The following is a 49,470-nucleotide window of genomic DNA, read 5'->3' as shown; positions in this document are numbered from 1 at the left end:
GGTCCGAAAGGAGACGATGGAGCACAAGGTCCGAAAGGAGATGATGGAGCACAGGGAATCCAAGGTCCAAAAGGAGACGATGGAGCTGTTGGAGCACAAGGTCCGAAAGGAGACGATGGAGTAAAAGGTGATAAAGGAGACGATGGAGCACAGGGAATCCAAGGTCCGAAAGGAGATGATGGAGTAAAAGGTGATAAAGGAGATACCGGAGCACAGGGAATCCAAGGTCCAAAAGGAGACGATGGAGCTGTTGGAGCACAAGGTCCGAAAGGAGATGATGGAGCACAGGGAATCCAAGGTCCCAAAGGAGATGATGGAGTAAAAGGTGATAAAGGAGACGATGGAGCACAGGGAATCCAAGGTCCGAAAGGAGACGATGGAGCACAAGGTCCGAAAGGAGATGATGGAGCACAGGGAATCCAAGGTCCAAAAGGAGACGATGGAGCTGTTGGAGCACAAGGTCCGAAAGGAGACGATGGAGCTGTTGGAGCACAAGGCCCGAAAGGAGACGATGGAGCACAGGGAATCCAAGGTCCAAAAGGAGACGATGGAGCAACAGGAGCACAAGGTCCGAAAGGAGATAAAGGTGACAATGGAGCCGATGCCCCAGTAAATACAGCTGGTAAAGGTATAACAATAACAGACAATGAAATAGCAGCAGAAACAAGTGTTGCTTTATGGAATGCTAATAAATTACAGGGTCAAACTGTCAAAGACACGCCACCAACAGCTAATCAGGTATTAACATTTGATGGTTCAGAATGGAGTCCTGCAAATCCTGCAGCAGCTGGATGGGGTTTAACAGGAAATGCAGCAACAACGGCTAATTTCTTAGGAACAACCAATGCTCAACCATTGCGTTTGAGCACAAATAATACGGAGAAAATGACGATTCTGGCAGATGGTAAAGTTGGTATTGGTGTTTCTGCACCAACTAAAGAATTAAGTGTTGCCGGTGATGTAGTTTTTTCAAAAACATTACAGATTGATGCTGATCAACAAAGTGACGGATCATCTAGAACCGGATTATTTTTCGGCGGTAATGGTTCAGGTGAAGGAATTACTTCTAATAGAATAGATGCTGCCGCTAATGATTATCGAGGCTTAAATCTTATGACAGGTGGGGTTAAAAGAATGACTGTTACCCTTGATGGTAAAATAGGTATTGGAGAAACAGCACCAGCTCATGCGCTTGATGTCGTTGGGCCACCGGCTACTTATACTCTGGCAAGTTTTCTGCATAACAACAAAACTCAGGGTATAGCGATTGGACATGATGGTATTAGTAAAATAGCTAGTACGAACGATAGCGACTTGAAGATTTCTCCAAAAGGTGATGGAAGGGTTGATTTAACAGGTAGAATAGTTATGAGAAAAGTTCCAGTTGGAGCACCGGCAGATTCGATAGTAACGGTAACTCACGATGGAAATGTTAGAAAAAGAGCGGTCTCTGATATAGTTGGTTCTGCTTGGGACTTCGCTGGAAATAATGGAACAGCGTCAAGTTTTTTAGGAACAAAAAACGATCAGCCGTTACGTTTTAGAACCAATAATACAGAGAAAATGACTATATTGTCAGATGGAAAAGTCGGTATTGGAAAGACAGCACCTGCTTATGGTCTTGATGTTTCGGTACGTGCTGACACTTTAGCCCGTTTTCAGCACAGTAATAGTACCCAAGGTGTTGCTATAAGATATGATGGTATGGTTAAGGTAGGTTCTAATGCAAATAGTGATTTTAAAATTTCAGCAAAAGGTACGGGTAAAGTTAATCTTGATGGCAGTGTAATTATAAAAACACTTCCAGCTGGCACAGCAGGTGAACAGGTAGTTGTAGTAGATGCCAATAATAATTTGAAAAAAATAGCGTCTGCTTCAGTAGGAAAAACGTATACAGGAACCGGAAACATTACAGTAAATGGTACAGTAATCAGTGCCAATACAACAAATGCCTTAGCGGTAAATGCTACTGGAAATTTAGTCTCTACTGTAAATGGTGTTGCAAGTACAGGTGTTGCAATTGTAGATGCAGCCAATAATGGATTGACGCGTGTTAATGGAGCTGCTCAATTAGGAGGTGTTTTGTCAAAACCAACAACAATTGAAACTTCGGCTATAAATACATTAAACATTAAAGGTTTGCAAGCAACCACATCACTTTCTACAGATCATGTATTAGTGCAAAATAATGGAGGATTATTAAAAAGAATTCCAGTAGCCAATTTAGGTTTGTTGGGATGGGGGTTAAGAGGAAATTCAATTACAAATGGTGATTACATAGGAACAAACAATAATTTACCATTGATATTTAAAGTCAGTAATATTGAGAAAATGCGTCTTACTAGTGGAGGGTTAGAAGTAGGTAGTGGTTTTATTGACAGATTGCATGTTAATGGTGCAAATGCTGGCAGAAGTTTAACTTTAGGACTGGCTACTTCATCAGAGGATGATTGGAATATTGCTGTAGAAAGTGGATGGGGAACTTTTATGAGAATTGGGCCTTCAGGTACTCGTAAAATCTATATTAACAATTCAGGAAATGTGAATATTGGTACAGGTAATAATTATACTAAAAATTTCTATGTAGAAGGATCTGCTGGAGGATCACAAGCTTGGAATGCTCCATCAGACAGGAGATATAAAAAGGATATTGCCCCAATTGGTAATGCGCTTGATAAAATCATGAAAATGAATGGTGTCGGATACAACTGGAGAACAGATGAGTTTAAAGATATGAAATTTAAGGAAACTCATGATTTAGGAGTTATAGCGCAGGATTTGGAACCGATTTTGCCAGAAGCGGTTGCAAAAGGTAGTGATGGTTATTATTCAGTAACTTATACAACCATTATTCCAGTATTGATCGAAGCGGTTAAAGAACAGCAGAAAGAAATTGAGTTAAAAGATAAAAAACTGCAGGCTTTAGAAAAAGCGCAAAAAGAACAGCAAATCGAATTAGACAATTTGAAAAAAGCAGTTCAGCAGTTATTATCAAAAAACAATTAATTAAATTACCGTTTTAATTTATTAGATAATATATTAAAAAATTAAAACAACAAAAAGGGCTGTCTCGCAAGTAGTGAGATGGCCTTTTTTTGTATAGGATGTAGCAGAGTTCGATTCAAAAGTAACTCTCAAGACTTGCTTTTAGTTTTAAGAGTGAGGAATGCTTTTAAAAATGTCTTAATCTGATAGAATCTAAATATATAATAATCTCAATTATTTGTCACTTTGTAAAATGATTGTTGGGGCTATTAAAGCGCGTTTTTTGGCGCTAATTGTTTTTTGTCTCGAAAGAAAAAGAAAAAAATGTTTATACCCAAACAAGAAAGAAAATAACAGAGTCAGATGCACAAAGTTTCAATTTTAGAACTGCATTGGTACGAAAATTCGAATTTTATGAAAAAACGATATTTTTATAATAAAACAGCCTTAAACACAGGTCTTTTTTGTCTTTTTTGTGCCGGTAACTTACAGGCGCAGATTGTAAACAAAACGACTTTACAAGTGAAGCCGGGTACAATAGTATCATTAGGTTCAGATTTTAATAATACGCCTTTGGGCGAAGTTATTAATGACGGTCAGCTAGAGGTTAAACAGCACTGGAGTAATGATGGTAAAATCAGTTTTACCGAATCAGAGCAAGGAACTACGCACTTCATAGGCGGGCAGGAACAGATTATAGATGGAGATGTGGTTTCGCAAAATGTGTACACCCGTTTCAAAAATGTAGTATTCGATAATAAGTCAGAAACAGTGCCTTTTATATTGGCAAGAGAAATCAGCATTTCAGGAAACGCCGATTTTAAAAACGGAATTGTAGATGCTGATACTTATGACAGTACAGTTACATTTGATAAAAACAGTAGTCATAAGAATGCAGGTAAAAATAGCTTTATAGATGGCAAATTAAAAAAAATAGGAACAAAGGAATTTGAGTTCCCTAGCGGAGATAAAAACTACTATCGTCCGATGCTGCACGGTGCTGTCTCAGAAGATGCTGCTTACGTGGTACATTACTTTCTTGAAAATTCAGATTTGCAGTTTCCGCACAATCAGAAGCAGGATCAGATAAAATTAATTGACAATAAAGAGTACTGGAAAGTAACAAAAGAAAATAAGGAAGACAAAATTGTACTAAGTCTTACTTTAGATCCAGCTACAACAGCTTCTTATATTTACGATGCTTTAGCAGGGACTAGTATTCAGATCGTAAGATGGGATATTCCTACGCAGCAATGGAAAGCAGAAGGTGGAATTGTTGACGCAGAGCAGAAAATGGTTACGGGGCGAGTGTCCAAAACAGGTATTTTTACTGTAGCACGTGTAACGGCGAGACCAGGAGAACTGGAAGATGGTTTGATAGTTTACAATGCCGTATCGCCCAACGGAGACGGATTGAACGATTTCTTTAAAATTGAAGGGATCAATAATTTTCCAGACAATACTTTAGAAATCTATAACCGTTATGGAATAAAAGTATATCAGGCTAATGGATATAATGAACAAGAGCGTGTTTTTAGAGGAGAAGGAAACGGAAAAGGCTCTTTTAAACAAGGTGCAGAAGTGCCAACAGGAACCTATTTTTATATTTTGAGGTTCAAAAATGGAGAATCATATAGAGAAAAATCAGGATACTTATACCTGAGTCAGGACAATTAACTGTATTTGTTGGGGGCAATACAGTGACGAGGAAAACAGATTTCTTTAAATTTTAGGAAAAGCAATGCTGATAGTGTAGTATTTTTTTGCTTGGGGGCAAGTTTTTTGGGGAAAATTATGATAAAATTACTACATTTATGGCATTGCTTTTCTGTTTTCCGTTTTTTAAGTTAACCAAAATCAGAGCTAATAACTTTTATGAAAGAAATCAAGCACCATTACGGCGTAGAACTAGATTGGGTTGAATCTTACGCAGAACAGCTGGAAGGTCACGTTGAAGGAAATTTTATCGTAACTCCAGATCATATTTCTACAGGTGTTCGGTATTTTTTGAATTGCGATTTCGGGATTTCGGCATTTTATAAAGAGTTTACCGCTAATACCAAACTCCATTTTACGCAAGAAAATGAACTGGATGATTTTGTAGGCATCTATTACAATCTTACAGAAGTCGGTCAGACAACTTCAGTATTTGACAATGTTTACAATTCGATCGGAAAATGGAATTATAACCTAAGTTTTATTGATAGCAGTTTAACGCACAATTATATTGTAGACAAGGATACCAAAGTATTTACGCTTTGTATTTTTATAAAAAAAGAAATTATAAAAGTATACCTAGAAAAAAATCCGACCTTAAAAGATCATGTTGACCAGATTGTAGACCCAAAGCAGAATACGATTTTAAAAATAACTAGAATGAGCAATGAAAGCATTCATCTTTTGAATGAATTGCGTTCTAGGGAAGTAGGAGGTGTTACTTTTGATTTTCATTTAAGAGGCGCTGTACAATGTCTTTTGGCAGAATATGTGCAAGGTATGTCTTTTGATGAACTGGTAATCGATAAGGTTAATAATGACGATTTTTTGGGAATTGTAAAATCTCAGGCTTTTTTGATGGACAATCTAAATCGTTCTTTTCCAAGTATTACTACACTGGCACGAGACGTTAATATGTCTGGATCAAAATATAAAACACTGTTTAAAAAAGTGACAGGATTAACTCCGAATAGCTTTTTTCTGAACAATAAACTTCAGGAAGCCAAAAGGCTGCTGATGGAAACTCATTTGACAATTGCTCAGGTTTCTGACGAATTGAGTTTTACAAGTCATTCTTACTTTACTGCAAAATTTAAAGACTTCTACGGAATGTCGCCTAAAGATTTTATCAAACAGATAACATAATGGTTGAATTTAGTCATACGTATTCTTTATCACGGGAGTGGCAGGAAACATTAGCAAAAGATCTTGTTAAAATGGGCGGGGAAATAATTAATAAAAATGTTGTTAAATTTCCTGAAAGTATTGCTGATGGCGGCTTTTATTGTACAGAAGTAATGGAAGGGCTTTCAGTTGTTGTGGTAGATGTTACGGGCAAAGTGCCTGTATTGGTAAGAAGATTGAGATCTGAGGAGGATTTATACATTATCCATTATGATTTTAGCGACGAAATGAATTTGATTCATGTAGAAGATGTCAAACATAAAATAGGCTACAAAGCCAACCTAGGTTTAGCAGTATTTGATAATGCAACCGATAATAATTTTCAACCGGCTATCGGGCAAAGAATTTATGCTTTACGTTTATTAGTGTCCAAAGAGTTGCTGAAATTTTCGGTTGCCAAAGAATTTGCTCGTAATTCAGACAAACGCAGGATCAAAAAAAGTAAAAACAAACTGTTTTTTTACGATCATATTGACAGCGAAAGCAAAATCATTATGCGCGGAGCAAAGGATAAAAATTTTCTGGATCCAGGCTTTGAAATGTTTATAAGAGGAATTGCCCTAAAATTATTGGGCAAGTTTGTAGATCGCTATACCAATTTGATTCCGCTACTACATTCGATCTCAGAGAAAGAAGCAGAATCCTTGCATAAAACAAAAGAATATTTACTAAATAACTTACTAACCGGTTTTCCCGGAGTTGCTTTTCTGGCCGACATGGCTGAAATGTCTATGTCGAAGTACATGTCTTTGTTTAAAAAAATGTATACCACCACACCCAATAGTTTTTTCTGGCGAGAAAAGATTATCCTGACCAACGAACTTCTCAAAAGTGGCAGATTCGACAGTATATCTGAAGTATTAGAAGTTTTGGACAATATCAAATTAGGATACCTTTCGGAAAAATATTATAGAACTTATAAAAAGAATCCGTACGAAGATTTTGTAAAAGCAGACTATTAAACTGCATTTTAAAACAAGAATCTTTTTTATAAAAAACATACAAATCCGTTTGAAATCCTTTAGATTTTAAAGCGGATTTTTTAATAAAAAACTCCTCTAATAGATGAAGTAATTAGATGTTAAGTGTTGATTTTCATTTATTTGAAAAATGAACTATGTCCTAATCTGATAGAATCTAATAATAATGTGTCGCAGATATTGTGTCCCTTTGTACCATAAAATATTTGCAATATGAAAAGGATCAAATTAGTAGTTACATCGTTCGTATTATTTTTCTGCAATTTTAGCTGGGGACAGCAAGATTCACAATTTACACAATACATGTACAATACCACCAATCTTAATCCGGCTTATGCAGGATCTCGTGGTGTTATGAGTATTTTCGGATCACATCGAAATCAATGGATTGGTATAGACGGTGCGCCAGTTACCAATATGGCGGCTTTTAATGCACCTCTTAACGATACCAGATTAGGAATAGGAATGTCGATATTAAATGACAGAATAGGTCCTATGGTTGATAACAACATATCTGCTGACCTATCTTATACTGTTGATATTAACTACGATTACAAATTAGCTTTTGGTTTAAAAGCTGGAGCTAATATGCTAAACGTAGATTTTACAAAACTGAATATTTATGATCCGTACGATCCTAGATTTCAGCATGATATAGATAATAAATTTTCCCCGAATATTGGAGCTGGGGTTTATTTGTACTCCGATAACTTTTATGCGGGAATATCGGCTCCCAGAATGTTAAGAACCAGTTATTACGATAAAATGGCTGGAGAAGATGCGAAAGATTTTGTTGTAAACAGCCGTATGGATACCTATCTGATGACAGGACTTGTTTTTGATATTGATTATAACATAAAACTAAAAACATCTTTACTGGCAAAAGTGGCTTCGGGTGCTCCGGTACAAACGGATATTGCGGCCAATTTAATGTTTAACGAAAAGTTTACCGCTGGTTTATCGTATAGATGGAGCGCTTCACTTAGCGCTATGGTAGGATTTCAGGTAAGCGACGGTTTGCTGATAGGATATTCGTATGACGCTGAAACAACCAAATTAGCCAATTATAATTCAGGATCGCATGAGATTTTCCTGCGCTTTGAACTTTTTGATAATTACGAAAGAATTGTTTCTCCTAGATATTTTTAAAGACGTATAAATTTACAAGCCAGCATGAAACCAAAATTAATATTACCATTTTTATTTACAATCAGCAGTGCTATAGCCCAAGAAGGTGAGCTTAAAATTGCTGACAAAAATTACGATCGCTACGCCTATATTGATGCTATTAAAATTTATGAGAATATAGCCAATAAAGGGTATAAGTCAGCAGACTTATTTCAAAAAATAGGGAATTCCTATTATTTCAGAAGTCAGTTTCAGCAGGCAGAAAAATGGTATACGGCTCTTTTTGAAATGAATGAAAAACTAGAGCCAGAATATTATTATCGTTATGCCCAGACCTTAAAAGCAGTAGAGTCTTATGAAAAGGCGGCTGTGATAATGGAAAAATTTACGCAGCTTGCTACCAAGGACAGCAGGGCAAAAGCATACAATAAAAATAAAAATTATCTAGAAGTAATCAAGAAAAATTCTGGACGTTACGAAGTAAAGAATGCCGGAATTAATTCGCCTGCTACAGACTACGGAACGGCTTTTTTAGGAAATCTGCTTGTTTTTACGTCGGCTAGAGATACACTTGGATTTGTGAGAAGAAAGGATAACTGGACCAATCAGGCATTTACCAATTTGTATGCTGCTGCTATGGATAGTGTTGGAAATCTGGGTGCTCCCAAGAAATTTTCGAGCGATATTAATACAAAAGTAAATGAATCGACTCCTGCTTTTACAAAAGATGGACAGACGATGTACTTTACCAGAAATAATTTTTCGTCCAGAAAACCTGAAAAAGGAAAAGATCATACGGTGCATCTGAAGATTTATAGAGCGACTCTTAAAAATAATAAATGGGCCAATGTAGAAGAGCTGCCTTTTAATTCTGATGAATACAGCACAGCGCATCCAGCATTGAGTCCAGATGATAAAACGCTTTATTTTACATCTGATATGCCTGGAACGTTTGGACAGTCGGATATTTATAAAGTAGCCATTTTGAGTGATGGAGGATTTGGACCTGTTGAGAATTTAGGAGCTCCAATCAATACAGAAGGAAAAGAGACATTTCCTTTTATTTCAGAGTCTAATGAGCTGTATTTTGCTTCTGACGGTCATCCAGGATTAGGCGGATTGGATATTTTTATCACGCCATTAGAAAAAAACAACGCTTATGAAGAAGTGTATAATGTGGGAGCTCCCGTAAACAGCGGTTCTGATGATTTTGCTTTTTGGATTAATCCTAAAACACAGCAAGGTTTTTTCTCTACCAATAGAGACGCGAGTTTAGGATTTGATGATATTTTTAAATTTAAAGAAAAAAATGCGATTACCTATAATCACAGGCAAAATGTGGAAGGTATTGTAATAGATGAAGAAACGGGAAAACCGTTGGCGAATATGACGATTCAGTTATTCGATTCACAGTTCAATTTGCTAGAAACTGTAAAAACGGATCAGGACGGAAAATATAGTTTTGATGTAAGACGCCAAGATGGCTATTATGTCCGTACAGCGCAATCGGCAGGACAGGAGAATCAGGTTTTAGTTTCTAAAGTAACAGGTGTTATCACGGATCCATTAACAGGAAAACCAGTAGCAGGTGCAATAGTTCAATTATTCGATTCGAAACATAATGTATTGCAGACTGTAACGAGCGACAAAGACGGAAAATACAGTTTTGATGTGAAAGCAAAGGCAGGTTATTATGTTAAAACTGCTGCATCAAAAAGAGAAGAAAACCAGTTTTTGGCATCTCAAGTTACAGGAATTGTAACCGATGAAAACGGAAAACCATTGGCGAATGTTTCAGTTCAATTATTGGATGCAAATTCGAATGTAATGCAGACGATAATCAGCGACAAAGAAGGAAAATATACTTTTGATATAAAAGTTAAAGATGGCTATTCTATTCGTACAGAAAAAGAAAATCAGGTTTTAGTTTCAAAAGTGACAGGATTTGTAACCGATGAAAACGGAAAACCACTGGCAAATGCAATTGTTCAATTGTTCGATTCTAAACATAATGTATTGCAGACTGTAATCAGCGACAAAGACGGAAAATACAGTTTGGATGTGAAAGCAAAGGCAGGCTATTATGTTAAAACAGCTGCATCAAAAAGAGATCAAAACCAGTTTTTGGCATCTCAAGTAACTGGAATTGTAACCGATGAAAACGGAAAGCCTTTGGCAAATGTTTCAGTTCAATTATTGGATGCAAATTCGAATGTATTGCAGACGGTAATCAGCGACAAAGACGGAAAATATACTTTTAATATAAAAGCGAAAGAAGGCTATTCTATTCGTACAGAAAAAGAAAATCAGGTTTTAGTTTCAAAAGTGACAGGAATTGTAACCGATGAAAACGGAAAACCAATGGCAAATGCAATTGTTCAATTGTTCGATTCGAAACATAATCTATTGCAGACTATAACAAGTGATGCATACGGAAAATACAGTTTTGATGTGAAAGCAAAGGCAGGCTATTATGTTAAAACGGCTGCATCAAAAAGGGAAGAAAACCAGTTTTTGGCATCTCAAGTTACGGGAATTGTAACCGACGAAAATGGAAAACCATTGGCAAATGTTTCAGTTCAATTATTGGATGCAAATTCCAATGTATTGCAGACGGTAATCAGCGACAAAGACGGAAAATATACTTTTAATATAAAAGCGAAAGAAGGCTATTCTATTCGTACAGAAAAAGAAAATCAGATGCTGGTTTCAAAAGTGACAGGAATTGTAACCGATGAAAACGGAAAACCACTGGCAAATGCAATTGTTCAATTGTTCGATTCTAAACATAATCTATTGAAGACGGTAACCAGTGATGCAGACGGAAAATACAGCTTTGATGTGAAAGCAAAGGCGGGTTACTATGTTCGCACGTTAGCGTCAAAAAAAGAAGAAAAACTGGTATTGGCTTCTCAAGTTACGGGCATTGTTACTGATGAAAACGGAAAGCCGCTTGCAAATGCAACGATTCAATTATTGGATGCAAATTCTAATGTATTGCAGACCGTAACCAGCGACAAAGACGGAAACTATAGTTTTAATGTTAAAGGTCATGAGGGATATTTTGTTCGTGTTTTACAAGCTGATGGTAAAGAGTTTGAAACAAGCGAAATGCGTCTTTTAGACTTGAAAAATGCTTCTAAAATGCAGCACAATATCAAAGTAAACAAAAGAACCAAAAGAGTTACTACGGGCGATGATTTGGCGAAAGTTTTTGGAATTCAAAATGTGCTTTTTAGCTTAAACAAATACAACATCAAGCCCGATACAGAACAGAATCTGGCAAAAGTTATTGCGGTTATGGAACAGTATCCGAACATGAAAATTGATATTCGTTCATACACAGACAGCCGTGCCAGCGAAGCATACAATAACAACTTGTCTGAAAAGAGAGCACAGGCAACTTTTAATTACATGGTTAAAAAAGGAATTAACAGAAACAGATTGACGGCCAAAGGCTACGGAAAATCGCAATTATTAAATGATTGTGGCGATGGCGTTCCTTGTACAGAAGAACAACATCAGATCAATCGACGAAGCGAGTTCATTATCAATATGGATTAATGTCAGAAACCACATTGAGAATAAGTAAATGATTTCTAAAATACAGAAAAAATGGAGAAGGAAAAAGTATTGGTACGCGACAACAAAGGAACATTTTTAAGAATGTTTAAAAGAAAATTTAAAGAAGAATTTGAGTTTAATGAAGATTCGTTTTTAACAGATTCAAAACAGGAACCTAAAGATTTTGACCGCTGTATATATGTAGTGTACAATAACTTAGAATTTCTTGATTTTTTAAAACAGGATAAAAAAGGAGCCAATGTTTTAGTCTATCTGTTCAATGAAAAACTGTATAATAGCGTATCTTTTTTAGAAGAATTGGGAAATTTAATCCTGCTGGACGGCTCTAAAGCGAAGACAGAAATTATAAAAGATTTAAAAGAATACTTTAATAATAAAAATGATTTTAATGAGCCAGTGCTACCGAATGGAATTTTTCAAAATTTAAGACATTACAATCAGAATTGACCCAATTTTCAACCAGCAATATTTACGTAATCTAGTTTTATTTTTTTTTAAGTTTTCTGCTTCTAGCAGAAAGGCTGTCTATTACAGAGTTTAGTTTTAATAAGTTTTTTGTTTTTGGGTATTATTCTTTAGAATTAAATAGATAGGCAGTTCATTTATGATCATAAAATGTAGGATGTTTTATGGTCATAAATGGCTTTAAATGAACAGATTTGTTTAGAGGCCAATGGTAATACAATAGCTGCTTACAATTAATAGCAAGCGAGAACAGTTCAAAAGACCCTTATAAAGTAATTGGGGAGAGGATTTTTAATTATAAATTTTATGCAAATAATACTATCATACCTTCAGCATTATTACTTTTTGAGCGCTTTTTTAATCGTTCTGTTTTCATTTCTGGTTTCCTATAAATTGTATCCGGTAATTATTTATTTAAGCTACATTAAGAAGCTTTCAAAACTGCCAGAAAAAAGAGGTTCGCATCGTTTTAAAACTGCTACTATGGGAGGAGTGGGAATTTTTTTTGGTTTTGCCTTAACCTTTGCTTTTATAGGTGCTATTTTGAGCAAATATCTAGAAATGAATATCCTATTCGATTTAGGAGCTTCACTTATCATCATGTTTGTTATCGGTATTGAAGACGATTTGCTTGTTATTTCGCCATTAAAAAAAATGATGGCTCAGCTTTTGGCCTCTGCAATTGTGATTGTTTTTTTAGGCATTCGCATTACCACTTTTAATGGCTTTTTAGGTATATATACTCTGCCTTATCTGCCGTCGCTGGTTTTTACTTTTTTGACTTTCGTTCTAGTTATTAATGCCTACAATTTAATTGATGGAATAGACGGATTAGCAGGTATTATTGCAGCAATGATTTGTCTATTTTTCGGAATTTATTTTTTGATAAATAAAGAATTTACTCAAGTATTGATATCATTCTCTTTACTAGGTTCCTTAATAGCGTTCTTAAAATTCAATACCTCACATAAGCGAAAAATTTTTATGGGAGATACCGGAAGTATGGTAATTGGTTTTGTCATCGTATACCAAGCAATAATTTTTTTAAATGTAAACAATGATGAAAATACCATATTCAGTTTTAATAATGGTCCTGTTTTTATTATAGCTATGCTCTCTTTTCCTTTACTGGATATATTGAGATTATTTTTTATCAGAATCAAAAATGGTAAAGACTCTTTTAAGTCAGATGAAAATCACATTCATACTTGTTTTTTAGATTCAGGTGCAACACATATAGAAACTACAATTGTCATTAGCACCATAACTCTGATTATAATTTTTTGTGCTTTTCTTATGGAAGAATTGAACATTAACCTGAGTATGTTTTTAATTGTTATTCTCACTATCATGGGATACTTGCCTATAACATTTAAAAGCCATTATCAGATATAATGCAAAGCACGTAGCTGAATTTATACGGGCGATACAGTATTATTTTTTAATTGAAAAGAACAAATGAAGAAGAAATTTAATGATAATGTTGTAACAGAAAAAGTTATGAATAAATTTATGTATGCAATTGTGATAACGGTCTTGCTATTACAATCCTGTGCTTCAAAAAAGGATATTTTATATTTTCAGAATAATGATATTCATGGAGCAATCTCCATTCAGAATGCTGTGGCAAGTATCGAGCCTAATGATATTTTAAGTATTACAGTTGGAACAAAAATTCCTGAAGCAGCGATGGCTTATAATATACAATCTTTGGGAAATAATAATATAGCTAATGCAGAAACTGTTAGACTGGAGGGGTATTTAGTTTCACCTCAAAGTACAATTACATTTCCTGTTTTAGGAACAATTTCGGTATTGCAAAAAACAACATCAGAACTAGAATCAGATCTAAAAGAGAAGTTGGAAACAGAGGGGCATTTAGTAGATCCTATAGTGAGGGTCAGGATTTTAAATTCGAAAGTGACCATTTTGGGAGAAGTAAATAAACCTGGCACTTACTCTTTTTCTGAGCAAACTTTGACTATACCGCAAGCTTTAGGTTATGCAGGTGATTTAACGATTAATGGACAAAGAAAAGATATATTACTAATCAGGGAGTCTAAAGGAATACGCACGATTAAGCATATTGATCTAACATCCGTGAACTGGATGAACGATTCCTCATTCAACATCAGGCAAAATGACGTGCTGATAATAAATCCTAACAGTACAAAAGTTAAGACTTCCGGATATATCGGAAACGCAAGCACTATTTTGACTATAGTGTCATTAGCACTGAGCTCAATTATTTTATTAACGAGATAACCTTGCTATGACTAATAATGAAAATAAGAAAAGTTCTTTTGAAATTAGAGAGCAGGAATTGAGCATTGATATTGTTCAACTACTAAATAAATGCTTACGCCGCTGGCCTTGGTTTTTAGTCTCCATATTCTGTTGCTTATTGGTTGCGGTGGTGTATTTAAAATATTCAAATAAGATATACATTACAGAAGCCAAAGTGAAATGTATAGATGATAGAAAAAATTCTAATTTTTCAATGGATATTTCTAAAGCATTTAGCAAGTCCGTAATTAATTTGGAAAGTGAAAAAGCAGTTTTAAAATCGCATCGACTCAATAAAAAAGTAGTAGAAAATCTAAAACTAAACATAAGCTATTTCTCAAAAGACGGAATGAAACGAAAACAACAATTTAATCCACCTTTTTGGGTTACTTATATTTTACCGGAGAGTAGTTTGTCAACAGTTGCAAAATTTGATGTTAGCCTAACCCCAACAGGTTATAAAGTTGTAAATAAAGAATCCGGTAAAGCAATAAACACAGAAGGATATTGGTTTAAAGGCAGACTTCCAGATTTTCCTATAAACATTCAGCTTTCACCAGAAGAAAACATAGATAAGTATAATGATTATGAAGTTATTTTAAAGCCTTTGAATTTAGTTGCGTTTGAACTTAGTAATGAAATTAATTTAGCCTCTATCGGCAAAAATAGTGATATCATATCACTAACATTAAAAAGCAGTAATGGTAAGCATGCACAAAAAATACTGAATAATCTGATTAAGGTTTTTGAAGAGGACGGTGTAGGTGACAATCAAGAGATTTCGAGAAGAACTATCGATTTTGTGAATGACAGGCTTGTTTTTTTAAAGCAAGAATTAGATAGAATAGAAACCTCAAAAAAGGAATTTAAAAAGAACAACAATTTAAGTTTTATTCAGGGAGATATAGAAGAGAGTATCAGAAAGAAATCATTTAAAGAGCAATCACTTTTTGAGATGGATTCTCAGCTACTTTTAGTAGAGCTTCTGCAAAATAGTTTGTCAGGTCAATCAGGTATTGAACTTTTGCCAGCCGATATCGGAGTTAGCAATAAAAGCATTAATCAGTTGGTTGAAGGATATAATAGCTCCGTTTTGGAATATCAGAAACTAAAAACAAGTGCGGGAATGAATAATCCCAGTTTAACGGTTCTGGTAAATTCAATTAATAATCAAAAAAGGAATCTTCTAAATTCTGTAAAAGGCTATCAGCAGCAATTACAAGTTACTCATTCTCAGGATAAAATAGCGCATAAAAAAGCAGAAGGATCTTTTGCCGCATTACCAGAAAAAGAAACTATATTAAGAAGTATTGAGCGTCAGCAAAATCTAAAGGAAAGTCTATATTTATTATTGCTTAAAAAAAGAGAAGAGGCTTCTATAAATTTGGCAGTGGTTGTACCTAATACAAAAATTATAGATTATGCCATAACTCAAGATACGCCTATTGCTCCAAAAACGAATGTTATTTTGATGATAGCGTTGGTTGCAGGGCTTTTTATTCCTTTCGGTATTTTATTTCTCTTAGTGATATTTGATCTTAAAGTGTATACCGGTACTGATGTAGAAAAGATAAATAATGAAATAGCTGTTTTAGGAGAAATACCGTCTGCAAAAGAACATACCATTCAAGAAGAAAAAGATGTAGAAGCATCTGAAGCCTTTAGAACATTGGTTCAAAATACCGAATTTATTACCCCAGAAACTGACAATAAATTAGGCAAAGTGTATTTTGTTACTTCTTCTATAAAGGGTGAGGGAAAAACATTTGTTTCTTATCATTTGGCCAATGCTTATGCTCAGCTGGGTAAAAAAGTATTGCTCGTAGGTGCCGACTTAAGAAATCCGCAGTTACATAAACATATCGATCAAACAAAAGGAAATCGCGGACTATCAAACTATTTGCACAATAGTGCTCTGCAATGGAAGGATATGATTCTTAGAAATAAAGATGATGATTTTAGTATAGATATTTTGTTGGCTGGAGATATTCCGCCAAAACCAATGCTTTTATTGTCAAACCAAAAATTTGGTACTCTAGTTGAAGAAGCCAAAAAAGAGTATGATGCCATTGTTTTTGATACTTCGCCAACACTGCTGGTGTCTGATACGCTCATTATATCCAAATTTGCAGATGTCACGCTATTCGTAATGCGATCTGGTGTAACAGAGAAAAAATTGGTTTCTTATTCGGTTCGACTTCATGAAGAGCATAAACTTAAAAATATGGGATATGTTATTAACGATATTGATATAAGAAACGACTACAATTATGGTTATGGCTACAGTTACGGAAGGCACGAAGAAAAAAAATCTTGGCTGAATCGTCTAATTAAATTTGGCTTTAAACCAAACTGATGCAATAGTAAAGCAATACAATTTTGCTGTAAAATTCTTTTATAAATGAAAGCGTAGGCTTTTATTAATTCATTTTTATGTTATCATTATTCAAATCCCATTATTCATTAAAAGAAATAATACCGGACGGTTATATTGATATTCACAATCATATTCTTCCGGGGATAGATGATGGATCTCAAAGTCTTGCAGAAACTTCAAGGCTTATAAAACAAATGGCTCAAATCAATATACAGGGAGCTGTGGTAACGCCTCATACTTTTACAAAGTACTGGAACAATAGCGTTAAGACCATAAAAAAAGCCTATAATATTGCTGTTGAAACAGAATTTAATAAATCTTTTATAAAAGGCTATGCCAGCGAATATATGCTGGATATCAGCTTGATAGAGCGGGTACAAAATGAAGAGCTTTTGTGTGTTTGGAACAATTATATATTGGTAGAAATTTCACATGGAGATTATCCTGTGAATTTGTTTGAAATGCTGTTTGAATTAAAATGTAAAAATTATAGCATTATAATGGCACATCCAGAAAGATACTTGTATTTGCATAAAGACATAAAAAACATCAAAAAATTAAAAGCATTTGGAGTTAGCTTCCAGCTTAATTTAATGTCTTTAACAGGCTATTATGGAAAAAGAGCACAGAAAATGGCAGAATGTTTAATTCGAAATGATTTGTATGATTTTACAGGAACCGATATTCATACTGAGCTGCAGTTGGATCAATTTACAGACAAACGTATTCATTTCGATAGAAACAAAGTTGAGAATTTATTGCAGAAAAATTGTAACTTATTAAGTGATTTGTCAATAGTATGAAAATTTAAGATTATTTTTTAAGTATTAGTAAAAATGCAAGAAAAGTGTCTTAATCTTTTACTATTTAAATGTATAATATTGCTGATAATCTGTCACTTTGCATATACTGTTTTGTAAGAATTTCTAAGTGACTGATAGTTTGTTTTTGTATACTAAACTTTAACCGCTTGAAATTTTGAAGAACGAGGCGGAATGCATTATAACATTAACTATCATATTATGAAAGAATTTGAACATTATTATACATTATCTCCTGAGTGGCATAATGAGCTGGCAAAAAATATCGGTGCTACTATAAAAGATGGCAAATTAATGCATATGCCGGAGTCAGTCGGAAAAGGATATTCTTTATTTTTAGAGGTTATTCCGGGCATGTCTGTGTTGCTATTAGACTTTGTAGCTTCTGCTCCGATAAAGATTAAAAGGCTTAGAAATGATAATAATTTACGGATCATTCATTTTGATTTTAGCGATGATGTTAATTCTATTCAGATTCAAAATTCGATTTATAAAATTGGGTATAAAGCCAACTTAGGTTTTGCCTTTACCAGCAATGATATAGAAAATACCTATCAGCCTGTTATTGGCAAGAGAGTATTTGCAGTGAGGCTTATTATTGATGAAAAACTTTTAATGCCTCTAATAAACAACTTGCAAGACAATTCGATGCAGGAAAATAAATTTGATGATAAAGAATTGTTTTTCTATGATTACATCGACAGCAACAGTAAGATTTTAATGTATTCGATTAAAAACAAATCGATTCAGGAAGAATCTTTTGATTTGTATTTAAGAGGAATCACGCTAAGATTACTGGCTAATTTTGGCAATAGATATTCGTCTAATGCCCAAACAGCAATAAGAAGGGGAGTAAAGAGAAAAGATCTGGAAGCTTTTAATGTTTCTAAAAAATACATGCTGGCAAATTTAAAAGGCAGGTTTCCTGGTGTAGATTTCTTAGCTAATAAAGCAGAAATGTCGGTCTCAAAATACAAATTGCTTTCTCAAAAAATAGAAGGAACAAGTCCAAGTGTGTTTTTTGGAAAACAAAAAATGAATCTGGCACGAAAGCTTCTTGGTGGCGGGTGTTATTTAACTGTAAATGATGTGGTTCAGGAGTTAAATTTTAAAAGAAGGGATTGTTTTACCCGTAAATACTTCAGTAATTTTGGAAGAAAACCCGCTGAAGATTTTATAGTTAAGAAAAAATAGCGCCTTTAAAAACACCTCTTTAATAATTAAAAAATTATCTAAGTTGATTCAATTTTTGGAATCGAATAGTATATAAATCAAAAACCTGTTTCATCTAGAAACAGGTTTTTTTTAGTAAGAATGTAAAAGGCAGTTTCTACTGTTGTTAGTATAGAAACTTTAATTATAATTAACGATCAATTCCAACGAAATTTCCATTAGGGTCAAAAATTAATTCAAGTCGGTTTGAAAGCTCAATTTCTGTATGTCCTGGCTCATTATCAATAGAAGTAACATGAGAATCTTTGTAGTTTTCAGTAACAAAAGCATTGATTTTCTCTGGAATTAATTCCACAGGAACTGGCTGGTAATGTCCTTCAATATCTACCCAGTTTCCTGCAGCATCAAATTCTATTTCAAAACCATTTGTTAGCAATACATCATAAAGACTTCCGTCTCTTTCTGTTTTGTGTTCTTTTGTTACGCGTGCATAAGTCGCATTAGGAAAATGTTGTGTTACAAACACATCGACTGGTGCAGGTAAATCTGCAGGAGTTATTGTTTTTTCTCTATCGTCACTATCACAAGAAGTAGTGAAAGACAGTAAAGCGAATGCTGCTATAGCGGATAAAATCGTTTTTTTCATGATTTTCAGTATTTATTAATGTTTAATTTTTGTTTTAGAAAATTGTATTAAAGTCTGAATAAGAAGCATTCAGATTTAGTAATAGATATCGAGAATAATACTCGATTTAGAACTGTCAATTATTTTTTCTATTCTTTTAAAAAAAAGCTCGTTTACCATTGGACAGCCCTGACTGCGGGCAATGTAATATTCCTGCTCTTCATGCGGAACAGCTGAATAATGATGAAGTACGATAGCTCTTTTAAAGGCGTTGTTATTGCTGTCTTCCAAACCAATTAATTTGTAGGCTTTTCCAAACATTCCTTTGTATTTATTAGAAATAGAATAACTCCCTAAAGAAGTTGATTTAGAATTTGGAATATTGCTAAACTTTAAAATCCCTTTCACTTCAGTTTCAGATCCCGATCCATGTGCTACCAATCCTTGATCTAGTATTGTATCATTTTCGAGATCATAGACAAAAAATCGGTTTTTGCCAGATTTAATTTTCATGTCTACAAAAAAAGCAATCTTAGAATGGTATTTTGAATTGGAACGTATCATTGCTTTAACCTTACTTAAACGACTATTAAATCTTTCAGCGTCAAGTTCAGAAAGGTATTTGTTGGGTTCTTTTTTTGAATTAGAAAACAAACCTGCATTCAGCATTAAAAAAAAACAAAGTATTTTCATGACAACAGTTTTTATTATTAAAAATGCATTTGATTACGATTCTTGCGATGTAAAAAAATCACTCGTAATCTACGGGGCAAAGTAACAAAGTGTCTGAGATACAATAAGTTTAGATTCTATAACATTAGGACATATTTGAAAAAATTGAAAGTTTGATACTGAAAGAAAGTCCTTAAAAGTACTGTTTTACTGGGTTTTTAAGTATTTTTTACTGTAAGTGTCTGTTTTTCAATTTGTTAAAAATGTTAAAAGTGAGATTTTTCTATAATTGCTATTATAATTTAATTACTTTTATGTCAGAAAAATAAGAAATATAATTTCTTCACTCCAAAAGAACTTCTCTTTATAAGCCCATTCAATTTTAGCAAAATTCTTTAGATTTTATGATCAAGAGATCATAGGCATCATACTTTATTGAAATAATAAAAATGAGATAAATAGTAACTTTAAAATTTAGAAATTATGAGTACAGAAGAAACAAACAAAAGCAATGAGGATTTTTATCAGATAGGTGGGGGGGCAGCTTCAGGAGCTTCATCTTCAAACGAATCATCTTCATTTGGTGTCGGTCAGATAGGCAGCATACCTTCAGGTAATGCAGTTGGTGGAGATTTAAGTCAAGTAGGTGTAGGCAACCTATCTTCATCAGCTGAGACTTCAGAGAGTAATATAGGTATAATAGGCAGCATACCTTCAGGTAATGCAGTTGGTGGAGATTTAAGTCAAGGAGTTGTAGGTGGTTCATCTTTAGGAGGGACTTCAAGTGGAGGCGCACAGACAAGTAGTTCTAGCTCTAGCTCCAGCAGTATAGGCGGAGATAGGATATAAAGAGCTAAGAATTGGAGAATTTAAAAATAAGAAGCTGTTCTTGCCGGATAGCTTCTTTTTTTAAATGCCGATGTGTTTTCTTAATTATTATGGTTTTTAACACCTTAAAAATTAAATAACATTTTTGAAAACGAGTGATTCCTTATCTCGCATTCACAATAAACCCTTTTAACAAAACTACCAATATGAAAGATTTATTATTACAAAACTTAGAGCAGTCAAGAAGTAAAGATGTTTTTCCTTCATTAGAGCTAAAAGAAGAAATTGTCAATACTTTTTTTCCAGAAAACACATTTGTCCTAACTCAAAATTTATCTCAGGTCACGAGCGCCTTTTACGGACTGCAATTGAAAATTATAGGAGAAACGTATGGCTATGATAAAATTGATGAACATTCTAAAAAGTTATTTTATGAATTGGGCAAATTAAAAACAATGCAAGCATTTGCGGCAAATCCTAAATTGGAGAAAGATACGAGAGCGTTTGTAGCAGTAGTAATCTATTCGATATACAACTCGAGTCCAGAGTATAATTTTAAAATTTTAAAGTATTCTCCAAAAGACAGCACAATAGAACTAACGGGAGTAGACCGATATTTAAAAATACTCACTCAGTTAGGAATCGAAAAGCATGTAACAATTCCAACCTTTTTGCCATTTGTAGAAGGAATAAAAGAAATCGTAAATATCGATTGTGAAATAAGCTACACTTTTGAAAAAACGGATAATAATTTCAATATAAAATCAGTGTATAACGTCAAACAACTGTAATATTATGACAACAAATCATCAGAATATTGGAACACAATTAATAGGAGAGTCTTTTCCTTACCTTTTTGAAAATGCAGATAAAATTGTTTTTAATGAAGGTACTACAGAAATTCCGCTTTTTAAGTCATTTCAGTCTTATGAGAAGGAAAACTTCAGTGAACTTTTGAAAACGCTTTCTACACTGTCAAGTCTAAGTTTGGCGAAAGAGTTAAAAACAAATAAGAAAAATTACTTTCTTGCCGAAAAAGCACGAATTAGAAAAGTTTCTTTTACTCCGCCTTCTGGTTTATTAAGGGCCAAAATTAGATCGTATTTAGAGAATAATCAGAAAGGAAAATCTTTAATTGAAGTAGTAGATGATAAAACTACAGTATATCACATGGAAATTGATTATTTCATTATAGACGAACCTTCATTTCAGAAAATATTTGAACTGAATTATTCTACTGAAAAAGCCAATGGCTATACAGATACGGAGCCAAATGTTTCAATTGAACCTGTAAGCAAAGATGAGTTTAATATAACGGTTGATAAATATACCCGCAATCATTGTGCTGGCCATTTTGACCATTATGAAATTGTTGCCGCGACACATATCGGAAGAAGCATTCTTAAAGTTATTTTTGAAATGACTCCTGATCTAAATATGGAAATAGATAATATGGAAATAGCTTTAAGTAAAGCAATGCCGATAGATACCGTTTTTAAAGTAAACGTAAAAATACTGCATCTTTCAAAGACTTTAAAAAAGTACATCTGTGCAGTTACTGATGATAAAACGCTTTACGGATATTACTTTTGTACTTTTAAAATTATTCCTTAAAACTTTAAAAAGCAAAAATCCGATTACTGGTGTAATCGGATTTTTATAAATACTAAGCTTAAGAAAAATCAAGTATTTTAGCATTTTTTATTCTGCAGCTTTGTTTTAAGCAATATGCTCTTTTGTATGATGTTTGCAGTCCACCATTAATATCAGATTACTTTTAGACCCACTTATAATACGACCAAATTGAAGTATATTCGTCGGCATCCATTTCAGACGACATCTCAATTTCATCAGTAAATCCGTTTCTGCTATTGCTCAATTCTTTACTAGAACCACTAATTAAAGTGCTCTCTTCTGCATTTGTGTAAAATTCATCTTCATTCATAATTTGTGATTTTTAATTATTATTAGAGTATGTTTTCTGCAGCTTAAATTATAATAAGTTCTAATTTTTTAATTTCCATTAAAATTAAGAATTAAAAAGACTCAAAATTTAATGTAGGATATTTTCAACAAATAAAATATTGAATATCAGTATTTTATGTCATTTTTTTATTTTTTTATGATTTTAGGACGCTATAAATAATATAATTGTAAAAAGTTAAGATCTAAATAAATAATTAAATAGGATTATTGTTTTGATAATCAGTTATTTGAGGATATGTAAAATGAAAAATTTCGTAAGTAACTAAAAACAAAAAAGTCCTAATTTTTAATTAGGACTTTCATTTGAATATAGTTTAAAGAAAGCTTACAAAGCACTAATCTTTATAGAACTAGCTTTATCATTAAAATTTCCTAAACAACTATTGTTTCCAGTTATTACAACAGACTCGCCACCGAAATTATCGTTCTGATACATTGTAATTTTGTATCCACTTTCTAGACGAACAGAAGATAAATCATCATTTACAATTCCGTACGATTTAAGTTGAGCCAATGTGTAATTGCCAGCAGGCAAAGCAATTGCATAACCAGTGTAATTGCAGTTTTGATAAACAGTTACGATGCCTCCAGCAGAAGCATTGTATTTATTGTCAACATAAATGCGTGAAAAATTGCCTACAGCATCAAAATAATTATCGGCTAATTTTGCAGGATCTGTAGCAAATTCGCCTCCTTGTACAATTGCATCATTTCCATCATCCCATGCCCATGGAGCATTAGCGCCGCCAGTTTTAAAATCATTTCCTTTAAATCCTCCAGCTGGACTAGAAAACAATTCTGTATTAAATCTTTGATCCCATAAACCTCCACTTTCAAAAATATCGACAAGTTTATACTCCACATGATTATCATAATTATCGGCAGGTATTTCTGCCACTCCGTTTGCAGAAGGGTAGTAGATAATTCCATCTCCATCGATATCATGTTGCGGCCAAGCTTTAAGACTATGTCCTTTAGCATCTTGCGCTGTAACAGGATGCAATTCTCCATTGTAATCTCTCATTTGCAAAGTGCCATCAATACTTTCTAAACCGCTTACAAACGAACTGCTCGTTGGAACGTACGAAAAGAAGTCAGAATGGCTTACAGTAACAGCTCCTTTTAAGGCACCGTACGAAGAACCATCTTTTTCAATAACCATTAAAACACCTTCTAAATCATTTTCATGCTGGTCTAATGAGTATAAAAACGGATTGTCTGTCCAGTCTCTTGGAGAAAAAAAGGCGTAAGTAATAAACCAATGCGTTTTTGATTCTACTATCGAATAGTAGCAATGAGCAGCCAAAGAATTAGCGTAAGCAGGAAGATTGTTCCAATTATTTTCTGCATTCCAATCATTATCATAATTAATGGCAGTAATGTAATCTGATTTTCCACCTTCGGAATAAGTTCCTGTAGCATCTACATCTCTATAATGAATAGGAGCCCATCTTCTTGCCAAATCAGATACTGCAGACGCAACGAATTTTTTTGTGGAGTTTTGCTGTTCTTTTGCCACAACGGCCGTTTCTTGTTCTTCCATTGTCGTATCCTGACAGGAGAAAGTAATTCCAGTTAGCAAAATGATTAAGACGTTGCTTAATACTTTTTTTAGATTCTGTTTTTTCATAATTCTAGTTTTAATTGTTTATAACATATTTAAATTCATTGATTTTGATAAATTATAGAGAGCAATGGTCAACTGAGAAAAATAATCTCCCTTTAAAAAACTTGTTTCCTGTACATTTTGCCTAGAGATATTCTGATATTATTTTGAATTATAATTTTTACTAGTAGTAAGTACCAGAAAAGAGAAATCGTACTATCTGTCAGTATTACAATATGGTTAATAAAAAGTTAACAGGATTAGGATTGCTTTTTGTTTGGAAGTAAAAAAGAAAATGATGCATTTCGGAGAATATCTTACCTTGATACGTGCAAATGTTATAAAATAGAGAAGTGGTCTAATATGAATTAGGTTTTGTTACCCATAAATTAAATTATAGTTAACTGCTTGTCTGTAGTGTTTTTTAAAATAATAATTTCTCAAATTTACAGAGAGGCTTATTACAGCCAAAACCAATTTATTTTCTACATAAAAGTATTTTAGTAAACGTGCAAAACTATCTTATACCTTCAGAAATTTCATGGCTTTCTTTCAATAATTGTATTTTAGAAGAAGCCGATGACCAGAATAATTCATTATATGAAAGAATCAAGTTTTTAGCCATTCATTCTTCTAATTTGGACGAATTTTTCAGGGTTAAAATCAGAAAACTGCTGATCAAAAATTCTAAGAAAAATAAAGACTTACTAGATAAAATTCTAACAGAAGTAAACGTCCAGCAAAATAGATTTGGAGCCATCTGGAAGAATTCAATATTGCCAGAATTGGCCGCAAATAATATTGTATATTATGAAAATCAAGAACTTTCAGAAGAACATCTTCAAGAGATCGAATATTATTTTAAAAGCATAATCTTATCCTATATTCAGGTGGTTTATATTTCTTTAAACCAGCCTAAAACCTATTTCTTAAATAACCGAAGCTTATATTTTTTGGTTAAACTAAAGGATGCTTCAGGAAATTATAATTATGCTTATTTAAATATTCCTTCGGACAAATTGGATCGATACAAACAATTGCAAAGTCTGGGAGAAACGCATTATATTATTTCAATTGATACCATAATAAAAAATTGTTTGTCTCTGATTTTTCCTTCTGGAAAAGTAGTTTCGTGCAATGCGATTAAGCTAAACCGAGATGAAAATTATTTGATAGAAGATGAAAACTCCGGAGATTTAATAGCCAAAATTGAAGCCAAAATCGAAGAACGAAAACGAGGTTCTTCAACAAGATTTCTGTATGATTCCAACATGGATGCAGAAACCATTTCTGTATGTAAAAAAGCTTTTCGACTTAAAAAAGAAGAAATGATAAAAGGCGGAACCCATCATAATATGTATGATTTGTTCAAGTTCCCAAATCCTGTTAAACCAAATCTTCAGGGAATAAATTATCCAGGTCTCAAGCATTTACCTTTTGAAAGCAAGAAATCAATTTTTGAAGTGATAGACAAGCAAAATCAGCTGCTTCATTTTCCGTATCAATCGTATTATTATGTGCTTCAGTTTTTTAATCAAGCAGCCATTAATAAAAACGTTCTAGAGATCAAAATCACATTATATAGAATTTCATCGCAGTCCTTAATTGCTAATGCTTTAATAAGCGCGGCAAAGAATGGCAAAAAAGTAACCGTTTTTGTGGAGGTAAAAGCACGATTTGATGAGTATAATAATTTATTCTGGTCGCGAGAAATGAAAAATGCCGGCATAAAAATTATTCAAAGCATGCCCAATTTAAAGGTTCATGCTAAAGTGGCCATGGTGACAATGAAAGATAAATACGGAAATAAAAAACACTATAATTATCTGTCAACTGGGAACTTTAATGAAAGCACTGCCAATGTTTATTCTGATTTTGGCTTTTTTACCTCAGAAAAAAAATATACAGATGATCTAAAAAAGGTATTTGCGTTTTTAAAAACCAAGAAAAAAACAGGAGAACCAAAACATATTTTAGCCGCAGGTTTTAATATGAAAGAAAAGCTGATCGAATTAATACAGACTGAAATAGATTATAAAAAGAAGGGAAAAGAGGCTGCTGTCTTTTTAAAAGTAAATGGAGTTGATGAAAAAGAGATTATTGATAAACTTATTGAAGCTGGAAAGGCGGGTGTGGAAGTAGCATTGATCGTGCGCGGAATTTGCACTCTGTTGCCAGGAATTGAAAATATATCTGAAAACATAAAAATATACAGAATTGTAGATATGTTTTTGGAACATTCCAGAATTTACAGATTTGCCAATAATGGTAAAGAGAAAATTTATTTGTCGTCTGCTGATATGTTGAGCCGAAATCTAAACAGAAGAATTGAAGTGGCTTTTCCGTTGTATGACGAAAAACAGATTGAAGAAATTAATACCATTATTCAACTGCAGTTGGAAGATAATACAAAAAGAAGAACCATCAATAAAGAAGGAAACAATGAATTGGAAGTTTTGGGCACTGTAAAACCTAGGCGTGCACAAACCGAAATTTATAATTGGTTAGCACAAAACAATACGGAATAATAGATAAGCTAACTAAAAAAAATCCAAGGGAGAATCTCAAAAAAGATAAATTAATTTAAAGTAAATTTTAAAGCCAGCCTTCTCTTAGCGCCTTACAAATAACTTCAGAAGTGTTTTTTGTTTTTGTTTTTCTCAAAATATTTCGTCTGTGTGTATTAATGGTTTCAACGCTTAAGAATAGTTTTTCTGATAGCGTTTTACTGTTATGCCCTTCAATCAGATTTTTTAATATTTCTTTTTCTCTTTTGGTTAATATGGGCTTGGTAGGTTTAAAAGCAGATTGCAATTCTACATCAATAAACGATGGCTCACCGTCTAACCCAATAAAGGAAAGAACCGATTTGGTGCTGGTTTTTAAATGGGTAATATCAGTATGAACAGATAAAACTCTTAAAGCGCCTCCTTCTGGAGAAGACTGAATATTATAAACTTGCTGTAAAATGCGTCTATAGCTTCCATCAGTGTGTTTAAGCCTGTAATCGTATCTCATTTTGTATTTTGATGATTTCTCAGGCTGAATTTGAGAAAAGAATTTCATAGCAGTATTCTGCACATTTAAGAAAAAAGAAACATCATCGGGATGAATATTCACAAAAGAATATTCAGTAGTAAATTCCTCTGGCAAACATCCTAGAACTTTCGTTATATCTTCTTGAACATATTCGATGGTGGAGGTTACCAGATTAAAGATGAGGTAATAATAGTCTGCGATTGAAAAAATATCAACTATTTTTTTAATGTAGTCTATGCTGTAATTTGGCTCGGCAGAAACATTAGACCTTGCCACAGTTCCCCATATTCGCTCTAACTCAGGTAACGGATCACGATTCATTGCTGTTTTTTTGATAAAATTAGATAAATAATTTTACTAAATATACTCATTAATGGGTATTTTTTAACAATTGTTTAGTCTTTAAATTTGAAATTTAAGCTAAAATAGTTTGGTGAAATACTGCATACAAGGCATTAATACTATAACTATTACAAAGGCAAACTTATTGTTGAAAAATTTAAATTTATAAATGGTTAAAAAGCAGTGTATTGGCATTATCGGGTTAAATTCAGTTTCCTTGGACTTTGCAGAGAGGCTAGTTTTGTCTGGATTTGAAGTTTTGTTAAGCACGACAGGGTGCCCTATGATTTTTAGAGATTTTTCTAAATTTTTGCATCCTAAAATCAAATCTGTTTCACTTTCTGAGGCCGCTGGCTGCGAAATAATTATTCTTTTTATAAGTAAAGAAAAGATGCTAGAGGTGGCTAGTGAAATTCCTAAAACGAGTGGTAAAATAGTCTTTTACCACAATTATCTTGTCGATAATGGAAATGTAGTTCTTAAAAATAGTTCTAGTAATACATCATCAGAAGTATTGGCTGGTATAGTTCCTAGTGCTACAATCGTTGATATTTTTACTCCCTTTGAAATAAATACATCTAAAAATGAATCGAAGCGATCTGTTTTTTATGCTACTAATGACATAAAAGTGAGAGAGAAGGTAGAACAGCTCTTAATTCAACTAAATTTTAATGCAATTTGGATGAATATGCCAAAATAAGAACGTAAAATAAAATATAACAGATAAAAAAATGTAAAATCCTATTCTTAAGTTTTTGTGATAAAATAGGTATTGCGTATATTTGAGCTATGAACAGACAAACGACTTTTTCGGTATGTGGAGAAACAATGCCAGCTCCAATGCATATTTGCGGTTTTTTCGATTCCAAAGAACAGCAGTATGAGGTAATCATTCCTTATATTATGGAGGGATTGGAAGCGAATGAAAAAGTTATAAATATTTTGGAAGGCAGCCGCCATGGTGAGCACTGCCGCTGTCTGACTGAGAATGGAATTTCTCTAACTGAAAAACTGGTAAGTGGCCAACTAGAAGTGCTTGCTTCAGAAAACACCTACACAAGCGATGGTGTTTTTGCTGCCGAAAAGATGTATAAAATGCTTGAAAGCAATTTATTGTCAGCTTCAAGAGCTGGTTATGAAAGTGTTAGAGCATGTGGAGATATGGTCTGGGCTCTCAAAAACCTACCAGGAACCGATGAACTATTAGAATACGAGGCTAGCTTAAATCAACTTACTCCAAAGCATTCTTGTTCCTTAATTTGTATGTACGATACCAACAGTTTCAGTCCAGAAATGCTTGAAGATATACTGCGTACCCATCCTTATGTGATTAAGGACGGAAAGATTAGTAAAAATCTGAAATATGAAGAAGCTTTGTAATTGATGCTAAGATTTTCGGGTTTTCCATCAAATATTTCAAATTGATTTATATTCAACAAGTTCGGTACTAGAAAAACCAAGTTTATCCAAAAAAAGGCGTACATTCTTTTTAACCTCTATATTCCCGCCACTGAATAGTATTCTTGCATTTTTGCTCAATCTGCTTTCCATGGCAACGTTAAAATTAAAAGTAGAAAACAATTTAACGATATGGGCTTGTGGAAATAAACCACTAATAATTTGAGCCGCCGTCTTTTTTGCCGGTTCTATAGCAGAACTTTCACTGCTGAATAGATAATTGTTAGTGTGGAGAATTATTTTATTGTCTATTTTGTTTAGTGGCTGCAATGTTTTTTGAAGGTTTTCCCATGGTAGAGATACGATAAGTATATCAGCATCTGCCGTTTGTTCTATTACTGATAGTTTTACATTCCCATTAATATTGCTTATTACTTGTGAAAACAAGGCATGACCTCTCGGATCATTTACTGATACTTCAAATCCTGCCTCAGCTGCCCTTGTACATAGATCAAGAGTTGCGGTACTGATTCCAATAATTCCTACTTTCATATATTGCTATTTTAAAGTATATTTTTTTGATATCTAAACAGTCTCAATTCTCCTTTGCCGATTATGTGAAAGTATCGAAAATATTCAGTATGACTATAAGTACAATTACCTGTTTTTGAGATTCTTTCGAAAGCAAAAGATGATTTTTGAAGTATGTGACTATTCCAGTTGTTCTCTATAAAAATGTCTTTTTTCAGCTATTTTCATATTTCAAGAATCTGTTTTATCCCATTTCTTAAAGTTATTTCTGATGTATAATTTAATCTGGACTAGTTCGATTAATTAAAACTGTGCCAGCGTGAAGATCCAGTTACGATATATTTTTGCCATGCAATAATGCACTAACATAAATAGATAAAGCATGTCAAAATTAGATGAAAACACAGAAGCCGTTAGAACTACTCACGGCGAACAAAAGAACTTTAGTTCAAAAGATTTCCACCAGACTTTTGCAAGACCGCAATACCACAGACCTTCGCATCTTATTCATAAAAATGTAGAAACTGCTGGTGTGCATGACCAATTTTCGACAGAACGCAAACATCCCGTATTTTTTGTAGATCTGCCAAGTAAGAACGTAAGTCTTACAATAGGCGGACTGCTTCCGGATCAAATGACAAACCGACACCGCCATACTTACGAAACCGTGCTTTATGTTATAGAAGGCGAAGGATATACAGAAGTAGAAGACGAGCGCGTAGAATGGAAAGCTGGCGATGCTGTATATATTCCTTCTTGGGCTTGGCACAGACATAAAAATTTGAGCAGTACAGAATCTGCCAAATATATTGCTTGTGAAAATGCACCCCAGCTTCAAAATCTAGGCGTGGCGCTTCGCGAAGAAGAAGGAAGAGACCTTTAATCTATTATTACGGCTTGGAGAAGCCACTTACTTAAATCCATAAAATGAAAGAAGTTCCTTTTAAAGGCGTGATTGCCTATCCGATTACACCATTCGATAGTAATGAGAAAGTTGATATTGCACTTTTTAAAAACCTTGTAGAACGTTTAGTTATAAGCGGTTCTCATGGTATTGCACCATTAGGAAGTACAGGCGTCCTTCCTTATTTGAGTGACGAAGAAAAAGAAAATATCACCGAAACCACGATCAAACAAGTTGCTGGCCGTGTGCCGACATTAGTTGGCGTTTCAAATCTTACTACAGAAAAAACAATTTATCATGCGCAATTTGCTGAAAAATCGGGTGCTGATGCTGTTATGATAATACCAATGAGCTACTGGAAACTTACCGATGATGAAATCGTGCAGCATTACGATGCAGTAGCTTCAAAAATTGGTATTCCGATTATGGCTTACAACAATCCAGCAACGGGCGGTGTCGATATGTCTCCAGCACTGCTTAAAAGATTATTAGAAATCCCTAATGTCACCATGATTAAAGAAAGCACTGGAGATGTACAGCGCATGCATTATCTAAGACGGGAGCTAGGGGAAGAGGTTGCATTTTATAATGGATCAAATCCGCTGGCTTTAGCTGCTTTTACTGCTGGTGCTGCAGGATGGTGCACTGCCGCTCCAAACTTGATTCCCGAATTAAATATTAGTTTGTATAACGCAATTCAAGAAAATGATCTTGAAAATGCGCGTGAGATCTTCTACAAGCAGTTAGACTTGCTAAAATTCATTGTAGCAAAAGGGCTTCCTCGGGCTGTTAAAGCAGGGCTGAACATTCTTGGGGAAGACGGAGGACATTTACGAAATCCATTAAAGCCATTGACCGAAACAGAAACAGCCGAGCTAGCCCGAATGCTGCTTACGGGCAAAAATTAATTCTAAATTATGGAATTTAAAATGATCCAGATTGGGATGATTTAACTCCATTCTGGATCAGCTGTCCGTTACGAGTCCTAACTAAATTTGTCCTGACAATAAAGTCAAAAATTAAAAAGAAAAAAAATGAAAAAATCTGTTTTTTACCACGCAGGATGTCCTGTATGTGTAAGCGCTGAGCAAGATATTATTGCTCTTATTGGAGAAGAAAATGTAGAGGTGGTTCATTTCGGAAACGATAAAAGCCGAATTGGAGAAGCTGAAAATGCTGGTGTTAAATCTGTTCCTGCTTTGGTTACGCCAAATGGAAATGTGCTTCATATTAACTTCGGTGCATCAATGGAAGAAGTTAAAGCTTAATTATAGGCTCTTTAAGGGCATGTCAAACTGAGATGGTCTGTAGGTGTTAAATAAATATAACTTGTAGAACCAAAGGCCGTCTGGAAGGAAACAGCAATAGAAATCGAATTAGGAAATAAAAAGAGCCAAACTTGCAATGTGGTTTGGCTCTTTTTTTATATACTATTATTTTCCTCCATTCATTACTTGTAAGGCTGTTTCTGGAGATGAAAGATATAACTTGTAAAAATCTGCCGTGGCTCCCACATGAATTTCATAAGTTTCGCTTTCTAGTGCTTTTTTCAGCTCCAAAGCAACTTCTTGCGGACTAATGCCGTTTTGACCACCTATATCTTTTGAAAATGATGTATTTACTAAAGGAGGCATCAGTTCAAAAACTTTAACTATAGGCTTTTTATCCTGCTTTTCAAGAGAAATGCGCAGCACCTGTGAGTAAGAATGCAGAGCTGCTTTGCTGACTGCGTATCCAGGCACAGCAAGTCCTGGTGAAAATGCAGCGATAGAAGAAACATTCACAAACGCCGCTTCTGGCTGTTGCTGCAATAACGGAAGAAGTTTCTCGGTCAGTCTAACGATCGAAAGGTAATTCGTCATGATTTCTTCGCTTGCTTTTTCGAAAGCACCAGCATTCTGATCTGTAAGCTGAAAAGAATAAGCAAGACCGGCATTATTGATCACAATATTTAAGCTGGAATGTTTTGCATTAAGTTCTGCAACTAAATTGGTAACATCTGCGGCATTATTAATATCAGCAACGATTGAGGTTACGTTTGGTAGTTCTTCGGCAGCTTTTTGGAGTTTGTCGGCTGTTCTTCCCGTAATTATTACTTTGTTGTCTTTAGAGAATAATCGGGCCATTTCTAGACCGATTCCAGATCCTCCACCTGTTATGAGAATTGTGTTGTTTGATGTTTTCATAATCTAAAAATTTATTATTTCGTATTCTTTTGAATTACAATCTTTATACCTCTATAAAGAAACAATGAAAATCAAGGATTTTTCGGCTTTGGCGTAAGCGACATTTGTTTAATCTCGTAAATCGCTTACATTTTTTGTGATATTTAACGAAAGAGACAATCTGTTCTCAGAGTATTCAACTCAAAATCTAATATTCAAAAATTAATTCTTCTGACACTAAATTTGTTGCTTTTAACTTTAAAATCGCACAAATTCCTCAGATTTCATGTTGCAAGTTATAATATGAAACACAATTACCAGAATTCCACTACTTTAAATTTTCTTAATTGAGTTACTTTTAATTAAAAATAAAATCTCCATGAAAAATCTTATTTTAGTTACAGCACTTTTTTTATCAATTGTCTCGTGCGATAAAAAAACAGAACAGTCTTCAGATCCCGCGCCTGAGAAAAAAGATGGAAAAACTCAAGACATATTGGCTTTAGCAGCGTCAAAGAATGATCCTGTAGTAGAAATCCCTACAACTCCACAGGTTCAAGATTTTGGCGACTATTATAGTTCGCAGACTGCCGGAGTTCTCGCTTTCCAGTGGGGATATGCACTAGTCCGAATGGAAGAAACCATGAGAGATTATGTTAATGTTCCGAATCCAAAGCCAGCAACAAGCTATAGAGCGCCTTTAAATCAGATAGGATGGGCGAGAGCGCTGCCAACAGCAAAAGATGCTGATATGCCAACAGCCAACAATGATACTTTTTATCTGAGTGCAGTTTTGGATCTTAAAGAACCGTTTATTCTAGAAACTCCAGATACCAATGACCGCTATTATGTGGTAGATGTTTTTGATATGTACCAGAATTTAATCAGTTATATCGGAAGACGGACTACCGGAACCAAAGCAGGAAAATTTGCTATAGTACCACCAGGCTGGAAAGGAACGCTTCCGTCAGGCATTAGCAAAGTTATACAAAGCACAACATCAAAAGTTTGGCTATGGGGAAGGCTGAGAGTTTTTGAAGATGATGATTTAAATAAGCTTCATGCGCTGCAGGATCAGTTTCATTTAAAATCATTGAGCGAGTTTAGCGGTAAAAATAAAAGCACACCTGCTGCACTACCTTCAATGCCAAGTTTAGAAAAAAATGATTCTTTAAGATTTTATAAAAAACTGGCTTTTGTCATGACTCAAAACCCGATTTTTGAGCAGGACAAAGCATTAGTAGGACAGTTTGAAAAAATAGGACTGACACCTGGAAAATTTGACCCCTCAAAATTAAACAAATCACAGCTCAAAGGACTTAAAGAAGCGGCTTTAATAGGGCCGATTACAACCATTGCTTCTGTCCAGTCAAGTGCCAAAATAGTAAATGGATGGATGTGGGTAACCAAATTGGATGATTTTGGTTATGATTATGCACTTCGTTCCATGATAGCAGGTCCGTATCTAGGAGGGCAGGGAGAAAAAGAAGCCATGTACCCAATACGATATACAGATAGCGACGGAAATGTGCTTGACGGTAAAAACAGCTACTCTATAAAATTTGAAAAAGATCCTCCAGTAAATGCTTTCTGGTCACTTACGATGTACGATGCCAATAATAAATTGCTGGTGCAGAATGATTTAAATCGATATAAACTTGGAGGAGACTCAAAAGGCTTAAAAAGAAATAATGACGGCTCTTTTGAAATTATCATTCAGAATGCGAAGCCTAAAAATACAGATAACTGGCTTCCGGCTCCAAATGGCGCATTCTATGTGATATTGAGAATGTATCAGCCAAAAGAAGAAGCGCTGAACGGAACTTATAAACTGCCTCAGCTTACTAAAAAAATAGGATCGAGATAGGACAAAAAATATCTAAAAAAGCTTTAAATAAAGGATTTAAAGCTTTTTTTGTATGATGAGTTGAATAAAAATTACTAAACTGTATTTTTTAGATTTTGAATAAAGATTAAAAAATCCCAGATAAATTAATAGTCTTTATATTTAAGAAAACGTATACGTAAAATATATTTTTAGAAGTATACTTTGGCTATAATTTTGGAAATTCATTGGGTTTGCTGGTTATTAAAACTTTTTGAGCCTAAAATAATTTAGCTATCTTTGTGAGATCACGCTGCAAATCTGCAGCAATTTGAGCATTTACGCTTCTTTATTTATTTCCTCGCAGTTTTCAGCCCCTTATTTCTGTGTGAAGCTTTATTAATCCTTAAAAGAATAAGATGAAACATACTTTAAGCAAAGGTGTTACTATACCCAGTCTACTATTTATAATCGGAGTCTGTGTTGTTGCGGCCTTATTTCCTTCATTAACCGAAGATCTTCTGGACACCGTTAAAAATTCAATTTTTGTCAATTTAAACTGGGTCTATGTTTGGGTGGTTACACTGGTAGTTATTTTTCTGCTGTGTCTCATGTTCAGCAGATACGGGAATATAAGACTCGGAAGAAACGACAGCAGGCCAGAATATTCTTTTTTTTCTTGGGTTTCGATGCTTTTTGCGGCAGGAATGGGAATAGGACTAATGTATTTTAGCGTAGCAGAGCCTATTCAACATTATTCCAACGAAGTATTTCAGGGAGCAGGGGAGATTAGCAGAGCAAAGAATGCACAGCTTTATACTTTTTTTCACTGGGGCATTCATGCTTGGGCAATTTATGGTATTGTCGGTTTGTCTCTTGCTTATTTTTCATACCGTTACAGACTGCCGCTATCGCTTAGAAGCTGTTTGTATCCGCTTTTAAAAGAAAAAATTAATGGGAGATGGGGAAATGTCATCGATGTTTTTGCCCTCTGCAGTACTTTTTTCGGTATTACAACCACGTTAGGATTTGGTGTAGTTCAGATTAATTCGGGACTGAGCATACTACATATTGTTCCGGGAAACAGTTTTGTTTATCAGATTATTATTGTGGCTGTTTTAGTGTCTATTTCTATTTTTTCTGCGGTAAGCGGACTAGACAAAGGAGTGCGCATTTTGAGCAATATTAATATTATTGCGGCGCTGGTGCTGCTATTTTTCATTTTGTTTGCTGGACCAACAGTGTTTATCATCGGAAGTTTTACAGAAGGAATAGGAAATTATTTCAGCAATTTTTTTAACCTTACTTTCTCGACACACGTCTACGAGGAGAAAACCCTGCCGTGGTTTTATAACTGGACAATACTTTACTGGGCTTGGTGGATATCGTGGTCACCATATGTAGGACTGTTTATCGCTAAAATTTCCAGAGGCCGCACGATACGTGAATTCATTGCTGCGGTGCTGGTACTGCCAACTGTCTTTAATTTTATTTGGATGTCCGTTTTCGGAAACAGTGCCATTTGGATGGATAAAAACCGTGCAGGAGGAGCATTAAGTGCACTTTCATCAGATCCTGATGTTTTAATGTTCCGCTTTTTGGACTATTTTCCATTTTCGGGTTTTGCAAGCGTATTGGTCATTCTTATAATCATCATTTTCTTTGTAACTTCTGCAGATTCGGGCATTTTTGTAATGAACGGAATTGCAACACGAAATGCAAAAGTATCTCCTAAATGGCAGTCAGTTGGGTGGGGAATTTTGCTTGCAGTGCTGGCGCTTATGGTTTTAAATGCAGGAGGGCTTGGCGCTTTACAAAGCATGACATTGATTACGGCACTTCCTTTTTCTATTATAATGCTCTTTTTTATGGTCAGTTTTGTAAAAGCGCTTACCATTGATCTGGAATATTATGAACGTGAATTTTCGGTTTCAACAGTTCCTTGGTCAGGGGAATTTTGGAAAGACAGACTTAAGGGAATTGTATCTTCTGGCGATAAATCGGCTGCAGAAGACTTTATCAATTCTCATGTGCGGGAGGCTTTTGAAGAACTCAAAGAAGAATTCAAAGCCAATAATATTCAAGCAGAACTGCATGTTTACAGCAATCCAGTAGGTATGGAAATTGAAATCCATTATGATAAAGTAAATAATTTTATCTATGGCGTGAGAGTTCAGTCCAGAGCGGTATCGGATTATGTGGTAACAGAAGAGAATTTTCCTGATTACAAGAGCGCTGACAGTTTCTATCCTGAATCGTATTTTGGCGACGCCAGAGAAGGGTATGACGTTCGTCTGTTTACCAAAAACGAACTGATCAGTGATGTGCTAAAACATTTTGACCGCTTTGTCGAAATCATCTCAGAACACCGCAACGCTATGTTTATCAGTAATAATGCGAATCAGAGAATGCTCTAATTCAGAAGAATATAGTTTTGTTTTTTGTAATTAATGTTTGACAAGTAAAGGCTGTTTCCAAGTTCCGTTTAAGGCTTCTTCTTTCGGCCAATAAAGACGCATAATCATAGAAAATGGTCCTTTTGGTGCTGGAAGCCAGTTTGACTCTAAGGCTTTTCCTGGTGAACTGCTCTGTAGATACAATGTCAATCCTCCATCAGCATCTTTTTTAAACTGAGGAAGCATTGCAGAATTTAAAAGATAACGATTAATTGGGTTTTCGATCAGTAAACTTTCGGGCTGGCTGTACATAGTCATTGACCAGAAAGAGTTTACAGGCGGTAATTGATTGGGAGCAAAAGTGATAGTATAATTATTGTTTCCATCTAGTTTCTCGCCATTACTATCTACATAATAGGCAGGATACATGGCTTCTTCTTTTGTATTTCCGTAAATACCCAAGACAGCGCCCATCATTCGATAGGAATAATTATTATGAAGAAATTCTCTGGTGCCAAAAAGATCTCCAGAAGAAATTTTTCCATTTTCTAACTGTTTTTTTAAGTCGTCAAATTCTTTCCAAGCAAGAGCAACACCTTCATGCATGGCTTGTTTTATCTTTGGGTCTAATGCATTTGTATCAATGATATTGCCTACTTTAACACCTATTTTTTCAAATTTAGCCCTAAGATCTTTTTCAGAAGGATGAATTGGACAGAACTGTAGCGCAAAATTTAAATTATTAAAAAATTGCAGCGATGTTTTTTCTTCTTTTAATGTCAAAGGCTTAATAAAATCTATTGCTTCTGATTTTGTTTGAGATTGTTCTCCTAAAAAAGAAGAAAGTGGCTTTACAATATATTGCTTCTGAATTGCAATTACATTTTTCAAATCATCTGAATTGAACAGTTGAGTCCTAAATTGAGCAGAGGCAATTTCAGTTTCACATCGTATTACTTTTGTGATGTTTTTTGGTGTAGTTCCTTTCCAGTTAGGTCCTATTACCATAAAATTCCCTCCATCATTCCCCGTTGTACGACTGCCCAGATATTCGAAATTATGCGTATATAAGTCTATCAATTGAAGACTCCAATACCTTTCTTTTGGAATTCTTGGGATGCTAAAAATAATGGGTTCTGCTCTTAAATCCAGACCAATCCAAGAATAAGGCGTATCTGAGTTTGGAGTTTGTATTGCTTTATCAGCGGGTGTAAAAACTCGTGGTATATTAAATAAAATATTCCACGGCGCTTTATAATCAGGATTGTTTTTATCTACAAAATAAGCATATTGAACTCTGCTGTTGTCCACAATAGGAAAACCGTAAATGTATGCTTCTTTCGTAATAGTACGCACTTCATCTAAGGATAACTGTTTATCGGTGAGTTTATGATTTTCTTTTTTGCAGCTTATGAGTGTAAAAATCAACAAAAAGAGAATAACAGGATTTTTTAGTGCTTTCATATCAAAATATTATTTACAACTGTCTTATTATTATAAAGTTAATATTTTTTTTTAAAACAAAATAGCCTTAAATAGTAGAGATGGATGCATGAGAATCTTTCGCAAAAGATTTTTAAACTCAGAACACCGTAATGCTATATTTATTTGTAATTATGCTCATCAGGGAACGTTTTGATTTAAAGTACAGTCAGGGTATTAACTTTTGGTGTTTCAGCTCTGCTATTTTTAACTAATTTTGGACATAGCTTTTAAGACCTTTTGGCAATGACATCACGATTACTATTTCAGCTTTTTCTTTTATTTTCTTTATCTGTTTATTCTCAGTCTTCTACAAAAGAATTAATAGATGAATTAAATACTATTGATAATCATGAAAAAAAGGTTGAATTGTGCCAAAAGATCGCGGTACGACTGCAAAATTCAGATTGGGAACGAGCTGTAAAATACATAGAACAGGCTGAAATTGAAGCAAAAAAAACATCGAATCCAGACGAAACTCTAGCAACGGTGTACATAACATCTGGTGAGTTATATGATGCAAAAGACGCTTTGGATATTTCTTTGCAATACTATCTAAAGGCTTATGATATTTATAAAGAAAAAAATAACACAGAAGAAGTAAAAAGGGTCGAGAATAATCTTGCTATTTTATATGCAAAGAGCAACAATCAGGAAAAAGCTTTAAAATATTTTCTGCAAGTCTATAAGTATCAGAAAATTAAAAAAGATCCGACTAAAATGGCAAAGATCTTAAATAATATCGGGACAATTTATCTCGAAAAAAATCTTGATTCTTCTTTACATTATTATCAAAAAGCATATTCGATAATCAAAGGACTGCGCAATGAAAAGTTGACGGTTTACATTTATACGAATTTGGCAAGAGCTTATTCTTTTAAGAAAGATAATGCAAAAGCAGAACTCTATTTTGAAAAAGCTTTTGCTGCCGCTGACTCTACTTCTGACAATTCATTAAAATCATTTGCGCACGAAACCTTTGTTGAATATAATCTGAAGCAGAATAATCTTGACGTGGCAATTACACATGCGAAGGAGGCTTTAGAATTAAATAAAAACAAATCTTTTGGCTTTTCTGGCATGCGATTAAATAAGATGCTTTATGATGCCTATCTGAAGAAACAAGATTACAAAAATGCGGTTTACTATTTTGAACAATACAACAAAATAAGCGACAGCATCAATATCGAGCAAAAAGCCGTAAATCTAGAAAGAATCAGGCTGGAGCAGGATTACAAGGTTCGAGGTCAAATACGAACATTAGAAGAAGAAAAAACAAGATTTAAATATTATGTGGTTGGTTTAATATTGGTTGTTGGCATTCTTATTCTAATTATTTTACTGATTCGATATCGAAATAAGAACATTAAAAACCAACTGGAAAAAGAAATACTAAAAGCAAAACAGCAAGAATTAAAACAAAGCTTAGAAGCCAAAAATATGGTTTTGGTCGGAAAAGCAATGTCAGAAATTCATCGTACTGATAATATCAACGAAATCCTGACCGATCTTAAAATGATTAAACTTAAAACGGTCAATAAAGAGTTGCAGCAGGCAATTGATATCGTTTTAAAACGTCTGGAAAAAGATCTTAATACCGATATCTGGAAAGAATTTGAAATCAGTTTTGAACAAGTCCATAAATCTTTCTTTGATAAACTCTCTGTCGATTATCCTTCACTTACTCCAAAAGAGCGACGTCTTTGTGCGCTTCTTTATTTGGATTTAACTACAAAAGAAATTTCTCAAATTACGGGGCAGTCGTTTAAATCTATAGAAAATGCCCGAACCAGACTTCGAAAAAAATTCGATTTAACCAACGAAAAAGTAAATCTGTCCACTTATCTCAATAGTTTTAAAGGTGATTTAATGTAAAATAATTATAAAGTTAACTATTTGATAACGTTATAGTTATTTTGAAATGAGTGTTTTTTAAGTGCCCTGTTTTTGGCACTGAGTGTTTTTGCATTAGTCCTTTTTTTCCGAAGGTTATTTCATCAATCTACTTTTATCAAACTATTGAAATAAATACGTTTGATGAATACAAAGAAAAAAGAAGAACATTCTAAAAGTCTTGATGAGCTTTTAGAAGAAACAAAAACAAAGAAGAGCGCACTCTTAAAAATTCTACAAAAAATAACAAAAGCAAGCTCAAAAAATCAACCGCCGAATTGATTTTTAGGGCTTGCTTTTGTGGTTTTCTGCTAACCATTGTAGCATTTACACTATTAACTAAAGCAGCCTTTAATACTAATTTTAAATTAAAAAAAATGAACCAGATTTACTCTAAAACCAGGTATTTGTTTCTTTTATTAGGTTTCTTAGTCTGTTCCGTCGGAATGGCTCAGTCACCTTTACCAAAAAACAAATCAGCGAATGTGCAGACAACGGTACAATCGCCTTTTACAGCTCAAAAAAAGGATCAAGTTTCTCAAAAAAACACAGATCAAAATAAGGATCAGGAAGACGCTTCTGCCAATCCTCTTTTGACTCAGAAAAGCGTACAAGGAACTGCTCTTTCTGAGGAAGAAAGCAAAGCAGTTATGAAAAGAGCGCAAACTAGCGAGAAATTTTTTAACAAAAGTCAAAGTGCTTCAACTGCAAAAAATGATCAGAGTGCAGACACTACAAAAGTGAAATCTTTTGCCAAATCTGCTAATTTGACTATTCAAAATATATTTGAAGTTAAAAAAGCAGACTTTGAATTGTCAAATAAAGACAAAATGCAGTTAAAATCGGTTTCGGCTAAACACGGCAGAAACTTAGCAACTTATCAGCAAGTTCATAATTCTGTTCCCGTAGAAGGAGCGATTTATAAAGTAAGGGATAATAAAACTAAAATTGATGCTTTTGGGTACATCAGTAAAAAACTTCCAGCAAACAGCAGCTATAAAGTAAATGCGTCGGCCGCATTACAAAATGCTTTAAATACGGTAAATGCGAAGGAATATGTTTGGCAGAGCAAAAAATTATCTTCTTTAGTCCATGAAAAAATCAGTAAAAAACCGCAAGGCGAACTGGTATATGTAGGTCCAAATTTTTCTTCTGAATTAACGGAATATCATTTAGCTTGGAAATATGACATTTTTGCTACCAATCCGCAATCAAGCCAGACGATTTATGTAGACGCAAACACAGGAAAAGTTATTTTAAAAATAGACTTAAGCCGCGATGTGCATACCGATAAAGTAAAAACGGCAGGTGTTTCGCCATCTACAGGAAAAGCAAAAGCGAGATATGCCGGAAATGTAACTTTTGGAACCAAACAATATGCTGATGGTTATAGATTGGAAACAGATCAAGGTAAATTTGCCGTACCAATTTATACTTTAAATATGAATCATGGCGATTTTCCATCAGATGATGTGCTTACAGAATACATTGATGAGGATAATAACTGGAATGATTTATACAACAAAGATCACGATGAAGCAGCGATCGATATTCATTGGGGATTGCAGAAAACAATTGATTATTACGAAGAAAAATTCAACCGAAATAGTGTTGATGACAAAGGAATGACCATTTTTGGTATTGCGCATTTAGGTACAAATGTAGAAAACGCTTCGTGGACAGGCGGTTGGGCGCAGTTTGGAGATGGAAATAATACTCCTTATGTAAGTTTAGGAATTACGGGACATGAGCTAACGCACGCTGTAACGCAGTTTTCGGCAGATTTAATTTATCAGGGAGAATCGGGCGCTATGAACGAGTCTTTTAGTGACATATTTGGTGTTTCTATTGAATTTTATGCAGGAAAAGACAGTAAAAATGATATTTGGCTTCTAGGAGATGAGTTATATTCTCATGGAAGTTTAAGAAGCATGTCTGATCCGAAAGCGCAAAATCAGCCGGATACTTACGGAGGAACAAACTGGGCAAATCCATCAAACACAGCTTATGATAATGGGGGTGTGCACATTAATAGCGGTATTACCAATTACTGGTTTTATCTTTTAGTAGAAGGTGGAGAAGGTGTAAATGACCTTAACAACAGTTATAGCATTAAACCAATCGGTTTGGCCAAAGCAGAAAAAATTGCTTATGTAACCCTTACAGAATACTTGTCGCCATCTTCAAACTTTGAAGACATGCGCAGAGCAAGTTTAATGGCTACAGAAGATTTATATGGTTTAGGTTCTGAAGAATATAAACAAGTAACCAACGCCTGGTATGCTATTGGTGTAGGATCTGCGTATTCAGATCAACAATTTTCACTAGTTAGTGTAGAGCAAGCTTCTTTACCATGTGGGCAATTAAAAGGTGACGAACCATTTTATGTAACCATAAAAAATACAGGTACTACCATAATCAAAGCAGATGAAACTTTAAACTTCAAATTGAGGCTTTTGGCTAATGCTCTTGGAAATCTGCGCACTATTTACAGTGATGAAGGAACGGTTCTTTTTGCTAAAGATTTGGCTGTTGGCGCAGAAACGACATTAGCAATTAAAAGCAAGATACCTTATCAAGTTGGAGGGCCTATCAACTATGTTGAGATAAAAATAGATCTTAATTCAGTTACTGATTTTGACAAACAAGACGGCTATTCTTTTGTTTCGCAAATAGTAGTTCCGCTTGCTGAGAAAGATTTTGATCTTAAAGCAACAGCTCTAAAAATGCCTGACTATTCAGGAGATATGCTGACAGCAAATCATAAATTAGAAATTACGCTTTTAAATTTAGGCTGTCAGGATATTCCAGCCGGAACACAGCTAAAAGTGGGATACGCTAACACAAAAGCAGGAAGTACGACAATCTGGAAAGATGTTACGTTGCAAACGGTTATCAAAGGAAAATCAGAAATTACAATTCCTTTTGACGAAACTGTAGATTTGTCTGCTGCAGGTCTTCATACTTATGAAGGTTATGTGACATTTAGCCAAGATCCAGTTACAACAAACAATAGTATACTAAATGCCTCTTATAGCGGTATTGTAGCTCAATTTCCATATGCTGAAGGTTTTGAAAGAACACCAGGCGGATGGAACACTAAAGCTTTAGGAGGAACGCAAAAGTTTATTTTCCAGAATTTTGCAGCTTCGTTCAGAACTACTAAATCACAATATATGTGGGGAATGGTAGATTTTAAAACGAATGAAAAAATGGGGCTTAATTCTGATTTTGTATTAGAATCTCCAATCTTTGATTTTACAAATGTGGTGTCTCCGTACGTGGAGTTCGATTTATACTATCTTTTCCATAAAGGTTACGACGGTTTAACTGTAGAATATTCTGAAGATAAAGGTCAAAACTGGAAAAAAATTGAAAGTGTAAATTACCCAGAAACAATTCATGCCGATGAAACAGAAACCGGAGGCTGGTTTACAGGAGTAAATACGGTTTTGAGAAAAGATCCTTATCAAATTCGTTTAAACGAACTTGCAGGAAAAAAAGTAGCGATTCGTTTCCATGTAAAATCAGACGATTATTATGATGGATTCATTGGCGGATTTGTAGATAATATTTTGGTAAGCAATGCACCTTATGATTTAGAAATTCTTTCGGCAAAATTAGACGCTGGAAAATGCACTATTAATAACAATAACGCTACCGTAAACGCTACGATAACGAATAACTTTGCTACTGAAAATCAGATCGTAAATGTTACAACAAAAATTCTTGATGCGGCAAAGAATGAAGTTTTTTCAAAAACAGAAAAAGCAACATTAAACTTTGCTAAATTTAAAGATACTATCAATTACGCTATTCCAAATATTAATTTACAAAATATTGGAGAGCACACTATTTCGGTTTCTATTTTCCCAGAAGACATGGCTACAGATCTAAAACCAGCCAACAACTCTTATGTTTTTACCTACGATAATTGGAATAATGAAGATCAAAAAGTAACTGTCCTTCCGTACAAAATGGATTTTGAAGATGCTACTAAATACAAAGGCTGGAGAACTTCTGAAAACAAAGGATCTGCAGGATGGAAACACGGAACACGCCCAGATTTAGGTTCTCCGGGATGGTTTTTAGAAGAGCATACCAAATTTATGGCAAGCAATGACGATAAATGCAATTGCGATGCTGCAAATGACATGCTTGTTTCTCCCGTATTTGATTTGACTAATTACAAAGAAGCACACTTATCATTTGATGGTTTTGGAGATGGCCAGCATCTTTCAGACGGTTACGTGCAAGTAAGTACTGATGGTGGAGTAACATGGCAGGAAGTATTTCACATGCCTTATTATGGTGCATGGTTTGGATATAATGTTGACTTAAGTGCTTATGCAGGAAAATCGTGTGTAACAGTTGCATTTGTACAAAAAGACAATGGCTTATTTGCTAATGGTTTTGCTGTTGATAATATCGAAATTACACCAACCAAAGAGTATTTAAAGTTATCAAATTTGATTGTGGCAGAAAGTGTATATCAAGATGCACCGACTCATGAATTTTTTATCAGTGCTAGAAATGACGGTTATAAAGAGCTTGATAAAATTACTATTAAATATCAAATCCTTCAAAATGGAAATGCTGTTGGTGAACCAGTTTCATCTGAAAAAATAGCTGCCATCAGAATGGGCGAAACTCTTGCTTATAAAATAGACGGACTTCCTAAATTAGAAGCTGGCACTTATGAGATTAAAGTGCAGGCAAGCGCTGACGGGCAAACAAATGCTAACGCAAAAAGTTTGACTGCTGCTTTTGAGGTTATTGCAAAAGCACCAGAATTGAGTAGTGAGAATTTCTCGAATCTAACACAAGGTTCACTATTTGGATCAAAAGGATTTGTATCGAATCAAAGTGACGAAAATTATCCTTGGAGAGCAGTTCCAACGACTGACAATATCAATTTGACTCTTCCGAAGAATGATCGTACTGGAGATACAGGAGGAAAACTATTATACAGTCAGTTAGAAGGCAATTCTTATTATGGCGAATTAATTTCTCCGCTTTATAAAGTAACAGGAAATACTACAATATTAGAGTTCTATTACGCATTGCAGAGTAATGTTAATGATGCTTTATTGGTAGATATTAAAGAAATTGGCGGTGAGTGGAAAGAAATATGGAGAGCTACCAGTCAAGGCACTTATGTTGATACAGAATGGCAAAAAGCAGCATTAAATATAACCAAATATGCAGGTCAGTCTGTGATGTTCCGCTTCAGACACGCTAAATCTGATGGATATTCTTATTTGGTATTAGATGATCTAAGCATTAGAACGGAAGCTGTTTTAGATGTATCGACTCAAATTTTATCTCCAAAAGATATCTGCGGCAATAGCGAAGTAAAAGTTAAGCTTACCAACGAAGGGCAAACTGCAATTAAAGAAAATTCGATTCAGTTAGATTTAGAATATTACAATACATCAGAAAAAATTTCAGAAGCCATTGTATCGGGAATTCCTGTTGGCGGAAGCATAGAATATACTTTTATCAAACAGCCTAAATTGGATGATTCTGGAGATTCTCATGTGTTTACTGTAAATGCAAAACTTGAAGGAGATTTGATAGCACAAAACAACATCGTTAAAAATTATGTGTATCAAAATGTATCATCAGATTTCAAAATATTTGACAAACCTGAAATTCATGCCTATGCAGGAACTGCAGCATACCTAAATGCTGAAACTAATTTCTTAGACAAAGAATTGGATGTTACTTCATACAAATGGAATACGGGTGAATCTTCTTATGATATTGATGTAAACAAAGCAGGAGATTATACTGTAACAGCAACGCTTAAAAACGGCTGTATTATTACAGAAACCGTAAAAGTTGTATTTGATACTTTCGAATCTGAATTGGTAAGCGGTGCTGTTTGCGGGCCAGAAGTGGTTTTAAATCCAGGAAATTATAAATCGTACGAATGGTTTGACGGATCTACAGAACCAACTTTCACGACAAAAGAAAGTGGCGATTATTATGTGACGGTTTATAACGAAAATGGATTGGGCAGAATCTTATCTACCACTATTTCGGTTCTTGAAAATAATGTAGTTCCTGAAATTAAAGTGCTTAGCGACAAAAAACTAACAGCTTCGGCTGATGCAGTTTCTTACCAATGGTTTTTAAATGGTCAGGCTATTCCAAATGCTACAGAAAAATCAGTTGTTACTATTTGGGAAGGAGAATACAGCTTGCAGATTACCAATGCCAATGGCTGTAACAGCATGTCGACCGCATTTGATTCTAAAGGAATGCTTTTAGGAAAAATAACAAATCCTTTTAGAGTATTTCCAAATCCTGCAGTTGACAATGTAAATATCTTTTTAACAGAAAAAGTAGAAGGAGAAGTACAGATTAAAGTTTATGCCATGAATGGAAGCACAGTTTCTGATAAAATCTATGCTGCCATGCCGTCAAGCATAAGTGTAAGCGGATTAACGCCAGGTGTGTATATCTTAGATTGCACTACATCAGGCAAAAAATATTCTGCTAAAATTATTAAAAAGTAAGAGACAGATTAGGTAACTCTCTTTTTGGGAGTTACCATTCTTAAAACAAAAAGGCTATGAAAAAAACAATGTTAGTTTTATGCGCATTATTCCTAAGCGGGGCAGCTATAGCTCAGGATCAAAAAGTGAAACTAGGAATAAAAGCGGGTTTAAATATGGCAAACCTTAGCGTTGATGAAAGCGAATTAGATTCATCAGACAAAACAGGATTTACCGCAGGTTTAATGGTTGAAATTCCACTTGCAAAGCAATTCTCCGTACAGCCGGAATTATTATACAGCCAGCAGGGATCTAAATTTTCTTATTCTGATGCAGAAATAAGCAATTCTAATTTTAAAAGCACGATTAAACTAAACTATTTAAACATTCCTGTAATGTTGAAATATTATGTTACAAAAGGTTTAAGCGTACAGGCGGGACCTCAAATTGGTATTCTTTTAAAAGCAAATAATGAATACCAAGATAATTTCTTAGGATATGATAACAAAGAGAATATGAATCTAAAGGAATACTCAAGCGGAATAGATACTTCAGTTAACTTCGGTTTGGGATACCAATTTAGAGATAAATTTTATGCAGATGCAAGATATAATCTGTCGTATTCAAATGTTTTTAAAGAAAGTGATGTTAGTTATTTTATCAATAACGATATGAAAAATAGAGTTTTTCAAATAACGATAGGTTATTTTTTGAATTGAGTAATTAGTATGATTCTTTCTATTGGTAAAACCACTCTTCGGAGTGGTTTTATTTTTTTCTAAAAGTGCAGATTAACCCTGAAAACTTCAATTTTTATATTTAATTCTGATAGATCCGATAAAATGATGCTTTGCGCGATTCCTTTTTTAACTTATCTTCGCTGATTATACATTTCCAAATACATTTAAATCCTAAAAATCTAATCTGTGAAAAATAATCATGATGCTGCAGAAGAGAATCAGCTTAAACGCGGACTAACGAACCGTCACATTCAGTTAATTGCCTTAGGCGGATCTATAGGAACAGGCCTTTTCCTCGGCATTGGTCCAGCAGCCGTATTAGCGGGGCCATCTGTTATCTTAGGCTATGCTATTGCCGGAATTATCGCTTTTTTTATTATGAGACAGCTTGGCGAAATGGTGGTTGAAGAACCTGTTTCGGGAAGTTTTAGCTATTTTGCCTATAAGTATTGCGGTTCTTTTGCGGGTTTTGCATCGGGTTGGAATTATTGGATTCTGTATATTTTAGTCAGTATGGCCGAACTTACAGCGATTGGGGTTTATGTGCAGTTTTGGTGGCCTGAAATTCCGCTGTGGGCATCCAGTTTATTTTTCTTTCTGGTTATTAATGCGCTGAATTTTGCGTCGGTAAAAGTGTACGGAGAAACTGAATTTTGGTTTTCCATCATAAAAGTGGTTGCTATTATTGCCATGATTCTTTTTGGAACATATCTGCTGGTAAGCGGAACGGGAGGAGAGCATGCTTCGATCCATAATTTATATAACGATGGAGGTTTCTTTCCGAAAGGTTTCTTTGAAAAAAATGCAAATGGAAGCTTCCAAGGTTTATTGTCTGCCATGGCTTTAATTATGTTTTCTTTTGGCGGTTTAGAACTAATCGGAATTACCGCAGCTGAAGCAGAAAATCCAGAAAAAAACATTCCAAAAGCAACCAATCAGGTTATTTATAGAATTCTGATATTTTATGTTGGCGCATTGATTATCTTATTTGCGTTATCACCTTGGCAGCAAATTACGACAGACAGCAGTCCGTTTGTAATGGTTTTTCAAAATTTAAACGGAATGGAATTTGAGCTTTTTGGTAACAAAATATTTTTTACAAGTCTCATTGCCAATGTGTTGAATTTAATTGTACTAACCGCTGCTTTATCCGTATACAATAGTAGTGTTTACAGCAACTCGCGCATGCTATTTGGATTAGCAGATCAAGGGAGTGCGCCTAAGTTTTTAAAGAAACTGAACAAACATTCGGTACCCGTTAATGCTATTTTAATTTCTTCTTGTTTTGCCGCGATTTGTATTTTAATTAATAAAATAATGCCAGAAGAGGCTTTTGGTATTTTAATGTCTTTAGTAGTGTCTTGTTTGGTTATTAATTGGGTTATGATTTCGTATACACATCTGCAATTTAGACGTGCAAAAGACAGAGAAAACACCAAAACGAAGTTTGCTTCTATATTTTATCCTGTAAGCAACTACATCTGTTTCATATTCTTATTAGCTATTTTAGTCATTATGTGGATGACTAATATGAAAATATCTGTAGAGTTAATTCCGATTTGGCTGGTAATTCTTTTTGTTTTTTATAAGGTTTTTAAAAAGAAAAAATAAGTATTTTTTACATCCCATTTCGTTAGAAATGGGATTTTTTTTCATCATTCTTTCTTCTGTCTTGTCCTGAAAAAAGTTTACATATTTGCGTGCACGAGCGGGTGTCTTGTCCTAAAATAGGTTTACACAAAAGTGTAAAAATATGGAAAGATATTCAAAAACATCATCATCAAAATGGCAGTCTAAGTACAGTGAAGAATTCAAACGATTTGTTTGTAATGAT

The 49,470-nt window shown here is 34.3% G+C and carries 36 protein-coding genes; 28 read left to right on the top strand and 8 right to left on the bottom strand.

Annotation, left to right across the window (positions count from 1 at the left end; translation table 11 throughout):
* The 12 genes from AC3E9W_RS22610 to AC3E9W_RS22555 all read left to right on the top strand — a co-directional run.
* A partial coding sequence (locus AC3E9W_RS22610) for a tail fiber domain-containing protein (protein WP_488770158.1) occupies positions 1-3,006 on the top strand: 3,006 nt, incomplete at its 5' end.
* Positions 3,007-3,399: 393 nt separating this feature from the next.
* Positions 3,400-4,662 (top strand): T9SS type B sorting domain-containing protein, encoded by a 1,263-nt coding sequence (locus tag AC3E9W_RS22605; RefSeq protein ID WP_488770157.1) that lies wholly within the window; start codon positions 3,400-3,402, stop codon positions 4,660-4,662.
* A gap of 198 nt (positions 4,663-4,860) precedes the next feature.
* Complete coding sequence (locus tag AC3E9W_RS22600) at positions 4,861-5,847, top strand: helix-turn-helix domain-containing protein (RefSeq protein ID WP_488770156.1); 987 nt, start codon at positions 4,861-4,863, stop codon at positions 5,845-5,847.
* Positions 5,847-6,848, top strand: coding sequence for a hypothetical protein (locus AC3E9W_RS22595; RefSeq protein ID WP_488770155.1), 1,002 nt, complete (start codon positions 5,847-5,849; stop codon positions 6,846-6,848). Before AC3E9W_RS22600 ends, AC3E9W_RS22595 begins: the two co-directional genes overlap by 1 nt.
* Before the next feature lie 231 nt (positions 6,849-7,079).
* Positions 7,080-8,015, top strand: a complete 936-nt coding sequence (locus AC3E9W_RS22590) for a PorP/SprF family type IX secretion system membrane protein (RefSeq protein ID WP_488770154.1) — start codon at positions 7,080-7,082, stop codon at positions 8,013-8,015.
* 24 nt (positions 8,016-8,039) lie between these two features.
* Positions 8,040-11,558 (top strand): carboxypeptidase regulatory-like domain-containing protein, encoded by a 3,519-nt coding sequence (locus AC3E9W_RS22585; RefSeq protein ID WP_488770153.1) that lies wholly within the window; start codon positions 8,040-8,042, stop codon positions 11,556-11,558.
* A 51-nt stretch (positions 11,559-11,609) separates the two neighbouring features.
* Positions 11,610-12,026 (top strand): hypothetical protein, encoded by a 417-nt coding sequence (locus tag AC3E9W_RS22580; RefSeq protein ID WP_488770152.1) that lies wholly within the window; start codon positions 11,610-11,612, stop codon positions 12,024-12,026.
* 324 nt (positions 12,027-12,350) lie between these two features.
* On the top strand, positions 12,351-13,439 hold the full coding sequence (locus tag AC3E9W_RS22575; protein ID WP_488770151.1) for an MraY family glycosyltransferase: 1,089 nt from the start codon (positions 12,351-12,353) through the stop codon (positions 13,437-13,439).
* Between the two features lie 63 nt (positions 13,440-13,502).
* A complete protein-coding gene (locus AC3E9W_RS22570) occupies positions 13,503-14,309 on the top strand; it encodes a polysaccharide biosynthesis/export family protein (protein WP_306155557.1) in 807 nt (268 codons plus the stop codon).
* Between the two features lie 7 nt (positions 14,310-14,316).
* Positions 14,317-16,686 carry a GumC family protein gene (locus AC3E9W_RS22565; RefSeq protein ID WP_488770150.1) on the top strand — a complete coding sequence of 790 codons (2,370 nt, stop codon included), beginning with the start codon at positions 14,317-14,319 and terminating at the stop codon, positions 16,684-16,686.
* A 77-nt stretch (positions 16,687-16,763) separates the two neighbouring features.
* Positions 16,764-17,510, top strand: a complete 747-nt coding sequence (locus AC3E9W_RS22560; RefSeq protein ID WP_488770149.1) for a tyrosine-protein phosphatase — start codon at positions 16,764-16,766, stop codon at positions 17,508-17,510.
* A 219-nt stretch (positions 17,511-17,729) separates the two neighbouring features.
* Positions 17,730-18,722, top strand: coding sequence for a helix-turn-helix domain-containing protein (locus tag AC3E9W_RS22555; RefSeq protein WP_488770148.1), 993 nt, complete (start codon positions 17,730-17,732; stop codon positions 18,720-18,722).
* Between the two features lie 169 nt (positions 18,723-18,891).
* On the opposite strand, the gene AC3E9W_RS22550 is transcribed toward AC3E9W_RS22555, so the two are convergent.
* Together AC3E9W_RS22550 and AC3E9W_RS22545 are read right to left on the bottom strand one after the other, a co-directional pair.
* Positions 18,892-19,347 (bottom strand): PepSY-like domain-containing protein, encoded by a 456-nt coding sequence (locus AC3E9W_RS22550; protein WP_488770146.1) that lies wholly within the window; start codon positions 19,345-19,347, stop codon positions 18,892-18,894.
* Between the two features lie 75 nt (positions 19,348-19,422).
* The gene (locus AC3E9W_RS22545; protein WP_488770144.1) at positions 19,423-20,019 is read right to left on the bottom strand and encodes a murein L,D-transpeptidase catalytic domain-containing protein; all 597 of its coding nucleotides are present in this window, start codon (positions 20,017-20,019) and stop codon (positions 19,423-19,425) included.
* A 462-nt stretch (positions 20,020-20,481) separates the two neighbouring features.
* On the opposite strand from AC3E9W_RS22545, the gene AC3E9W_RS22540 reads away from it, so the two are divergent.
* From AC3E9W_RS22540 to AC3E9W_RS22530, 3 genes are all read left to right on the top strand, one after another.
* Positions 20,482-20,847: a hypothetical protein gene (locus AC3E9W_RS22540; RefSeq protein WP_488770143.1), complete on the top strand. Its 366-nt coding sequence runs from the start codon at positions 20,482-20,484 to the stop codon at positions 20,845-20,847.
* A gap of 185 nt (positions 20,848-21,032) precedes the next feature.
* Positions 21,033-21,617 carry a hypothetical protein gene (locus tag AC3E9W_RS22535; protein WP_488770142.1) on the top strand — a complete coding sequence of 195 codons (585 nt, stop codon included), beginning with the start codon at positions 21,033-21,035 and terminating at the stop codon, positions 21,615-21,617.
* A 4-nt stretch (positions 21,618-21,621) separates the two neighbouring features.
* Positions 21,622-22,440 carry a hypothetical protein gene (locus tag AC3E9W_RS22530; protein WP_488770141.1) on the top strand — a complete coding sequence of 273 codons (819 nt, stop codon included), beginning with the start codon at positions 21,622-21,624 and terminating at the stop codon, positions 22,438-22,440.
* Between the two features lie 163 nt (positions 22,441-22,603).
* Here AC3E9W_RS22530 and AC3E9W_RS22525 read toward each other — a convergent pair whose 3' ends face one another.
* Both AC3E9W_RS22525 and AC3E9W_RS22520 read right to left on the bottom strand, forming a co-directional pair.
* Positions 22,604-22,771, bottom strand: coding sequence for a hypothetical protein (locus tag AC3E9W_RS22525; RefSeq protein WP_488770140.1), 168 nt, complete (start codon positions 22,769-22,771; stop codon positions 22,604-22,606).
* A 366-nt stretch (positions 22,772-23,137) separates the two neighbouring features.
* Positions 23,138-24,442, bottom strand: a complete 1,305-nt coding sequence (locus AC3E9W_RS22520; RefSeq protein WP_488770139.1) for a beta/gamma crystallin family protein — start codon at positions 24,440-24,442, stop codon at positions 23,138-23,140.
* A 485-nt stretch (positions 24,443-24,927) separates the two neighbouring features.
* Here AC3E9W_RS22520 and ppk1 point away from each other — a divergent pair, with 485 nt between their 5' ends.
* Entirely contained in the window at positions 24,928-26,946 is a 2,019-nt protein-coding gene (gene ppk1, locus AC3E9W_RS22515; protein ID WP_488770138.1) for a polyphosphate kinase 1, read from the top strand.
* A gap of 67 nt (positions 26,947-27,013) precedes the next feature.
* Here the strand turns inward: ppk1 and AC3E9W_RS22510 are convergent, their stop codons facing one another.
* Positions 27,014-27,778, bottom strand: coding sequence for a LuxR C-terminal-related transcriptional regulator (locus AC3E9W_RS22510; RefSeq protein WP_306155539.1), 765 nt, complete (start codon positions 27,776-27,778; stop codon positions 27,014-27,016).
* A gap of 190 nt (positions 27,779-27,968) precedes the next feature.
* On the opposite strand from AC3E9W_RS22510, the gene AC3E9W_RS22505 reads away from it, so the two are divergent.
* A complete protein-coding gene (locus tag AC3E9W_RS22505; RefSeq protein ID WP_488770137.1) occupies positions 27,969-28,499 on the top strand; it encodes an NAD(P)-binding domain-containing protein in 531 nt (176 codons plus the stop codon).
* An 89-nt stretch (positions 28,500-28,588) separates the two neighbouring features.
* Positions 28,589-29,179, top strand: a complete 591-nt coding sequence (locus tag AC3E9W_RS22500; RefSeq protein ID WP_488770136.1) for an MEDS domain-containing protein — start codon at positions 28,589-28,591, stop codon at positions 29,177-29,179.
* Positions 29,180-29,215: 36 nt separating this feature from the next.
* On the opposite strand, the gene AC3E9W_RS22495 is transcribed toward AC3E9W_RS22500, so the two are convergent.
* Positions 29,216-29,749, bottom strand: a complete 534-nt coding sequence (locus AC3E9W_RS22495) for an NAD(P)-binding domain-containing protein (protein WP_488770135.1) — start codon at positions 29,747-29,749, stop codon at positions 29,216-29,218.
* Positions 29,750-30,110: 361 nt separating this feature from the next.
* Here AC3E9W_RS22495 and AC3E9W_RS22490 point away from each other — a divergent pair, with 361 nt between their 5' ends.
* The 3 genes from AC3E9W_RS22490 to AC3E9W_RS22480 all read left to right on the top strand — a co-directional run bounded on the left by AC3E9W_RS22490 (position 30,111) and on the right by AC3E9W_RS22480 (position 31,900).
* A complete protein-coding gene (locus AC3E9W_RS22490) occupies positions 30,111-30,611 on the top strand; it encodes a cupin domain-containing protein (protein WP_488770134.1) in 501 nt (166 codons plus the stop codon).
* Between the two features lie 44 nt (positions 30,612-30,655).
* Complete coding sequence (locus AC3E9W_RS22485) at positions 30,656-31,540, top strand: dihydrodipicolinate synthase family protein (protein ID WP_488770133.1); 885 nt, start codon at positions 30,656-30,658, stop codon at positions 31,538-31,540.
* A 126-nt stretch (positions 31,541-31,666) separates the two neighbouring features.
* Positions 31,667-31,900, top strand: a complete 234-nt coding sequence (locus tag AC3E9W_RS22480; protein ID WP_306155530.1) for a thioredoxin domain-containing protein — start codon at positions 31,667-31,669, stop codon at positions 31,898-31,900.
* A 165-nt stretch (positions 31,901-32,065) separates the two neighbouring features.
* Here the strand turns inward: AC3E9W_RS22480 and AC3E9W_RS22475 are convergent, their stop codons facing one another.
* The gene (locus tag AC3E9W_RS22475) at positions 32,066-32,818 is read right to left on the bottom strand and encodes an SDR family oxidoreductase (RefSeq protein WP_488770132.1); all 753 of its coding nucleotides are present in this window, start codon (positions 32,816-32,818) and stop codon (positions 32,066-32,068) included.
* Between the two features lie 358 nt (positions 32,819-33,176).
* On the opposite strand from AC3E9W_RS22475, the gene AC3E9W_RS22470 reads away from it, so the two are divergent.
* Together AC3E9W_RS22470 and AC3E9W_RS22465 are read left to right on the top strand one after the other, a co-directional pair.
* Complete coding sequence (locus AC3E9W_RS22470; RefSeq protein WP_488770131.1) at positions 33,177-34,664, top strand: DUF1254 domain-containing protein; 1,488 nt, start codon at positions 33,177-33,179, stop codon at positions 34,662-34,664.
* A gap of 377 nt (positions 34,665-35,041) precedes the next feature.
* Positions 35,042-37,039 carry a BCCT family transporter gene (locus tag AC3E9W_RS22465; protein WP_488770130.1) on the top strand — a complete coding sequence of 666 codons (1,998 nt, stop codon included), beginning with the start codon at positions 35,042-35,044 and terminating at the stop codon, positions 37,037-37,039.
* A 30-nt stretch (positions 37,040-37,069) separates the two neighbouring features.
* Here AC3E9W_RS22465 and AC3E9W_RS22460 read toward each other — a convergent pair whose 3' ends face one another.
* Positions 37,070-38,482, bottom strand: a complete 1,413-nt coding sequence (locus AC3E9W_RS22460; protein WP_488770129.1) for a DUF1254 domain-containing protein — start codon at positions 38,480-38,482, stop codon at positions 37,070-37,072.
* Between the two features lie 264 nt (positions 38,483-38,746).
* Between AC3E9W_RS22460 and AC3E9W_RS22455 the strand changes: the two genes are divergently transcribed.
* From AC3E9W_RS22455 to AC3E9W_RS22435, 5 genes are all read left to right on the top strand, one after another.
* Positions 38,747-40,375 carry a tetratricopeptide repeat protein gene (locus tag AC3E9W_RS22455; protein ID WP_488770128.1) on the top strand — a complete coding sequence of 543 codons (1,629 nt, stop codon included), beginning with the start codon at positions 38,747-38,749 and terminating at the stop codon, positions 40,373-40,375.
* A 162-nt stretch (positions 40,376-40,537) separates the two neighbouring features.
* Complete coding sequence (locus AC3E9W_RS22450) at positions 40,538-40,675, top strand: hypothetical protein (RefSeq protein WP_306155525.1); 138 nt, start codon at positions 40,538-40,540, stop codon at positions 40,673-40,675.
* A gap of 95 nt (positions 40,676-40,770) precedes the next feature.
* The gene (locus AC3E9W_RS22445; RefSeq protein ID WP_488770127.1) at positions 40,771-46,917 is read left to right on the top strand and encodes a M4 family metallopeptidase; all 6,147 of its coding nucleotides are present in this window, start codon (positions 40,771-40,773) and stop codon (positions 46,915-46,917) included.
* 56 nt (positions 46,918-46,973) lie between these two features.
* Positions 46,974-47,615: a porin family protein gene (locus AC3E9W_RS22440; protein ID WP_488770126.1), complete on the top strand. Its 642-nt coding sequence runs from the start codon at positions 46,974-46,976 to the stop codon at positions 47,613-47,615.
* A gap of 207 nt (positions 47,616-47,822) precedes the next feature.
* Positions 47,823-49,247, top strand: a complete 1,425-nt coding sequence (locus tag AC3E9W_RS22435) for an amino acid permease (protein ID WP_488770125.1) — start codon at positions 47,823-47,825, stop codon at positions 49,245-49,247.
* Positions 49,248-49,470 lie beyond the last annotated feature (223 nt).

This window comes from Flavobacterium sp. 38 (assembly GCF_057799715.1).
The sequence above is the reverse complement of the archived record's forward strand: the minus strand, read 5'-3'. Positions and strand labels throughout refer to the sequence as shown.

What these genes read in the sequence shown, in the direction of transcription:
- AC3E9W_RS22605 (WP_488770157.1), top strand. Translation starts at nt 3,400, where the DNA reads ATGAAAAAACGATATTTTTATAATAAAACAGCCTTAAACACAGGTCTT.
- AC3E9W_RS22600 (WP_488770156.1), top strand. Translation starts at nt 4,861, where the DNA reads ATGAAAGAAATCAAGCACCATTACGGCGTAGAACTAGATTGGGTTGAA.
- AC3E9W_RS22595 (WP_488770155.1), top strand. Translation starts at nt 5,847, where the DNA reads ATGGTTGAATTTAGTCATACGTATTCTTTATCACGGGAGTGGCAGGAA.
- AC3E9W_RS22590 (WP_488770154.1), top strand. Translation starts at nt 7,080, where the DNA reads ATGAAAAGGATCAAATTAGTAGTTACATCGTTCGTATTATTTTTCTGC.
- AC3E9W_RS22585 (WP_488770153.1), top strand. Translation starts at nt 8,040, where the DNA reads ATGAAACCAAAATTAATATTACCATTTTTATTTACAATCAGCAGTGCT.
- AC3E9W_RS22580 (WP_488770152.1), top strand. Translation starts at nt 11,610, where the DNA reads ATGGAGAAGGAAAAAGTATTGGTACGCGACAACAAAGGAACATTTTTA.
- AC3E9W_RS22575 (WP_488770151.1), top strand. Translation starts at nt 12,351, where the DNA reads ATGCAAATAATACTATCATACCTTCAGCATTATTACTTTTTGAGCGCT.
- AC3E9W_RS22570 (WP_306155557.1), top strand. Translation starts at nt 13,503, where the DNA reads ATGAAGAAGAAATTTAATGATAATGTTGTAACAGAAAAAGTTATGAAT.
- AC3E9W_RS22565 (WP_488770150.1), top strand. Translation starts at nt 14,317, where the DNA reads ATGACTAATAATGAAAATAAGAAAAGTTCTTTTGAAATTAGAGAGCAG.
- AC3E9W_RS22560 (WP_488770149.1), top strand. Translation starts at nt 16,764, where the DNA reads ATGTTATCATTATTCAAATCCCATTATTCATTAAAAGAAATAATACCG.
- AC3E9W_RS22555 (WP_488770148.1), top strand. Translation starts at nt 17,730, where the DNA reads ATGAAAGAATTTGAACATTATTATACATTATCTCCTGAGTGGCATAAT.
- AC3E9W_RS22550 (WP_488770146.1), bottom strand. Translation starts at nt 19,347, where the DNA reads ATGAAAAAAACGATTTTATCCGCTATAGCAGCATTCGCTTTACTGTCT.
- AC3E9W_RS22545 (WP_488770144.1), bottom strand. Translation starts at nt 20,019, where the DNA reads ATGAAAATACTTTGTTTTTTTTTAATGCTGAATGCAGGTTTGTTTTCT.
- AC3E9W_RS22540 (WP_488770143.1), top strand. Translation starts at nt 20,482, where the DNA reads ATGAGTACAGAAGAAACAAACAAAAGCAATGAGGATTTTTATCAGATA.
- AC3E9W_RS22535 (WP_488770142.1), top strand. Translation starts at nt 21,033, where the DNA reads ATGAAAGATTTATTATTACAAAACTTAGAGCAGTCAAGAAGTAAAGAT.
- AC3E9W_RS22530 (WP_488770141.1), top strand. Translation starts at nt 21,622, where the DNA reads ATGACAACAAATCATCAGAATATTGGAACACAATTAATAGGAGAGTCT.
- AC3E9W_RS22525 (WP_488770140.1), bottom strand. Translation starts at nt 22,771, where the DNA reads ATGAATGAAGATGAATTTTACACAAATGCAGAAGAGAGCACTTTAATT.
- AC3E9W_RS22520 (WP_488770139.1), bottom strand. Translation starts at nt 24,442, where the DNA reads ATGAAAAAACAGAATCTAAAAAAAGTATTAAGCAACGTCTTAATCATT.
- AC3E9W_RS22510 (WP_306155539.1), bottom strand. Translation starts at nt 27,778, where the DNA reads ATGAATCGTGATCCGTTACCTGAGTTAGAGCGAATATGGGGAACTGTG.
- AC3E9W_RS22505 (WP_488770137.1), top strand. Translation starts at nt 27,969, where the DNA reads ATGGTTAAAAAGCAGTGTATTGGCATTATCGGGTTAAATTCAGTTTCC.
- AC3E9W_RS22500 (WP_488770136.1), top strand. Translation starts at nt 28,589, where the DNA reads ATGAACAGACAAACGACTTTTTCGGTATGTGGAGAAACAATGCCAGCT.
- AC3E9W_RS22495 (WP_488770135.1), bottom strand. Translation starts at nt 29,749, where the DNA reads ATGAAAGTAGGAATTATTGGAATCAGTACCGCAACTCTTGATCTATGT.
- AC3E9W_RS22490 (WP_488770134.1), top strand. Translation starts at nt 30,111, where the DNA reads ATGTCAAAATTAGATGAAAACACAGAAGCCGTTAGAACTACTCACGGC.
- AC3E9W_RS22485 (WP_488770133.1), top strand. Translation starts at nt 30,656, where the DNA reads ATGAAAGAAGTTCCTTTTAAAGGCGTGATTGCCTATCCGATTACACCA.
- AC3E9W_RS22480 (WP_306155530.1), top strand. Translation starts at nt 31,667, where the DNA reads ATGAAAAAATCTGTTTTTTACCACGCAGGATGTCCTGTATGTGTAAGC.
- AC3E9W_RS22475 (WP_488770132.1), bottom strand. Translation starts at nt 32,818, where the DNA reads ATGAAAACATCAAACAACACAATTCTCATAACAGGTGGAGGATCTGGA.
- AC3E9W_RS22470 (WP_488770131.1), top strand. Translation starts at nt 33,177, where the DNA reads ATGAAAAATCTTATTTTAGTTACAGCACTTTTTTTATCAATTGTCTCG.
- AC3E9W_RS22465 (WP_488770130.1), top strand. Translation starts at nt 35,042, where the DNA reads ATGAAACATACTTTAAGCAAAGGTGTTACTATACCCAGTCTACTATTT.
- AC3E9W_RS22460 (WP_488770129.1), bottom strand. Translation starts at nt 38,482, where the DNA reads ATGAAAGCACTAAAAAATCCTGTTATTCTCTTTTTGTTGATTTTTACA.
- AC3E9W_RS22455 (WP_488770128.1), top strand. Translation starts at nt 38,747, where the DNA reads ATGACATCACGATTACTATTTCAGCTTTTTCTTTTATTTTCTTTATCT.
- AC3E9W_RS22450 (WP_306155525.1), top strand. Translation starts at nt 40,538, where the DNA reads ATGAATACAAAGAAAAAAGAAGAACATTCTAAAAGTCTTGATGAGCTT.
- AC3E9W_RS22445 (WP_488770127.1), top strand. Translation starts at nt 40,771, where the DNA reads ATGAACCAGATTTACTCTAAAACCAGGTATTTGTTTCTTTTATTAGGT.
- AC3E9W_RS22440 (WP_488770126.1), top strand. Translation starts at nt 46,974, where the DNA reads ATGAAAAAAACAATGTTAGTTTTATGCGCATTATTCCTAAGCGGGGCA.